The sequence below is a fragment of the Olsenella kribbiana genome, from assembly GCF_036408795.1.
In the GTDB taxonomy this organism is placed as follows: domain Bacteria; phylum Actinomycetota; class Coriobacteriia; order Coriobacteriales; family Atopobiaceae; genus Olsenella_L; species Olsenella_L kribbiana.
Map to the genome: position 1 here is coordinate 57,672 of NZ_JAZGJP010000005.1, position 56,798 is coordinate 114,469.

General features: G+C 60.8%; 53 protein-coding genes, 3 tRNA genes, 1 other RNA gene and 1 pseudogene (2 of these 58 cut by a window edge). 8 read left to right on the forward strand and 50 right to left on the reverse strand.

All coding sequences use genetic code 11. The features are described 5' to 3' along the window. A protein-coding gene (locus VXJ24_RS04755) for a M24 family metallopeptidase (RefSeq protein ID WP_330971775.1) crosses the window boundary here: on the reverse strand, positions 1 to 558 show its 5' portion. 540 nt of this gene lie to the left of the window's left edge; 558 of the gene's 1,098 nt are visible here — the first part of the coding sequence; the start codon lies at positions 556 to 558; its stop codon lies off the left edge, out of view. Positions 559 to 686: 128 nt separating this feature from the next. Here VXJ24_RS04755 and sdaAA point away from each other — a divergent pair, with 128 nt between their 5' ends. Continuing rightward, the gene (sdaAA, locus tag VXJ24_RS04760) at positions 687 to 2,309 is read left to right on the forward strand and encodes an L-serine ammonia-lyase, iron-sulfur-dependent, subunit alpha (protein WP_330971776.1); all 1,623 of its coding nucleotides are present in this window, start codon (positions 687 to 689) and stop codon (positions 2,307 to 2,309) included. Positions 2,310 to 2,380: 71 nt separating this feature from the next. On the opposite strand, the gene VXJ24_RS04765 is transcribed toward sdaAA, so the two are convergent. Beyond that, positions 2,381 to 3,508 (reverse strand): lysylphosphatidylglycerol synthase transmembrane domain-containing protein, encoded by a 1,128-nt coding sequence (locus VXJ24_RS04765; RefSeq protein ID WP_330971777.1) that lies wholly within the window; start codon positions 3,506 to 3,508, stop codon positions 2,381 to 2,383. Positions 3,509 to 3,526: 18 nt separating this feature from the next. Then, on the reverse strand, positions 3,527 to 4,804 hold the full coding sequence (locus VXJ24_RS04770; protein ID WP_330971778.1) for a lysylphosphatidylglycerol synthase transmembrane domain-containing protein: 1,278 nt from the start codon (positions 4,802 to 4,804) through the stop codon (positions 3,527 to 3,529). A gap of 261 nt (positions 4,805 to 5,065) precedes the next feature. On the opposite strand from VXJ24_RS04770, the gene VXJ24_RS04775 reads away from it, so the two are divergent. The 3 genes from VXJ24_RS04775 (at position 5,066) to VXJ24_RS04785 (ending at position 5,329) form a co-directional block, all read left to right on the forward strand. Next, positions 5,066 to 5,139: transfer RNA gene (locus VXJ24_RS04775), tRNA-Gln, on the forward strand. Positions 5,140 to 5,142: 3 nt separating this feature from the next. Beyond that, positions 5,143 to 5,219, forward strand: a tRNA-Glu gene (locus tag VXJ24_RS04780). Positions 5,220 to 5,252: 33 nt separating this feature from the next. Further along, positions 5,253 to 5,329: transfer RNA gene (locus VXJ24_RS04785), tRNA-Glu, on the forward strand. Here VXJ24_RS04785 and VXJ24_RS04790 read toward each other — a convergent pair. Beyond that, on the reverse strand, positions 5,317 to 6,306 hold the full coding sequence (locus VXJ24_RS04790) for an ATP-binding protein (RefSeq protein ID WP_330971779.1): 990 nt from the start codon (positions 6,304 to 6,306) through the stop codon (positions 5,317 to 5,319). The two genes, VXJ24_RS04785 and VXJ24_RS04790, sit on opposite strands and share 13 nt — an antisense overlap. A gap of 33 nt (positions 6,307 to 6,339) precedes the next feature. Between VXJ24_RS04790 and VXJ24_RS04795 the strand changes: the two genes are divergently transcribed. Beyond that, positions 6,340 to 6,807 (forward strand): hypothetical protein, encoded by a 468-nt coding sequence (locus VXJ24_RS04795; protein WP_330971780.1) that lies wholly within the window; start codon positions 6,340 to 6,342, stop codon positions 6,805 to 6,807. 16 nt (positions 6,808 to 6,823) lie between these two features. Here the strand turns inward: VXJ24_RS04795 and VXJ24_RS04800 are convergent, their stop codons facing one another. After that, complete coding sequence (locus VXJ24_RS04800; RefSeq protein WP_330971781.1) at positions 6,824 to 8,185, reverse strand: CCA tRNA nucleotidyltransferase; 1,362 nt, start codon at positions 8,183 to 8,185, stop codon at positions 6,824 to 6,826. Between the two features lie 125 nt (positions 8,186 to 8,310). Here VXJ24_RS04800 and VXJ24_RS04805 point away from each other — a divergent pair, with 125 nt between their 5' ends. From VXJ24_RS04805 to VXJ24_RS04815, 3 genes are all read left to right on the forward strand, one after another. Continuing rightward, positions 8,311 to 9,666, forward strand: a complete 1,356-nt coding sequence (locus VXJ24_RS04805; protein WP_330971782.1) for a C1 family peptidase — start codon at positions 8,311 to 8,313, stop codon at positions 9,664 to 9,666. A gap of 65 nt (positions 9,667 to 9,731) precedes the next feature. Beyond that, complete coding sequence (locus VXJ24_RS04810; protein WP_330971783.1) at positions 9,732 to 11,195, forward strand: C1 family peptidase; 1,464 nt, start codon at positions 9,732 to 9,734, stop codon at positions 11,193 to 11,195. A 127-nt stretch (positions 11,196 to 11,322) separates the two neighbouring features. Then, positions 11,323 to 11,928, forward strand: coding sequence for an HAD-IA family hydrolase (locus tag VXJ24_RS04815; RefSeq protein WP_330971784.1), 606 nt, complete (start codon positions 11,323 to 11,325; stop codon positions 11,926 to 11,928). A 6-nt stretch (positions 11,929 to 11,934) separates the two neighbouring features. Here VXJ24_RS04815 and VXJ24_RS04820 read toward each other — a convergent pair whose 3' ends face one another. The 45 genes and pseudogenes from VXJ24_RS04820 to VXJ24_RS05040 form a co-directional block, all read right to left on the reverse strand. Further along, complete coding sequence (locus VXJ24_RS04820; RefSeq protein ID WP_330971785.1) at positions 11,935 to 12,573, reverse strand: IMPACT family protein; 639 nt, start codon at positions 12,571 to 12,573, stop codon at positions 11,935 to 11,937. A gap of 85 nt (positions 12,574 to 12,658) precedes the next feature. Beyond that, the gene (locus tag VXJ24_RS04825) at positions 12,659 to 14,101 is read right to left on the reverse strand and encodes a radical SAM/SPASM domain-containing protein (RefSeq protein ID WP_330971786.1); all 1,443 of its coding nucleotides are present in this window, start codon (positions 14,099 to 14,101) and stop codon (positions 12,659 to 12,661) included. 152 nt (positions 14,102 to 14,253) lie between these two features. Further along, positions 14,254 to 14,603: RNase P RNA component class A (rnpB, locus tag VXJ24_RS04830), an RNA gene on the reverse strand. Between the two features lie 221 nt (positions 14,604 to 14,824). After that, a complete protein-coding gene (locus tag VXJ24_RS04835) occupies positions 14,825 to 15,562 on the reverse strand; it encodes a DivIVA domain-containing protein (RefSeq protein WP_330971787.1) in 738 nt (245 codons plus the stop codon). Between the two features lie 59 nt (positions 15,563 to 15,621). Continuing rightward, positions 15,622 to 15,882 (reverse strand): YggT family protein, encoded by a 261-nt coding sequence (locus VXJ24_RS04840; RefSeq protein ID WP_330971788.1) that lies wholly within the window; start codon positions 15,880 to 15,882, stop codon positions 15,622 to 15,624. A gap of 15 nt (positions 15,883 to 15,897) precedes the next feature. Beyond that, entirely contained in the window at positions 15,898 to 16,632 is a 735-nt protein-coding gene (locus tag VXJ24_RS04845; RefSeq protein ID WP_330971789.1) for a cell division protein SepF, read from the reverse strand. Positions 16,633 to 16,667: 35 nt separating this feature from the next. Then, positions 16,668 to 17,393 carry a YggS family pyridoxal phosphate-dependent enzyme gene (locus VXJ24_RS04850; protein ID WP_330971790.1) on the reverse strand — a complete coding sequence of 242 codons (726 nt, stop codon included), beginning with the start codon at positions 17,391 to 17,393 and terminating at the stop codon, positions 16,668 to 16,670. Between the two features lie 26 nt (positions 17,394 to 17,419). Next, positions 17,420 to 18,223, reverse strand: a complete 804-nt coding sequence (locus tag VXJ24_RS04855; protein ID WP_330971791.1) for a purine nucleoside phosphorylase YfiH/LACC1 family protein — start codon at positions 18,221 to 18,223, stop codon at positions 17,420 to 17,422. A 9-nt stretch (positions 18,224 to 18,232) separates the two neighbouring features. Further along, positions 18,233 to 19,381, reverse strand: coding sequence for a cell division protein FtsZ (gene ftsZ, locus VXJ24_RS04860; protein WP_330971792.1), 1,149 nt, complete (start codon positions 19,379 to 19,381; stop codon positions 18,233 to 18,235). A gap of 484 nt (positions 19,382 to 19,865) precedes the next feature. Continuing rightward, positions 19,866 to 21,254: a cell division protein FtsQ/DivIB gene (locus VXJ24_RS04865; protein ID WP_330971793.1), complete on the reverse strand. Its 1,389-nt coding sequence runs from the start codon at positions 21,252 to 21,254 to the stop codon at positions 19,866 to 19,868. Between the two features lie 49 nt (positions 21,255 to 21,303). Continuing rightward, positions 21,304 to 22,725: a UDP-N-acetylmuramate--L-alanine ligase gene (gene murC, locus VXJ24_RS04870; protein ID WP_330971794.1), complete on the reverse strand. Its 1,422-nt coding sequence runs from the start codon at positions 22,723 to 22,725 to the stop codon at positions 21,304 to 21,306. Between the two features lie 40 nt (positions 22,726 to 22,765). Continuing rightward, positions 22,766 to 23,890 (reverse strand): undecaprenyldiphospho-muramoylpentapeptide beta-N-acetylglucosaminyltransferase, encoded by a 1,125-nt coding sequence (murG, locus tag VXJ24_RS04875; protein ID WP_330971795.1) that lies wholly within the window; start codon positions 23,888 to 23,890, stop codon positions 22,766 to 22,768. A gap of 1 nt (position 23,891) precedes the next feature. Beyond that, the gene (locus VXJ24_RS04880) at positions 23,892 to 25,439 is read right to left on the reverse strand and encodes an FtsW/RodA/SpoVE family cell cycle protein (RefSeq protein ID WP_330971796.1); all 1,548 of its coding nucleotides are present in this window, start codon (positions 25,437 to 25,439) and stop codon (positions 23,892 to 23,894) included. Further along, positions 25,439 to 26,842, reverse strand: coding sequence for a UDP-N-acetylmuramoyl-L-alanine--D-glutamate ligase (gene murD, locus VXJ24_RS04885; protein WP_330971797.1), 1,404 nt, complete (start codon positions 26,840 to 26,842; stop codon positions 25,439 to 25,441). The genes VXJ24_RS04880 and murD overlap by 1 nt, the downstream gene beginning before the upstream one ends. Positions 26,843 to 26,854: 12 nt before the next feature. Continuing rightward, on the reverse strand, positions 26,855 to 27,880 hold the full coding sequence (mraY, locus tag VXJ24_RS04890; protein WP_330971798.1) for a phospho-N-acetylmuramoyl-pentapeptide-transferase: 1,026 nt from the start codon (positions 27,878 to 27,880) through the stop codon (positions 26,855 to 26,857). Beyond that, entirely contained in the window at positions 27,880 to 29,325 is a 1,446-nt protein-coding gene (locus VXJ24_RS04895) for a UDP-N-acetylmuramoyl-tripeptide--D-alanyl-D-alanine ligase (protein WP_330971799.1), read from the reverse strand. The genes mraY and VXJ24_RS04895 overlap by 1 nt, the downstream gene beginning before the upstream one ends. 18 nt (positions 29,326 to 29,343) lie before the next feature. Then, on the reverse strand, positions 29,344 to 31,191 hold the full coding sequence (locus VXJ24_RS04900; RefSeq protein ID WP_330971800.1) for a peptidoglycan D,D-transpeptidase FtsI family protein: 1,848 nt from the start codon (positions 31,189 to 31,191) through the stop codon (positions 29,344 to 29,346). 32 nt (positions 31,192 to 31,223) lie between these two features. Continuing rightward, entirely contained in the window at positions 31,224 to 31,727 is a 504-nt protein-coding gene (locus tag VXJ24_RS04905) for an FtsB/FtsL family cell division protein (protein WP_330971801.1), read from the reverse strand. A 121-nt stretch (positions 31,728 to 31,848) separates the two neighbouring features. Then, positions 31,849 to 32,826 carry a 16S rRNA (cytosine(1402)-N(4))-methyltransferase RsmH gene (rsmH, locus tag VXJ24_RS04910; protein ID WP_330971802.1) on the reverse strand — a complete coding sequence of 326 codons (978 nt, stop codon included), beginning with the start codon at positions 32,824 to 32,826 and terminating at the stop codon, positions 31,849 to 31,851. Positions 32,827 to 32,846: 20 nt separating this feature from the next. After that, the gene (locus VXJ24_RS04915; protein ID WP_330971803.1) at positions 32,847 to 33,275 is read right to left on the reverse strand and encodes a division/cell wall cluster transcriptional repressor MraZ; all 429 of its coding nucleotides are present in this window, start codon (positions 33,273 to 33,275) and stop codon (positions 32,847 to 32,849) included. A 236-nt stretch (positions 33,276 to 33,511) separates the two neighbouring features. Further along, positions 33,512 to 34,408: a tyrosine recombinase gene (locus VXJ24_RS04920; protein ID WP_330971804.1), complete on the reverse strand. Its 897-nt coding sequence runs from the start codon at positions 34,406 to 34,408 to the stop codon at positions 33,512 to 33,514. Between the two features lie 37 nt (positions 34,409 to 34,445). Next, complete coding sequence (gene pyrG, locus VXJ24_RS04925) at positions 34,446 to 36,092, reverse strand: CTP synthase (RefSeq protein WP_330971805.1); 1,647 nt, start codon at positions 36,090 to 36,092, stop codon at positions 34,446 to 34,448. 105 nt (positions 36,093 to 36,197) lie between these two features. Further along, on the reverse strand, positions 36,198 to 37,835 hold the full coding sequence (recN, locus tag VXJ24_RS04930; RefSeq protein WP_330971806.1) for a DNA repair protein RecN: 1,638 nt from the start codon (positions 37,833 to 37,835) through the stop codon (positions 36,198 to 36,200). Then, entirely contained in the window at positions 37,836 to 38,690 is an 855-nt protein-coding gene (locus tag VXJ24_RS04935) for an NAD(+)/NADH kinase (protein WP_330971807.1), read from the reverse strand. 82 nt (positions 38,691 to 38,772) lie between these two features. Continuing rightward, entirely contained in the window at positions 38,773 to 39,570 is a 798-nt protein-coding gene (locus tag VXJ24_RS04940; protein ID WP_330971808.1) for a TlyA family RNA methyltransferase, read from the reverse strand. Between the two features lie 41 nt (positions 39,571 to 39,611). Then, positions 39,612 to 39,785 (reverse strand): annotated as a pseudogene (locus VXJ24_RS04945) (exodeoxyribonuclease VII small subunit); the annotation flags it as partial. Continuing rightward, entirely contained in the window at positions 39,785 to 40,432 is a 648-nt protein-coding gene (gene nusB / locus VXJ24_RS04950) for a transcription antitermination factor NusB (protein ID WP_330971809.1), read from the reverse strand. The pseudogene VXJ24_RS04945 and the gene nusB, both read right to left, overlap by 1 nt. 5 nt (positions 40,433 to 40,437) lie before the next feature. After that, positions 40,438 to 40,797 carry an Asp23/Gls24 family envelope stress response protein gene (locus VXJ24_RS04955; protein WP_330971810.1) on the reverse strand — a complete coding sequence of 120 codons (360 nt, stop codon included), beginning with the start codon at positions 40,795 to 40,797 and terminating at the stop codon, positions 40,438 to 40,440. 209 nt (positions 40,798 to 41,006) lie between these two features. Continuing rightward, entirely contained in the window at positions 41,007 to 41,576 is a 570-nt protein-coding gene (efp, locus tag VXJ24_RS04960) for an elongation factor P (RefSeq protein ID WP_330971811.1), read from the reverse strand. A gap of 110 nt (positions 41,577 to 41,686) precedes the next feature. Beyond that, positions 41,687 to 42,823, reverse strand: coding sequence for a M24 family metallopeptidase (locus tag VXJ24_RS04965; protein WP_330971812.1), 1,137 nt, complete (start codon positions 42,821 to 42,823; stop codon positions 41,687 to 41,689). Between the two features lie 36 nt (positions 42,824 to 42,859). Continuing rightward, positions 42,860 to 44,065, reverse strand: coding sequence for a dehydroquinate synthase/iron-containing alcohol dehydrogenase family protein (locus VXJ24_RS04970; RefSeq protein ID WP_330971813.1), 1,206 nt, complete (start codon positions 44,063 to 44,065; stop codon positions 42,860 to 42,862). Next, positions 44,062 to 44,613 (reverse strand): shikimate kinase, encoded by a 552-nt coding sequence (locus VXJ24_RS04975; RefSeq protein WP_430623812.1) that lies wholly within the window; start codon positions 44,611 to 44,613, stop codon positions 44,062 to 44,064. The genes VXJ24_RS04970 and VXJ24_RS04975 overlap by 4 nt, the downstream gene beginning before the upstream one ends. A gap of 104 nt (positions 44,614 to 44,717) precedes the next feature. Next, positions 44,718 to 45,191, reverse strand: coding sequence for a prepilin peptidase (locus VXJ24_RS04980; protein WP_330971815.1), 474 nt, complete (start codon positions 45,189 to 45,191; stop codon positions 44,718 to 44,720). Next, on the reverse strand, positions 45,188 to 45,691 hold the full coding sequence (locus tag VXJ24_RS04985) for a YqeG family HAD IIIA-type phosphatase (RefSeq protein ID WP_330971816.1): 504 nt from the start codon (positions 45,689 to 45,691) through the stop codon (positions 45,188 to 45,190). Before VXJ24_RS04985 ends, VXJ24_RS04980 begins: the two co-directional genes overlap by 4 nt. Positions 45,692 to 45,697: 6 nt before the next feature. After that, positions 45,698 to 46,948, reverse strand: a complete 1,251-nt coding sequence (gene mltG / locus VXJ24_RS04990) for an endolytic transglycosylase MltG (protein ID WP_330971817.1) — start codon at positions 46,946 to 46,948, stop codon at positions 45,698 to 45,700. 192 nt (positions 46,949 to 47,140) lie between these two features. After that, positions 47,141 to 47,560 (reverse strand): DUF956 family protein, encoded by a 420-nt coding sequence (locus VXJ24_RS04995; RefSeq protein WP_330971818.1) that lies wholly within the window; start codon positions 47,558 to 47,560, stop codon positions 47,141 to 47,143. A 72-nt stretch (positions 47,561 to 47,632) separates the two neighbouring features. Beyond that, positions 47,633 to 48,577: a PTS system mannose/fructose/sorbose family transporter subunit IID gene (locus VXJ24_RS05000; RefSeq protein WP_330971819.1), complete on the reverse strand. Its 945-nt coding sequence runs from the start codon at positions 48,575 to 48,577 to the stop codon at positions 47,633 to 47,635. A gap of 18 nt (positions 48,578 to 48,595) precedes the next feature. After that, on the reverse strand, positions 48,596 to 49,411 hold the full coding sequence (locus VXJ24_RS05005) for a PTS mannose/fructose/sorbose transporter subunit IIC (protein WP_330971820.1): 816 nt from the start codon (positions 49,409 to 49,411) through the stop codon (positions 48,596 to 48,598). Positions 49,412 to 49,426: 15 nt separating this feature from the next. Then, on the reverse strand, positions 49,427 to 50,413 hold the full coding sequence (locus VXJ24_RS05010) for a PTS sugar transporter subunit IIB (protein WP_330971821.1): 987 nt from the start codon (positions 50,411 to 50,413) through the stop codon (positions 49,427 to 49,429). 488 nt (positions 50,414 to 50,901) lie between these two features. After that, complete coding sequence (gene ruvX / locus VXJ24_RS05015) at positions 50,902 to 51,330, reverse strand: Holliday junction resolvase RuvX (protein ID WP_330971822.1); 429 nt, start codon at positions 51,328 to 51,330, stop codon at positions 50,902 to 50,904. Further along, positions 51,327 to 53,978, reverse strand: a complete 2,652-nt coding sequence (alaS, locus tag VXJ24_RS05020) for an alanine--tRNA ligase (protein WP_330971823.1) — start codon at positions 53,976 to 53,978, stop codon at positions 51,327 to 51,329. Before alaS ends, ruvX begins: the two co-directional genes overlap by 4 nt. Positions 53,979 to 53,992: 14 nt before the next feature. Continuing rightward, positions 53,993 to 55,309 (reverse strand): AI-2E family transporter, encoded by a 1,317-nt coding sequence (locus VXJ24_RS05025; protein WP_330971824.1) that lies wholly within the window; start codon positions 55,307 to 55,309, stop codon positions 53,993 to 53,995. Positions 55,310 to 55,363: 54 nt separating this feature from the next. Beyond that, entirely contained in the window at positions 55,364 to 56,188 is an 825-nt protein-coding gene (locus VXJ24_RS05030; RefSeq protein ID WP_330971825.1) for an RNA polymerase sigma factor SigF, read from the reverse strand. Further along, entirely contained in the window at positions 56,175 to 56,552 is a 378-nt protein-coding gene (locus tag VXJ24_RS05035) for an ATP-binding protein (protein WP_330971826.1), read from the reverse strand. Before VXJ24_RS05035 ends, VXJ24_RS05030 begins: the two co-directional genes overlap by 14 nt. Positions 56,553 to 56,564: 12 nt before the next feature. Then, positions 56,565 to 56,798: the end of a DUF948 domain-containing protein gene (locus tag VXJ24_RS05040; RefSeq protein ID WP_330971827.1), read on the reverse strand. 312 nt of this gene lie beyond the right edge of the window; the window shows 234 of its 546 coding nt (coding positions 313-546); the start codon falls outside the window, past its right edge; the stop codon is at positions 56,565 to 56,567.

Below are 56,798 nucleotides of genomic sequence, written 5' to 3' on the forward strand. Positions count from 1 at the left end.
GTGGCTGCGGAACTGATGCTCGAGCTCGTCTGCGACATCCTTCTCCGTCACGCCCGGACGGATGGAGTCAAGCAGGGCATAGAACGAGAGCATGGAGATGCGGCAGGCCTCGCGGATCGTGTCGAGCTCCTGAGGCGTCTTCTTCGCACGCATCTCGGTGAGGTAGGCAGGAGCCTCCTTGTATTCGCCTTGCGGGTAGCGGCTCTGCATGCCGAGGAAGTCCTTGTAAGTAAGGTCTGCCCCGTAGATGCCGACGGTCTTGGGTGCCAGCTTTGCAAGCACCATGCCCGCATTCTCGCAGTAGCTGTGCGTCCTCTTCCGCCAGAGCACGCACTCATAGCCTTCCGTTTCCTCGGCGACCTGCGTCGTATAGCGGGAGTCCGTGACAAAGCTCGAACCTTCGGGAGACAGCACGACGACCGCGACGCCTGCCTCGCCCGTGAATCCCGTGAGGTAGGAGATGTCAGCACCCGCCGGAATGACGAGGGCATCGAAGCCGTCTTCTGCCATCCTGCGCAGGATCTCTTCCCTGCGCCCTGTATAGATGCTCCTGTCCATGTCTGCATCCTTTCTCTTTTTGATATGCCTCATCCATTGTGATGCTCTGCTGTTTCAGGCAGGAAACTTATCTGAATGCCTGCCAATATCCACGATTCCTGTGTTCCTGTCTTGCCAAGACAATCTCAATGAGCCACGATGGGGCATGCCTATTTCCAGAATGTTTCGAGAGGAATGGATCTGTGCATACCTCTGCCTTCGAGATACTTGGCCCCATCATGGTCGGCCCTTCATCCTCCCATACGGCAGGAGCGCTGAGGATTGCCCTCGTCGCACGCTCCTTGGCACCCTCACCGGTCGTACGTGCTGACATCGTCTGCTACAACTCCTTCGCACGCACGCACAAGGGCCACGGTACTGACCAGGCGCTTGTCGCAGGCCTTCTGGGAATGCTTCCCGACGATGTCCGTGTCAGGGACTCCCTCGAGATTGCGCGCGATCGCAACCTTATGGTCTCCATCGTTGAGGGTCCCGACGGCGTGATGCCGCATCCGAACACGGCATCCATCTCCATGCTCTGCGCAAGCGGCTCCACCTTCGAGGTAACGGGAGAATCCGTCGGCGGCGGCCGCATCCGCATCTCCTCGATCAACGGCGTGCATGTCGAAATCACCGGCGACTACCCGACCCTTTTCGTCTCGCACTATGACAGGCCAGGCGTCCTGGCAGCGCTTACCGGTGCCCTCTCCTCAGCCTCCGTCAATATCGCGACGATGCGCACGTTCCGCCAGTCGAGGGGAGGCCGTGCCTACACGGTCTTCGAGACGGACGAGCCGGTGCCCGAAGAGCTTGTGGATACCTGCCAGGAGCGTCCTGACATCATCTTTGCTTCTTCGGTGAGCATCCCCGGAGCCTCAGGCGTCTCCCCCGACACGGCACTTGCCCTGGACTTTGCGACAGGACGCGAGCTCGCAGACCTCTGCTCTGCCCGCAACGCTTCCATAGCGGATATCATGCGCGCCCGCGAGGCTGAGCTTCTGGGAAGCCAGGAGGCAGCTGATGCAGAGATGGAGAAGGTGCTTGCCACCATGAAAGAAGAGACGCACGACACGATCGAGCACCCCGTGCGCTCGCTCGGCGGCTTCCTCTTCGGCCAGGCAGCAAAGGCGGCTACCTCCTCTCCCGAGCTTCTGGGAGGTGCCCTCACGCGTGCAACTGCCTATGCGATGGCAGTGCTTGAACGGTCGAGCGCTATGGGCGTGATTGTTGCAGCACCGACAGCAGGTGCCTCAGGCGTCGTGCCCGGAGCTGTCCTAGCCGCAGCAGAAGAGCTCGGAAAGGACGACAAGGAGATATCTCAGGCACTCTGGACCTCCTCTGCCATCGGCGCCCTCATTGCTGCCAACGCAAGCGTCGCCGGCGCCGAAGGCGGCTGCCAGGCAGAGGTCGGCACCGCGAGCGCTATGGCGGCAGGAGCGCTCACAGAGCTTCTCGGTGGCACGCCGGAAGAGGCGCTCGCAGCAGCTTCCATTGCAATCGGAAACCTCCTCGGCCTTGTCTGCGACCCGGTGCAGGGACTCGTCGAGTATCCCTGCCAGCTCAGGAATGCGATCGGTGTTGCCTCAGCCATGAGCGCAGCGCAGCTTGCACATGCCGGCATCAAGGCACCCCTTCCCTTCGATGAGGTCGTGGATGCAATGGCAAAAGTCGGTCATGCCCTACCCAAAGAGCTCAGGGAGACCGCTCTGGGCGGCCTTGCCGCAGAGCCTTCAGCCCTGCGGGGATGCGCTTCCTGCGGAGCCTGTGCGTAGGGAGAAGCGCACAAGATGCAAGGAAGACGCCTGCCCATGCAGACGCCTTCCTTTTTTCATGTCCAAGCTTTTCAGTACCTGCGGCTCTTGCCGGCACCGTGTGCAATCTCGTTCCACCTCTGGTAGAGCGACTGCTCCTTCCTGCCCGAATGCAGGTTCAGAAGAGGGATTGAAAGGAAGATCGGGCCGATATAGGAGACGGCACGCCACATGATGAAGCCAGCGGTCGTGAGCGTGCCGAAGGTCGGCCCCAGGAAGATGTTCCAGGCCACATCGACGCCTCCCGTGCCGCCTGGCAGAGGCACGGCAGCGCCGACCATCTGGACGAGAGCGCAGAGCTCAATCGAGGCAATGGGATTCAGGTCGCAGCCGAAGGCATTGGCGACAAACCAGGGAATCAGGTAGAGCAGCGTCAGCTGGATGTAGTTGATCACGAGCGTGACGAGGATGCCCTGGCGGCTGTTCGTGGCACGCCTGAAGGCAGCGGAGAGCTCCCCCACCTCGTTGTTGACAAAATGATAGGCACGGCCATAGTCCTTGAGCCAGCCGCGCTTCGAGATCCACTTGACGGCAGCATTGCCGAAGTGCATGACCTGGTTCGGGAAATAGCAGACAGCAAGCTCGCCGAGGATCTTCAAGAGCCCGATGGCCCAGGCGATGAGCGCAAGGAAGATCAGGTTGCCGTAGGAAGCCTGGAAGGCGACGAAGCCGACAAAGAGGATGACAGCACAATAGCTCACGGATGCAATCTGCTGCGTGATGCCGCGGGTCAGCTGCGTTGCGGTTGCTTCTCCGGCATCGAGGCCCGCGTTCGTGAGGCGCAGGATCTGCGCCGGCACAGATCCGATCATGGCAGGCGTGAGGTTTCCGAAGAACGTACCAGAGGCCTCGACGCTCATGAGGTCGCGGATGCCGACAGGAGAGTCACGGTCGAGCCAGACTGCCACCGCATAGGCTGCGACGCCTGCGATGTAGTAGAGGACATAGCAGATGACCGCAGCAACGATCCAGCTTGTCTCGAGCTCATGGAGCGACGTCAGGAAGGTCTCCATCTGCCCTGTGACGATGAGGTCGAGGACATAGAAGAGGACGACACCTGCGAGGAACAGCATGCCCTTGAAGGCACGGCCCTTGTTCTCGGCAGAGTCCTTGCCAGGCTGCGACGCCGCCTGCGTCTTTCTGCTCTTTCCGAATGCCATATGACAAAGCCTTTCTGGCTAACGCTTCTTTCTCTGGGTGCTGCGCTTCTCCTGGGCAACGCGCCGCTTGATCGTGGTACCAGACATCGAGACGCCGGCGCTCCTGCCCCCGCCATGTGTGAGGTCCTGCCAGCGCTGGTAGATGCTTCTTGTCCTGTTCGTGGTCTTGAGGCTCAGGAGCGGTGCTGCCAAGATTGTGGGCGCGATGAACGTGACGAGGCGCCAGATCAGGTATCCTGCCGTCGCAGACGAACCGAAGAGGCCTCCATAGAACATGAAGAAGCCACCCTCAGCACCTCCGGTACCACCCGGAAGCGGCACAGCCGAGGAGACCATCTGCACCATGGAGCCAGCAGCCAGGCAGTCGAGGAAGTCCGCTTGAACACCGAAGGCATTGAGCACGAACCACGGAATCATGTAGAGGCTGGCAAGCTGTGCCATGGTCACGGCAAGCGTCAGGAGCATCGAGGGCCAGTCCTTTGCTGCCGTCTTGAAGGCATCGGAGAACTGCATGACCTGAACGTTCACGACCTCGGTCCAGTGGTCGACATCCTCCTGCTTCTTGAGGATTCCCACGCGCTTGCAGAAGCGGATAGCTGCCATGCCCGCACGCATAACGAAGCGGGGACAGAGGCAGATCACGAAGAGCGCGATGAGCTCGAGCATGTGCACGCCGAAGACGATGAGGTTCAAGATCACGATATCGCCGTAGGTCTCGAAGAAGAACTCGAGCTTGGCGGCAAGCATGATGGCAGCAAAGAGCACGACACCGAACTGGAACATGATGAAGCGGGTGAACTGGGTAGCAGAAGCTTCGCCCGGATCGAGTCCTGTCTTCGTGAGGCGCACGATCTGCGACGGGACCGATCCTGCCATCATCGGCGTGAGGTTCCCGAAGAAGACGCCCGATGCCTCGACGCTCATGAGGTCGCGGATGCCGACGGGAGAGTCATGGTCGATGAAGACAGCAATCACGTAGGCAAGGACGCCGAAGACGAAGTAGAAGCCATAGCAGAGGCAGGCAAGCCAGACCCAGTGCGTATCGACCGTCGAGAGCGCATCGAGGAACTGCACCATCTGTCCCGAGAAGACAAGATAGACGATATAGAGGGCAACGACACCAGCCAGGAAGAGCGCACCCTTGCGTGCGCTTGCCTTCTGGTCCTCGTTTCCTTCTGCCTGGATATGTCCTGTCGAGACCTTGAGCTTCGGCATGGAGCTTACATGGGGCTTGCCAGTACGGGAAGCAGATGTCTTCGTGGCCGAGCCTGCATGCGTGCCATCAACTTTGGCCATCCATATCCTTCCCTCGCTCAGCTCTCTTTGTGCTGCCACACTATCATACCCGCCACACGTCCAATCGATCTGGACGCAGATAGTCAGCAGCCAGACACCATAGGCAGAGCCAATCTTGGATGGCTATCGAACTTGTGGCGAGATTGTGGTGGAGCGGGGGTCCAGAGCGACTTTTTGCCCAATTTGCAGAATGTCGTTGCACACCCCCACCCTCTGCGGTATAGTTCTTTCTCGCGCCGATGAAGCGCACGCACGACCTCTTGGGATATCGTCTAACGGTAGGACAGCGGATTCTGGTTCCGTCAATGGGAGTTCGATTCTCTCTATCCCAGCCATCTGGCCCGTTCGTCTAGCGGTTTAGGACGCCGCCCTCTCAAGGCGGAGATCAGCAGTTCGAATCTGCTACGGGCTACCAGATTTTCCTCGGCCACTTGCTGGCCTTACATATGGCCCGTTCGTCTAGCGGTTTAGGACGCCGCCCTCTCAAGGCGGAGATCAGCAGTTCGAATCTGCTACGGGCTACCAAATGAGATGCGCTCCGGTTTCCGGAGCGCTTTTCTTTTTGTCTTCTTCCCTCTGTCCTCAATACAGGCCACTCGCCCATTTCCCGCCTTAGCCCATTTGAATCTGCGGCATGCCATCTCATTCTTCGTAGAGCCTCTCTGCATCCACGAAGGCCCACTCTGGACCAAGCGTCCCAGCAAAGCCCGCTGAAATCTGGTCCTTCGTGAACAGGCCGTAGCGAACCGTGTCGTAGCCCGATATGAGCTGTGCCCTCCGCACAAGCTCCTGCGTTGCTTTTCCCGCATCGAATGAATTCCGCCACTTGCATTCTCCGACGAAGAGCTCGCGGCGGCGCTTGCTGCCTGCCACGACATCGATGCCTGTCTGCCCCTTTCTGGCAGGGTCTGCTCCCCACCAGCTTCCGAATCTGACAGGTCGCCCTTCTTGGCTTGAGCGATTGTCCATTCAAGGCAGATTGTCTCGAACCAGTGCCCGACATAGGTAGGGATGCCATTTCCTTCGAAAAGCTCACGGGCCTCGAGCTCTCCGGCATCCATCTCGATTGCATCCATAGCCGGCTGCACGAACCGATACCAGAAGGAGAAGACAGGTTCCGAGATGCAGCAGATGCCTTTGCGTGACTTTTCACGGGGCTCGCCGTACGGAACCTTCTTCTCGACGAACCTCATGGACTGAAGCGTCTTCAGGTACCTGCCGACAGGGCCTCGGTCTTCGCCGATCCTGCCTGCAATCTCCTGTGGCTTGTTGGCACCTGCAGCTATGGCATCAAGCACGGAGCTGTAGATGGCTGGCTCATGCAATTCCTGCCGAAGAAGCATCATCGGCTCCTCATAGAGCAGCCCTTCCTTTCTGAAGAACAGCCGCTCTGCATTTGCCTTCAGGCTCTCTGACGCATGTATCATTGAGAGGTAGTACGGCGTGCCGCCAAAGACCGCATAGAACTCGACAAGCTCAGTGCTGGAGAGCCCGGGGAGCATGAGCGCAGCATCCCGATACCCGAAAGGTCCGAGATGGATCTGGGCAGTCCGGCGGCCGAAAAGCGGATTCTTCTCCCCGAGGCTGTCTTCGTCTGTGTCTCCGAGCACCTTCTCTTCCATGAAGCCCTGATTCGAGCCTGTAAGGATAAGGAAGATGCCGGTCTCCGGAAAGAGCCGGTCGCAAGCAATCTGAAACGTGGAGATGAGGCTTGCATTGCGCTTTGCGGCATAGAGGAATTCATCGAAGACAAATACAAGATGCGTGTCTTTCGCCTGCTGGGCAATGAATGCAAGTGCAGCATCCAAATGTATCTTTGCTGTGAAGACAAGTGCAGGCTTGTCTCTGGCAAACTCTTTCGTGAGGGCAGTCTTGCCGACACGACGCCTGCCATAGAGGACGACCATCTGGAAGCCGCTCTAGGCATAGAGCCGCTCGAGCTCACCGAGCTCATGCTGGCGTCCGACAAACATGCAGCTTCATCTTTGCATAATCTTGATTAGCTTAATCTAGATTATGCTATTTGCATTCTTGCATGCGAATTCGTCGGGCTTCGGCAAGAAGTGTCTCGCACTCATTGGCAACATCGCCTGCAACGACATGAGAGAAGAGCGCTTTCAGAATCTTGCCGAGCTCGGGTCCTGCCGGCATCTCGAGCTCATCCATAAGATCGGAGCCACCAACCGCAAGCTCCTGGACGCGCAGCGGCGCCTTTGCCTGTGCAAGTGCCCTGATATCGTTTCGCACCCCATCGATTGCTTTCAGCATCTCATGCGCATGGCATCTATCCAGCTCTTTGAGCGAGGCTTCAGTCAGAAGATGGGCCTGCATATAGGTCGCCACAGCGAGAGCGAGTGCTATGCCGCGATGGCTGCAGGCACGCTCTGCCGCCACCGCAAGCCCGTAGCTCTGCCGCCTTGTCCAGGAAGGCTCTTTCTCCATCTCCTCCAGCACTTGCGCCCCGAGCTTCAGGATGGCCGCTGCCTCCTGGGCCGTATCGACGCCTATTGCCATCCTCTTGAGTGCACGCTTTGCTGCCTTGGGGCCAGCCTCCGAAAAGAGTGCCGCCCACCTGAGAGACGAGGCTGCTACGCCACCTGAAAGCTCCTCCACGGCAGCAAGGCATGCTGCCGTGCGCGCATACGAGACCTCATCGAGCTGCTCGAGCTCAGGCGCAGCGGCACGCATGACTTCTGGCTCTGCCATGAGCGCCCAGGAGGTCCTGCCTGAAGCAAGGATGCCAGCAATCTCCTGTCCGCGACGCTCCTGCGCAATCTCCTTGAGTTCTGATGCGCATGCCACAAGCGCCTTCTGCGTCTGGGCCTCTATCGCAAAGCCGAAGCGTGCTGCAAAACGCACCGCACGCAGGATCCTGAGCGCATCTTCGGAGAAGCGCCTCTTCGGGTCGCCGACGGCACGGATGAGGCCATGTGCAAGGTCTTCCCTTCCGCGGAAGGGATCGAGAAGGCCACGCTCCGGATGCCATGCCATTGCATTGATCGTAAAGTCGCGGCGGGCAAGGTCCTCCCGGACATTGTCTACGAAGGTCACGGAGTCCGGGTGCCTCATGTCGGTATAAGCGCCCTCCGTACGGTAGGTCGTGCACTCTATCGGCTGGCCGCAGACGATAGCGGTCACGGTGCCATGCTTCGTTCCCGTCTCATGCACCTCGATGCCGGAGCCGCGCAAGACCCGCTCCGTCTCCTGCCAATGGGCCGATGTGGTGATGTCGACATCGTGGGCAGCGTCTCCCCGGAGGGCATCCCTCACCCAGCCGCCGACGATCCATGCTTCATATCCTGCATCCTCAAGAGCCGAAAGCACCCTTTCGGCATACTCCGGCAGAAGCTCCGGGGCGATTGCTGATGCACTCTGATCCATGGATGGCCCTTCCTCGAAAGCTCGTTTTCCACAGTGTAGCTGCTGCGCATCCCCACGAGACGTACGGCATGCCAACGCATACTCTGATATGCTTATATGCTGTAACAAATCAGAAAGGTGGAACTATGGACGAGATGCGCTCTGTCACAGCTGATGACATTGCAAATTCCTATGACAACTTCGTGAGCGACCGCGCGAACCTCATCGCGAAGAATGCCGTGAGCTCGAACGGCATCAGGCAAGCAGCAAGGACCCCCGAAGGCGTCGCTGCCAACACCATGACCTTCGATATCGAGGTCCAGCAGGGCGACCGCTGCAATCAGGAGCGCTCAGGCCGCTGCTGGATGTTCGCAAGCCTGAATACGATGCGCTACCGCACAATCAAGAAGTACAACCTCAAGACCTTCGAGCTCTCTCAGGCCTATCCCCTCTTCTGGGACAAGCTCGAGAAGTCGAACTGGTTCCTCGAGAACATCCTGGATACGCTCGACGAGCCGCTCTCGGGACGCCTCGTCTCCTATCTTCTCCAGGATCCGATCGGCGACGGCGGCCAGTGGGACATGTTCAAGTCCCTCATGAAGAAGTACGGCGTCGTGCCGAAGGAGGCCATGCCCGAGACTGCCTGCTCCCGCAATACCCGCGAGATGGATTCCTACCTCACGCGCTATCTCCGCGGTGCTGCGAAGCGCCTGCGCGAGTCCTATGCAGCAGAGGTCTCCGCTGACGACCTGAGGTCCATGAAGAAGGAGATGCTCGACGACGTCTATCACCTGCTCGTGACCTGCCTCGGCGAGCCGCCCAAGAGCTTCGAGGTACGTCTGCGTGACAAGGACGACAAGCTCGCCCTCACAGGCACCTTCACCCCGCAGGAGTTCTTCGCAACTGCTGTCGGCATGAACCTCGATGACTATATCTCCCTCATCAGCGCCCCGACGGCAGACAAGCCCTTCATGCACACCTATACGGTTGCCCGTCTCGGCAATGTCTTCGAGGACCACGGCGTCCGCTACCTGAACCTTCCGGCAGACGAGCTCAAGCGTGTCGCTATCGCCCAGCTCAAGGACGACCTGCCCGTGTGGTTCGGCTGCGACGTTGCCCAGAGCTACCTCCAGAAGGAGGGCATCATGGATACCCGTGCCCTCGATGTGGATACGCTCTTTGGCTTCCCGGTCGAGGGATGCATGACAAAGGCAGAGCGCCTCGACTACGGCGAGAGCCTCATGACGCACGCAATGGTGCTCGAGGGCGTCAATCTCGACGCTGACGGCAAGCCGACGCTCTGGAAGGTCGAGAACTCCTGGGGCAAGGACCATGGCCGCGACGGCTTCGACACCCTCTCCGACCCCTGGTTCGACGAGTATGTCTACCAGGTCGTCGTGGACAAGAAGTATCTGACGGATGAGGAGCGCGACATCTTCGACCACGAAGAGGCCACTGTCCTCGAGCCGTGGGATCCCATGGGCTCTCTCGCCCAGTGCTAGCTAGCCAATCTGCAGCCTCCCGCCCGGGGAGGCTGCTTTCGGACAAAAGGAGTGGTTTTACCTCTATGGGCAAATCAATTGACCCTGACTGGGCCGCACAGGAAGCATCCGACTTCGCACAGAGCCGTGCAAACCGCATTGCACGCAATGCGGTGACGGCCACGAACGTGATGCAGGCAGCCCGCGATACATCGGCCATGCGCACCTACCATGACACGTACGGCATCTCCGTGCCGAAGACGGCCGAGATCACGAACCAGCGCCAGAGCGGCCGCTGCTGGATGTTCTCTGCCATGAACGTTGCCCGCCATGCCACGATGAAGTACCTCGATGTCGACACGTTCGAGTTCTCCCAGGCCTATGGCATGTTCTACGACAAGCTCGAGAAGGCAAATGCGATGCTCGAGCGCATCATCGCGACGAGGGACCTTCCCTTCGACTCCCGCGAGGTCTGCTACATCCTGGACGATGGCATGAGCGATGGCGGGTACTGGCCCTTCGCCATGAACCTCATCAAGAAGTATGGCCTCGTCCCCAAGGACGCAATGCCCGAGACCGCCTGCTCCAAGAGCTCTTCCGAGATGGATGCCCAGCTCGAGCGCCTGCTCCACCGCGATGCAGGAATACTCCGCAAGGCAGCAGCAGACGGCGTCGACGAGGATCTGCTCCATGCCCAGAAGGACGAGATGCTCGACGAGGTCTACCGCGTGCTTGCCATCTGCCTCGGCGAGCCGCCACAGCACTTCGACCTCGAGGTCAAGGTCGGCCCTGCCTGCCAGGCTGAGGAGTCCAAGATTTCTGAGGTCGCACCGACGCCGAAGGACCTTGGCGCCAAGGGCGAGGATGAGGACAAGGCAGCGAAGCCTGTCAGGATCCTCCGCGATTTCGGCCTCACGCCGCTCGAGTTCGCCGCGCACTATGTGCCGTTCGACCCCGATGACTATGTGAACCTCGTCTCGATGCCGGGAGACACGAGGCCCTATGGCCATGTGTATCACCTGACGCTCACCGACTCCGTGATCGACGGCACGCCGATCCGTCTCCTCAATGTCGCTCCCGAGGTACTCGATCAGGCTGCCATTGCAAGCCTCAAGGCCGGCATCCCCGTCTCCATGTCCTGCGATGTCATGCAGAACTTCCCGCGCCACATCGAGGACTTCAAGTATGTCCTCTCGCTCGACGGTGTCGATATGGACGGCCTGTTCGATGTCGACTTCGATATGGACCGTACCTCGATGCTCGATATGCGCGAGACGAGCCTCACGCATGCAATGACATTCCAGGGAGTCGAGCTCAATGAGGACGGCACCCCGAAGGCCTGGAGGATCGAGAACTCCTGGGGCAAGGAGCAGGGCAAGGATGGCTACCTCATCGCATCTGCCGGCTGGTTCCACCTCTACGGCGGCGAGGTCATCGTGAAGCGCGAGTTCGTGGACGATGAGACCTTGAAGATGTGGGACGAGCTTCCCGCAGAGGATGTCACGCCGTGGAGCGGCCTTGCTGCCGGCTTCGCGAAGAAGCGCCTCTAGGCACAGCACCCCATATATGCACCGAGAGCCCTGGCATCTGCCGGGGCTCTTTTCAGCTGCAGGGAGTCCTGCGCTCCCCCTTGCGCTACCATCGGATATGACTCATCTGCACGGGAAAGGGAGCTCCATGATAGAGAATGTGGTCTTCGACCTCGGCGGCGTCCTCATGCACTTCGATCCGATCGGCTTCTCCCGCCTGTTCACGGACACGGAGGAGGATGCCGAGCTCATCTGCCGGGCGCTTTTCAAGAGCCTGAACTGGGCCTATCTCGATGCGGGCGCCATCTCAGAAGACGCTGCCCTCCTCATCGCGAAGTCGAAGCTGCCGGAGCGTCTCCATCCGAACGTCGAGCAGGCTCTGGCAGAGTGGGACCTCAAGCGCACGCCCATCCAGGAGACGAACGATCTTGCCGCGAAGATCAAGCAGGCGGGCTACGGCGTCTATATCCTCTCGAATGCCAGCGTCCGATTCCCCCGCATCGTCGAGCGCATCCCTTGCCATGATTCCATAGATGGATGGATGGCATCGGCGTTCGAGCATATCGTGAAGCCCGACCCTGAGATCTATCGCCGCTTCTGTGAGCGCTTCGATCTTGCACCTGAGTCCTGTGCCTTCACGGATGACAACCAGGACAACATCACGGGAGCCCTTGCAGCAGGCATGAGAGCCCATCTCTTCCGTGGTGCAGACGAGCTCGAGGATTGGCTCAAAGATGAAGGCCTGAAGCTTTAGAGAGCCTCAGAATTCGGCAAAGCGGGTCTTTAGGGCATGGGCCCGCTCCTCGCCCGCCGCAAGCTCCTTGAGCGCCGCCAAAAACGGCTCTTCCTCCCCGCTCCTGAACGCGAGCGTGAGCTGCACATCGGCCGAGAAGATGGAGTCGGTGACCTTGCCGCCGGCATCTTCTGCCATGCGCCGCACCCGCTCATAGGCGCTATAGGGAATCTCTGCCACGACAGGCGTCACGAGCGTCATCTCGATGATGGAGCCTGCAGTCCGAGCTGCCTCGACGGCTGCCTGGGCTGCTGCTGTATAGGCGCGCACAAGCCCGCCTGGTCCCAGCAGGGTCCCTCCGAAATAGCGGGTCGTTACGCAGCAGACATCCTTGAGGCCCGCCCCTTCGAGCACCTCGAGTGTCGGCATGCCAGCTGTCCTCGATGGCTCCCCATCGTCCGAGCAGCGCTTCCTGCCATCTGCGAAGATCCAGGCAGGCACCTGGTGGCGGGCATCGAAGTAGTGGGACTTGACCTCGGAAAGGAATTCGTGAGCCTCTGTCTCGGATGTGCAGGGGCGTATCTCCGCGATGAAGCGGCTCTTGCGGTCCGTGAACTCGCCTATGGCAGAAGTGCCTGCCTTGAGCGTCTGGTAGCTCTCCATCATGCTCCATCTCTAAAAAAGCAGGGCCCAGCAACTGCTTGGGCCCTGCCAGCAATGCACTGCTTTGCAGCCTATTCTAGGCGTTCTCTTAGGCGTTCTTCTCGATCCAGCTGTTGGGATCTTTGCCCTCGGCCGCAAGACGGTCGGAGAGGCGGCCCTTCGGGCTTGCAGACCAGATCGGAGCAGACGCCTTGGCCCAGCGCTCGGCTGCTGCCTTCGTCTTGCTCTCGAGCTCGTCGACATCCTCAGGATGCGTGTAGTCCGTGGACTTGGCACCCGTCTCGTGCACCATCTCGGAGAGGGCACCAGGATTGTCGAGAAGCGGGCACGGCCTCAGCATGTTCGGGTTGAACGGCTGGTGTGTCTGGTAGCTCTTGAAGAGCGGGCTCTTGTAGCACTCGAGGAGCGTCTTCTCGCGGATGTTGGAGTCGGAGTAGTGGATGAAGGCGCAGGGCTCTGCGTCGCCGCCTGCGTTGATATGGAAGTAGCGGCGGGCGCCTGCAATGCAGCCACCCGTGTATTCGCCGTCATTCCAGAAGTCTGCGAAGAAGATGGGCACATTCTTGCGCCAGTCGTCGCGCACCTTGTGATACATGCCCTCACGCTGCTCTGCCGTGGCAAGAAGCTCGACAGGAGAGCCCAGGCCGACCGGCATGTACGTGAAGATCCAGGCGAAGAGCACGCCCTTGTCGACGAGGAACTGGACGTATTCGTCAGAGGTGACGGAGTCATAGTTCTGGGACGTGTAGCAGATGGAGGCGCCGAACGGAAGCCTGCGCTCGCGGAGCAGGTCCATGGCATGGACGACCTTGTCGTAGGTGCCGGGGCCGCGGCGGGAGTCGGTTGCCTCGCGGTTGCCCTCAATCGAGAAGGCCGGCATGAAGTTCTTCACGCGCAGGATCTCGTCCGCGAACTCCTCGTCGACGAGCGTGCCGTTCGTGAAGGCGCTGAAGTAGCAGTCAGGGTGCTTCTCGCAGAGGCGGATAAGGTCCTTCTTGCGCAGTGTCGGCTCGCCGCCCGTGAAGAGGTAGATGTAGGTGCCGAGCTCCACGCCCTGCGTGATGATGGAGTCAAGCTCATCGAACGTGAGGGACTTCTGCTTGGAGTCCGTGTAGTTCGCAGCCCAGCAGCCGTTGCAGTGGAGGTTGCAGGCCGTCGTCGGGTCCATGAGGATGGCCCAGGGGCAGTTGCAGCCTTCCTTCTGGTTGATCTCGCGCTGGCGGTAGCCACCGAGCGTGACGGAGTTCACGAAGAAGTTCTGCACGAACGTGCGGGCGACTTCCTTGTCGACGTTGTCGATAACGTTCTGGACAAGGCGGCGCCAGTTGTTGTCAGGATCCTTCATGAAGCCCATGACCATGTTGAACAGGCGCAGCTGTGCTGCATTGATGTTGTCGCCTGAGCCGGCGAACTTGTTGATCATGGACTCGACCTTTGGCAGATTGCCATCGAAGTCGTCATAGAGCATATCGAATGCCTGGTTGACGGCGATGCTGATGGCCTTCGCCTTGATGGTGTCGAGCAATGCCATACCCAATCTCCTTTATACGGCGTCCCCATACAGAATGCGCACCATTGTACGCTTATCCGTAGCAATTCCTCCGTGGATGACGCATCCCGCCATACAGGCGGCATAAACGGCACCTCAGCACACTGAATTTTCGTAAAGGCTATTACATAAAAGTGCGAAGTGGGCCTATGAGCCGGGTTCTGTCGTGGACAATCATTTATCTACGAATGCCGTTGCCGGCACCCTCTAGCGCGCAACCCGAGCGCGGTGCGGGCCACACCATAGCGCTCCTATTTGCGTTTGCTCCGGAAGGGGCTTGCCAAGCCGCCGTGTTGCCACGACGCTGGTGGTCTCTTGCACCACCGTTTCAGCTTTTCTCTCACCTCGAAGAGGCAGCGGGAGTCTTCTTTTCTGCGGCGCTTTCCGTCGGGTCGCCCCGCCTGGCCGTTAGCCAGCTTCCTGCCCTGTGGAGCCCGGACTTTCCTCATGACCCAAAGGGTCCCGCGATTGTCTGGCCCACTTCGCAGGAGAGATTGTAGCATGCAGGAAGCTGCAAGTACCTGAGCTCCCTCCCCTCCCCAGAAGTCCACATCAAAGAAACCTAGCAGGACGAGCAGCATCGTCTGCTGAGCAGAGGGACCATCAGGAGCTGCCATGCTGCATCCATACAGGAAGAGCCTGCCGAAGGAAGGGTTTCTGCAGGCTCTATAAGAATATATTCCAAATCCTAGGAAAAAGATGAAACTAATCGAGATCGTCCACGTTGACGCCCGGCGTGAAGGTCGGAGCAGAGGTCAGGACGGTCTTGTCAGCAGGTGCCGAAGCAGGCGCTGGTGCGGGTGCCGGAGCCGGTGCAGGCGTAGCGGCCTGAGCGGGTGCCGGTGCGGGAGCCGGTGCAGGCGTCGAGACAGGTGCTGCCGTGACGGAGACGGAGACCTTCTTGCCGGTCGTCGGGAAGACGGCGTCTGCGTCGTCCATGAAGTGCTGGAGCAGGTTCTTGTACTCTGCACGGAAGTCCTCGCGGGACTGCTTCAGGCGGTCGATCTCGTCCATCTCGTTCTGCTTCTCGGCAAGAGCCTGACGGATGACCTCGCGGGCCTTCTGGTCTGCCTCAGTGCGGATCTCGTTCGCGGAAGCCTTTGCGTCGGCGACGATCTTGTCTGCGCTCTGCTGGGCGACGATGAGGACCTTGGAGATCTGCTGCTCGGAAGCGTTCAGTGCAGGAGCAGGTGCCGGTGCCGGAGCGATCGGCGCGATGGCGGCAGCGCCCTTCTGGGCCTGCAGCGTCTCGATCTGTGCCTGGGCGGCAGCGAGCTGCTGCTCGGAGCTGTTGAGGCGGCTCTTGAGGTCTGCGATCTTCTGGAGCATTGCGTCGACTTCGCCGGAGAGCTGCTCGAGGAAGGCGTCGACCTCTTCCGTGTCATAGCCGTGCTTGGAAGGAGAGAATGTCAGCTGTTCGATATCCGCAGGAGTGATAGCCATCTTGATACCTTTCTGTTATCCACGACACCGTTTGAATTATTGCGCTGTCAGTGAGCCCGTTAGATCAGTGCCCGTACGATGAATTCCTCGACGGCTCCGAGAACCATGACCGCGATGACCGGCGAGAAATCGATTCCTCCGATCGGCGGGATGAACCTCCGGAAGAGGTTCAGGTACGGGAGCACGAGGCGTCCGAGAGCCTCGCTGATATCGTCTATAAGGCCACCCGGCTTTCTGGGAAACCAGGAAAGCAGGCACCAGACAATGATCAGGATCTCGTAGAAGTAGAAGAGCGAATAGACGAGGTTTGCGAGCTGCACGAGTTGGGTCTCCTGTTATTTCTTGAGGTCTCCGTCGGCGATGAGCTTGTCCACATCAGCCTTGGTAAGAGTTATACCCGCCGGGAGCACGCTGAAGACGGATTCGCCGAGCTGCTCGACTTCTCCACCAATGCCGCAGGCAAGGCCGAAGCTGAAGTCGAGGACACGCTTTGCCGTATCCATCGGCGTATCCGTGAGGACGAGCACGACTGGCTGGTTCGTGCGGACGCGGCGGATGACCATCTGCACGTCGTCGTAGGACTCCGGCTTCAGAATGTAGGGCGGAAGCTGGCCGGAGGTCACGCGCTGCACCGGTGCCGGCGTCTGCGGCTCGGAAGCGGCCGTATCCGTGTAGGAATCCTGATAGGAATCATGGCTCTCAGGATAGGTCGTGCGCGGTGCGTAGGCAGGATCGGGTGCCGGCGTCTGGGCATAGCCATGGCCCGCAGAATAGGCGGACTCGGTCTTCTGCTGCTGGGCGAATCCTGCACCGGCATTCGATGCTACCGGGCGGCCGGAGCGGGTGTAGACCGAGACGCTCTCAGCCTCGGGGCGCGGCGTGTTGCCGAGAAGGCCGGAGCCTTCGGTCCTCTGGGGCTGCGTGGAGGAACCACGGCGGCGGGAGGAGCGGGGCTCGGGATCGGAGACAGCGTTGCCGTCGTCGTAGTAGCCGTCGTCGTAGCCCTCATCATAGTCGTCGTAATTGTCATTGCCGCGGAAGCGGTCCTTGAGATTGTCCAGGAAACCCATGTCCTTGCCTTCCTACCTCTATGCTGCGTTCTTCGTTACTTCAGTTCGTAGTCAGGGCTGAACACCACTCTGCCCAGCCTAATAAGGGTCGAGCCTTCCTCGAGAGCAATCGGAAAATCGTCACTCATTCCACAGGAAAGCTCAGCGAGACTTAAAGAAGTGCGCTGCCTCAGGTCTTCGGCCAGCTCGCGCAGGCCAGAGAACGTGCGGCGGGCTGCATCGGGATCGTGTGCTGGCGCCATCGTCATGAGTCCCTCGATCTCAATCCCTGACAGTGCAAGCAGGCCATCCAGATTCTCGACAAGCTCTGCCGGCGCAAATCCCGACTTGCTCTCTTCCCCGGAGACATTGACCTCGAGGAGCACCTTCGAGACCAGGCTGCGCGCCAGAGAGTGCTTCGAGATGACTTCCGCCAGATGAAGCGACGAGACCGACTGGATGAGGCCAACCTTCCCGACCACCATGTTCACCTTGTTGGTCTGGAAGTTGCCGATCATATCGAAGCGGACGCCTTCCATCTCAGGATGCCCGTCGAGCGCTTCGAGCTTGCGGCGAAGCTCCTGGGGGCGGTTCTCTGCAAAGACGCGGTACCCTGCCTTCCAGGCCTGAGCGACCTCGTCAGGCCCGACCGTCTTCGAGACGGCAGCGAGCGTGAACTTTGCATCCGCTCTTCCGGAACGCTTGAGCGCTTCATCTGCGATCTCCAGGATGCGGGATCTCCGCTCTTCGAGAAACTTCAGATAGGCTTCTTCGTCTTCCATACATCCACCCCCCAAAAGCGTCTGTATCAGGATGCAAGATATGCAAGTGCACCGTGGCGGCCACAGTGCCCGCCTTCGGCACGATAGGAATAGAACCTGTCCGTCGCCCGTGCCGTGGAGATGCCGCAATCCACTATGGATTCCTCCCCCATCCCTGCGCCTTCAAGCGCGAGGACGATGGCACGTGCAAGGTCGAGACGGTGTCCGGGAAGCGCCACGCTCTCGTCGAACGTGTCGACGAAGCGCGCGAGGAGCTCTTCCGAGACCTCGTAGTCAGGACCTGCGATGTGGGGCCCGATGTAGGCGACCGCAGAGGAAGCATCCTCCTCTGTCGCCGCAAGGAGCTTCACGAGTGCCTTGGCTGCGATGGAGGCTATCGTTCCCCGCCAGCCCGAATGGACGACAGCAAAGCCCTTCTCCGTAGCCAGGATGACCGGAACGCAGTCCGCATAGCAGAGAAGCACCGGCACCCCAGGAACCGTGCAGACAATGGCATCTGCGCCTTCACGGGCCTCTTTCTGGATGCGCGCGAGGCTCTCCTCATCTGCCGTATCCACAAGGAGCACCTTGTCGCCGTGCACCTGCTTCGGGTTCACGAGACGGTCAGGACTACCTTCATAGCCCAGAGCGGCAAGGGCGCGGGCCCTGTTCTCCGCAACATGCTCAGGCATATCCCCGCAAGCATCGCCCAGGTTGAGCGATGCGAAGACACCCTCGGAGACGCCGCCCGTGCGCTCGGTGAAGCCGAAGCACACCTGTCCCTCAGCGTGCCCATCCGTCAGGAACGACACACCAGAGACGCTCTTTCGTGTGAGAGACGGCGTTTCCATCAGGCTCTCCTACATGCGGGAGTGCTTCAGGAAGTCAGGGATATCGAAGCCCTGGTTCGCGTTCGAGGAGGAGTTCGTGCGGGAGCCAGCGTTCGAGCGGGCAGGTGCAGACGTCCTCGTAGCGGGCGTGGACGGACGCGACGTCGGACGGGAGCTCCTGCTCGAGCTCACGGAGTCAAGCGTCGGAAGGCTGTCGGAGTCGTTCTCGTCGAGGCCCGTCGCGATGACCGTAACGCGGACCTGATCGCCCAGGGACTCGTCGACGACGGTACCAAAGATGATGTTCGCATCGGGGTCGACGTTCTTTGCGACGATGTCTGCAGCGTCGTTGATCTCCTGGATGCCGAGATCCTTGTTGCCGGCAATGGAGAGCAGGACGCGCGTTGCGCCGTCGATCGAGGTCTCGAGAAGCGGGCTCGAGATGGCCTCCTCGGCCGCATCAGCAGCACGGGAGTCGCCGGAAGCGACGCCGATGCCCATCATCGCGGAACCGGAGTCCTTCATGATCGTGCAGACGTCTGCGAAGTCGACATTGATGAGGCCAGGGACCGTGATGAGGTCGGTGATGCCCTGCGTGCCCTGTGCGAGGACCTCGTCTGCCATGCGGAAGGCCTCGAGCATCGTGGTCTTCTTCTCGGAGAGGTCGAGCAGGCGGTCATTCGGAATGACGACAAGGGTATCGACGTTGGCAGCGAGGTTGTCGATGCCGCCGAGAGCGGACTGGGAGCGCCTGCGGCCCTCGAACGTGAACGGCTTCGTGACGATTGCGACGGTCAGGGCGCCTACGTCGTTCTTTGCGATGTCAGCAACGACAGGTGCTGCGCCGGTACCGGTGCCGCCACCCTCGCCAGCCGTGATGAAGACCATGTCTGCACCGGCAAGAGCGGCCTTGATGTCGTCCTTGCTCTCCTGGGCAGCCTGCTGGCCGACCTCAGGGTTGGCGCCAGCGCCGAGGCCCTTCGTGATGTCGGTGCCGATGTGGACCTTGATGTCAGCATCGGAGATTGCGAGTGCCTGGGCATCGGTGTTGATTGCGACGAACTCGACGCCGCGGATGCCCTCGTCGATCATGCGGTTGACGGCGTTCGTGCCACCACCGCCGACGCCTACGACCTTGATGACTGCGAGGTAGTTGCTGGGGATGTCGTTGTCGGTCATGGAAGTTCCTCCTTGCTTGGCGACGGGGCGTTTGTGGTCCGTCATGTCCATAGATCCGTTGCTGCTGCGTTCGTGCTGCGTTTGAGTGTCTGTGTCCTTCTTTGGTGCTGCGAGCTTTCGGCAAGTCGTTGGAGAAACCCTAACCCTCAAGTTAAGCTCAACGCCTCATCTAAAGCGGCATATATTTGCACAACGCCCCAACTTCCGTCAACACTTTTGTCAGAAATATGGATTGCGCAGGTAGATGCCTCAATTTACATGCGTTATAAGCTTAAAGCAGTACTTGATGGTTAGGGTTTTGAATCCTCATTCCTCGACCTTCAACCCTCGAGTCCGACCCTCGGCCTTACCTCTATCCTTGAGACTTTTCTGCCAGCACTCAAGCTGCCTGAGGCTTCGATGGGATGAGATCAGCCTCTCCGAAGGCACAAGAGAGGCCCGCTTCGATGAAGCGGGCCTCTCATAGCTCATTTCCTTAGATCTTCTAGGCTCCCGCAGAGCTCGTCGAGGACGACGTCATCCCTGTGCCGGTCGAGGATGCCGTACCCGAAGAGGTCATTCCGGAGGTCGTGCCTGAAGCCGTACCTGAGGTCGTTCCGGAAGAGGACGTGGTGCCGGAAGATGCCGTGCCCGATGTGGTGCCCGACGAGGTTCCTGCAGTCGTGCCAGAGGTCGCATCCGTCGACGACGTACCGGACGCTGTGGTGCCGGAGGCGCCTGTCGATGTCGTGGACGACGTATCGGTCGACGTCGTTCCGCTCGTGCTCGTGGAGCCGCTGTCAGAAGACGCCGAGTTCTCCGTCTCAGCCGTGACGCCTGTCCCCTGCCCGACCTTGTCGGAATCGACGCTCCTGTACGAGGGATTCGTAGGAACGCGGACATTGATATAGGTGACCTTGCCCGCATGCTCGGAGAGGATGGCCGTGATGGCAGTCTCCTTCGCAGAGATGTTCGTCGCGGCTCCCAGAGATACCTCCACACCGTTCGAGAGGAGGCAGGAGAGGCTCTCCATCGTGCTTGCCGAGAAGCTCACGATCTGCGACTTGAAGGAGGACGAGAAGCTGTTGAGATACGTGTTCACGGCGACGATCACATCGTCTGTCGCAGCAGAGCCTGCAACAGGCTGGACCGTGGCAGGGACATTGCTGATGAGGATGCAGCTCTGCGAGGTGGCAAGCGCCAGCGCCGCCTCCTCGGAGGTCTGTCCGCTCGAGCGGTCGAGCGTCACCGGCTCTATCCAGCAGCCATCGGACCCCAGATACCAGGCAACGCTTCCTGAGTTCATGAGGACAATGGCGGAGACCGAGCGCTCGTTCACGCTGATCGAAAGCGTATTGGGGAACTTGCGCTCGATATTGATCGAGGCGACCCAGGGGTTCTTCTTGATGTTCGTCTCGACAGCCTTCTCATCGACATTGAGAAGCGTCGTGCCCGCAGGAATCTGGGCAAGCTTTGCAATGGAATCCTGGCTCACATGGGCCGAGCCCTGCGTCTCGATGTCCGTGATCATGAAGGCAGGACTTACGGAGAGCAGGAGGAAGACGACAAGGGCGACCGATGCCAGAGCGATCGCGATGCCGCCGAAGAGGGCGACACGCGATACGAGCTCCTGGTGGTCGACATGCTTTTCCGGTCCGGGTGCCGCCTCGGTATCCTTGACCTTGTGGCCGAAGGTCGGGACCTTCTCGACCTTGTTCGGATTCTTGGCTGCCCTTCTGGAGCGGCGTGTTTCGTCCTTGAGCGACCTGCCGACGACGCTGTTGCCACGGGCTGGCGTGCCGCTTCCGCGCACGACAGAGCGCTTCATCTGAGGCACGCTCGAGCTCTGGCGCGGCGTCGCCTGCCTCTTTGTGGGACGCTGGCCTTTTGGCATGAACGTGCCTCCTTCCTGGCCTGGCTCTTCCCTGCTCAGGACCTGGCTGCTAGTCCTTCTGCTCTGCCTTCTCGTCACGCTCGGCAAGCGCCTTCAGGAATGCAGGGCCCATGCTCGTGACATCGCCTGCACCCTGGGTGATGACCATATCGCCCGGACGTGCAATCTCGACGAGGCGCTCGATGAGCTCCTTGCGGTTCGGCAGATACTCGACATCGCCCACATGGCCATGCTCGCGGACCTCGTTTGCGACCGTCTTGCCGGAGATGCCAGGAATCGGCATCTCGCCTGCCGAGAAGACATCCATCACAAGGAGGACGTCTGCCTTGTCGAAGGCCGTGCCGAAGAGCGGCGCCAGGGCCTGCGTGCGACTGTAGCGGTGCGGCTGGAAGACGACGATGATGCGCTTGAACTCGAGATCGGCAGCAGCAGAGAGCGTAGCTGCAATCTCGGTGGGATGGTGTCCATAGTCGTCGATCACGGTGATGCCGTCACGGTCGCCGACATGCGTGAAGCGCCTGCGAGCGCCCTGGAAGCTCGAGAGAGCCTTTGCTGCATCGTCGAGGTCGAAGCCGAGGACATCGGCCACGGCAAGCGATGCGGTGGCGTTCAGCATATTGTGCTTGCCCGGGTTCGCATGGATGACGATCTTCTCTGTCGTGCCCTTGGGCGTCTTCACCGTGAAGTGGCTCTCGAGCTGATGGTGCGTATCCTCTGGCTCGCACACATAGTCGTTCTCCGGCTTGAAGCCATAGGTCACGACAGAGCGTCCGGTCGACTTGGCAAGCTCCACATAGTGCGGGTTGTCGCCCATGATCACGATGGTGCCGGAATCGCCCACGAGGCTCATGAACTTGCAGAACGTCTTCTCGATGTTCTCGAGGGTGCCGTAGTGGTCGAGGTGATCCTCCTCGATGTTCGTGATGACGGCGATGTTCGGGTTGAGGTAGAGGAAGGAGCCATCGGACTCGTCTGCCTCGCAGACGAAGTAGCCGCCGTTGCCGTTCCTGCCGTTCGTGTCATAGCCCTCGACGATGCCGCCGATGAGGAAGGAAGGATCATTGCCCATGCGGTCGAGCATCGTGGCAATCATGGACGAGGTCGTCGTCTTGCCGTGGGTTCCGGCAACAGCGACCGTGCAGGCGCCATCAGAGAGTGCCGACAGCATGCGGGCGCGCGGCCACACGGGGATGCCAAGCTCGCGGGCACGCACAAGCTCCGGATTCGTCTCCGGGATGGCTGTGGAGATCACGACGACGTCAGGTGCGACCTCGTCGATCGTGCTTGCCTCATGTCCCACATAGACCTTCACGCCGGCGTTCTCGAGCTCGCGCACATAGCGCGATGCCTTGAGGTCGGATCCGGTCACTTTGCAGCCGCGCTCATGCAGCACGAGCGCAATGCCACTCATGCCTGCACCGCCGATGCCGATGAAATGCGCGCTCTTGAATGCGGAAGTTCCTTCAGCCATGTCTGGTCTCTCCTTCAAGACGTCCAAACTCTTCTATGCTCTAGGCTTTTGCCTGAGCAGCACGTTCCACTTCGTCTGCCAGGGCCGCAGCAGCATGTGCCTGCCCGAGCCCTTCCGCTGCCTTCCTCATCGCTCCGCGCTCCTCCGCGTTGTCGACAAGCGACAGGACCTCTTCGCGGAAGCGCTCGGTCTCGACCTCGGCATCCGGAAGCAGGTGTGCAGCGCCTGCATCTACAAGATAGTGCGCATTCGTCGTCTGATGGTCGGCAGTGGCCTTCGGATACGGAATGAGCAGGCTTGGCACCGCAAGGGCGGCAATCTCTGCAATCGAGGAGGCGCCAGCACGGGAAATCACGCAGTCTGCTGCCGCAAGCGCCTCGCCCATGTTCGAGATGTAGGGCTTCACCTGATAGCGCTTCTTCTCCTCTGGCGTGAGGGCAAGCGTCTTCTCGACGAACTCTGCGTCATCCTTGCCCGTCGAGTGCACGACATAGAGATCTTTCCTCGAGAGGAGCTCATCCTTCATCTCGCAGAGCGCCTCGTTCAGATGATGGGCACCAAGAGAGCCTCCAAAGACGAGGAGCATCCGTGCATCTTCCGGCACGCCGAAGGCACGCCTGCCATCGGTACGCGTCGCAGAGATGACGGAGCGCCTTACCGGGTTGCCCGTGACGACGACCTTCGTATCCTTGCCGAGCCTGCCTTCGAATGCAGGCATGGCCTCAGGAAGCGAGAGGCAGAGGGTGCGTGCGAATCCAGAGCACATCTTGTTCGCAAGGCCCGGCACCGAGTTCTGCTCATGGACGACGACCGGCACATCGTGCCTCGAGCACCAGCGCAGAAGCGGCATCTCGACATAGGCGCCGAATCCCACGGCGACATCGGGCACGCCCGTCTCTTGAAAATGGCTGCCGATTGCACGCTCTGCCTTTGTCATCCTCACGAATGCGGAGATGAGCGTCCAGGGGCGCTCACGGTCAAAGCCCGAGATCCTCGTCGGGAAAAAGTCAAAACCTGCCTCAGGCACAAGCGTTGCCTCGAGACGGTTCGGCTGCCCATAGAAGCTCACCTCGTGGCCACGGCGTTTGAGCTCCTCTGCAAGCGCAAGGGCTGGATTGATGTGTCCTGCAGTGCCACCTGCAGCAAGTGCGACCTTGAGTGCCATGCTATCTTCCTCTCCTCGGACGTCTGCGTCCGGTGCTTTCCTGATTGAGATGGGGCGACTGCGTGCGCGTTCTGACCTGCGGCCCGGTATCGGGACGCCTGAGCCGAGAGGCCGGATCCATAAGATCGCGGGAGCTCCGGCTCTCAGAGGCACGCCGCGCTGCCCTTGCCTCTGCGTGGGCACGGACTTCGGCATGTACCGAAGCACCGCCCTCGACGACCCTGAACGTCGGAGCAGACGCCTGTGCCCTGCTCTCCGACCTTGTCATGACCTCGCCGACACCCGTACCGCCACGTGCTGCCGTGCCATCTGCGACACGGAGCTGGGAGCGCGCACGGTCATGCTCGGTCTCAGGCAGGATCGAGGACCTGGATACCGAGAGGATGAGGCCGACAAGGATGCAGCAGCTCATGATCGACGAGCCGCCATACGACAGGAACGGAACCGGCTTGCCTGAAAGGGGCATGAGGCCGAGCACGCCGCCGATGTTCACGAAGAGCTGCACGACGAGGATCGTCGAGCATCCGCAGGCAATGAGACGCCCCAGAAGGTCCGGCGCATAGTTTGCAATCTTGTAGCTCGCGAAGAGCAGAAGGAGGAAGATGCAGACGATGCCGATGGTACCGACAAGGCCACACTCCTCGCCCACGATCGCGAAGATGAAGTCGTTGTATGCCATGGGCAGATAGGCGTACTTCTGGTGCGAGAAGCCGATGCCGACACCGAAGAGGCCACCCGATCCGAAGGCATACCAGCCCTGGATGAGCTGATAGCCGGAGCCGTAGGGGTCTTCCCACGGGTTCATCATCGTGATGATTCGCTGCCTCGAATAGCCATCCAGATAGGAATAGACGCCGAAGATGATGGCACCCGCCACGAACGCGCCGGCGACGACCTTCCACGAGAAGCCGGCAATGAGGGCCATGACGATGAGGGTGGCGCCGATGATGATGGTCGTGCCCTTGTCAGGCTGCAAGAGGATGAGGAGAAGCGGCACTATGATGCCCGCGCCAATCTGCAGGACAAGCTCCTGGCGGTCGATCGAATGCTCCTCATAGTACCGGGCAAGAGCGCCTGCACCGGCGAGGATCACGACAGGCTTTGCGAACTCGGAGGGCTGGAGCGTGCCGAAGCCAGGGACGGCAATCCAGCGCGTTGCACCATAGGCATCCTGACCGGCAAACGGCGTCTCGACGAGGAGGAGCAGAAGGACGACGAGCATGACGAGCGCAAGGAACACCGGCCCGCGTGCCCAGAAGTGGTAGTCGCGCGTTGCTATGACGACAGCCATCGCAGTGCCGATAGCGAGGTTGATGGCCTGATGCGTGAGGAAGTATGTCGGATCGTTGCCGAAGGACGCAGAATTGAGCGCCGTGATCGACGACGACGAATAGATCATGAGGAGGCCGAAGAGGGCAAGGAAGACCGAGCAGGCAATGACGATCAGCCTTGGTGCCATGAACCGTGCCGGCACGCCCCTGATGGCGCGCATATGCTTGCCGGCAAACGTTTCCCGGCTCTGTTTCCTTGTCGCTTGGGCACTTGGCATCAGCTTCGGACTCCTGCACAATACTCGGCTGCGAGTTTCTTGAATAGCTCGCCACGTTCCTCCATGTTGTGGAACTCATCGAACGAGGAGCAGGCGGGTGACAACAGTACCACGTCTTCGGGGATGGCCACAGAAACGGCACGTGCGAAGGCTTCGCGCATATGCGGCTCTTCGAGGACCTCGGCTGTGCCTCCTGCCGCACGTATGGCTCCGGCGATCCTCGGACCAGCAGCGCCGTAGCAGACGGCAACGCGGCAGCGCGCTGCAACCTTCTTCGCAAGCGAGGTGAGGTCGGTCCCCTTGTCGTGGCCGCCCAGCAGGATCACGATATGGCCCGGACGGAAGGCTTCGAGCGCCTTCTCGACCGCATCGGTGTTCGTTCCCTTCGAGTCGTTCACGAAGCGGATGCCTCCCGCCTCGCCGCACGGCTCGATCCTGTGCTCGAGGGCATGGAAGGAGCGGAGGCCCTGTCTGACCGTCTCGACCGGCACGCCGACATGGAGCGCCAGCGCCGATGCAGCAAGTGCATTCTCGGCGTTGTGGATGCCTTCAAGCACCATGTCCTGGCGGCTCAGAAGATCGTGCTCGGCACCGCCCAGGCGCACGATGAGCTCGTCTCCCCTGAGGAAGGCGGCATCGGGGCCTTCCGGCTCCGCCTGTACGCTGAGCAAGCAGACACGGACGCCACGGGCACGGACACGCCCTGCGATGGCGCGGCACCATTCGTCGTCCTCAGAGATGACCGCAAGGTCCCCTTCTCCGAGGTTCTGGAAGATCTTCTCCTTCGCGGCAGCATAGTTCTCGAGCGTCTTGTGCCACTCGATGTGGTCAGGCGTGACATTCAGGAGCACTGCCACCTTCGGGTGGAGCTTTTTCGTCGTCGCAAGCTGGAAGCTCGAGAGCTCAGCCACGAACCAGGAGCCCTCCTGTCTCTCGTCGAGCCTGCTCGTTATGATCGTGCCGATGTTGCCGACGGTCTCTGCCTGCATGCCAGCCTCCTCAAGGAACCTGCAGGAGAGCGTCGTCGTGGTCGTCTTGCCGTTCGTGCCGGTGATGGCGACCCAGTTCTCGGGGCTCTCGCGATAGGCGAACTCGGGCTCCCCTATGAGCTCGGAAGCATGCTCCTTCGCCGTCTGGAAGAAGGAGGAGAACTCGGAGATGCCAGGCGAGGCGACAGCAAGGTCGTATGCACCCTCGATATCTTCGGTCCTAAGCTGGACCGTGCATCCGAGCGAGCGGAGCTCTTCTGCGAGCGGCCCCTCGTGGCTTGCCTTGCCGCCTACGATGGTGACAGACTCCACCCTGCCGCCGAGACGCTTCGCGCAGTAGCGCGCCACTGCCGCACCGGTTCCGCCAAGACCGAGGATGAGGACACGTCCGAGCTTTTCCGTATTTTTCGCCATCGCCAAAGCCTCCTAGCCGAGCTGGAAATAGAGCGCGAAGCCCAGTACCGCAAATGCCGCCGACACGATCCAGAAGCGGATGACAACCTTCGTCTCGCTCCAGCCCTTCTTCTCGAAATGATGGTGCAGAGGAGCCATGAGGAAGACACGCTTGCCACGCGTCTTGAAGCTCACGACCTGGATGATCACGGAGAGCGCCTCGACGATGAAGAGGCCACCCATGACAAGAGAGCAGATCTCGGTCTTCGTGAGGATGGCAAGGGACGCGAAGGCGCCACCCAGGGCAAGGGAGCCCGTGTCGCCCATGAAGATCGAGGCAGGATAGCAGTTGTGCCAGAGGAATCCGACGCAGGCGCCTGCGATGGATGCTGCAAAGACCGCAAGGCCGAGCTCGTCCTCGTTGAAGGCAACCATGGCCATGACGACCATGACGACAAGCACCGTGCCGCCTGCCAGGCCATCAAGGCCGTCCGTGAGGTTCACGGCGTTCGAGAAGCCGGCAAGGAGCAGGAACACGAAGATGAGATAGAGCCAGGGGATGTGCACGCCGTTGATCGTGGTCGTGAGGACGCCGAGGTCGATGGTGGCTCCACCCGGGAACTCGATCGTGGGGGCGATGCCGCAGACGTTCACGGCGACAATGCCGAAGATGGCGCAGATGATCGTGAGGCCAATCATCTTCTGGGACGGCGTGAGGCCGAGCGAGCGCTTGTGGGCAACCGACTCGATATCGTCGAGGAGGCCAAGAGCGCCTGTGGCGATCATGCCGAAGATGGCAAGAGCGAGCTTCGGGGAGCCCGGTGCCATGAGAATCGTCGTGATGATGATGCCTGCCAGGATGATGATGCCGCCCATGGTCGGGGTGCCCTGCTTAATGAGATGGCGCTTCGGGCCATCTGCACGCACCTGCTGTCCCAGCCCTTCATGCTTCATGAGGCGGATGAAGGGCGGCATGAGGATGCCCGTGAGGAGCGCAGCCACGCCGGAGGCCAGGAATACCTGATAGCTTGGATAGGCAGCAGAACCGATGAGAATCATTATGCAAGCACCTCTCTGACAAATGCGTCAAGTCCCTCGGCACGCGATGCCTTCACGAGGACGAGATCTTTCGGCTCAAGAACCGGCACGATAGCCTTGGCGGCGTCTCCGACTGTGGCAAACGATGCGATGGCATCCTCGGAGAGGCCCATAGTGCGGGCACCTTCGACCATGGCGGCCGCAAGGTCGTGGCCTATGGTCACGAAGAGGTCGGGGCGCACGGCTGCCACGTAGGCGCCGACATAGCCATGCAGGCGCTCAGCTTCGGCACCGAGCTCCCCCATCTCGCCGAGGACGCAGATGCGCCTGCCCTCGCACTTCATGGAGCGCAGGACGTCGAGTGCCTCTGCCATGGATGCAGGGCTTGCGTTGTAGGTGTCGTCGATGACGCGGACGCCGTTTGCAGCGACCTTCACGTCGAGGCGCATGCGATAGGCTTCGAGGCCCTCGATCGCAGCTGCCGCCTTCTCGCGGTCCACATGCAGGCGGTCTGCGATTGCCATGGCATAGCAGAAGTCCGTCACAGCATGCCTGCCCGGGATGCGGAGCCTGACCGGGCGCGTATAGCCGCCCTCCATATGGAGCGTGAACGAGGCGCGCCCCTCTTCGTCGAGCTCGACATCGGTCGCGGTGCAGGAGCTCTCCCTGCCGGCAACCTTCACGGCCTCAAGGCCGGCAGGACGGGCAAAGCCCTTCTCGATGAACGGCGTGAAGTCATCTGTCGCATTGAGGACAAGGCAGGGCGAGATGCCGGCAAAGGTCTCAGCCGATGGCCTCATGCCGGAGACGATCTCTGCCTTCGCACGGGCGATGTTCTCGCGCGAGCCAAGATTGCCGATATGGCTCGTGCCGACATTCGTGATGACAGCGACGGTAGGCCTCACTGCTGCAGCCAGGCGGCGAATCTCGCCAGCATGGTTCATGCCCATCTCGACGACGAGCGCCTGGGCATCGTCAGGAGCGGCAAAGAGCGTGAGGGGCACGCCGATCAGGTTGTTGAAGTTGCCTTCGGTCTTGTGGACACGCCAGCGGGCAGAGAGCGCCGCGGCGCACATGTCCTTCGTCGTGGTCTTTCCGACCGAGCCTGTGACACCGCAGACGATCCAGTCAGGATGCTTCTGGCGCCAGGCGGTGGCAAGGCGGAGCATGAACTCCTCCGGGTCGTCATGTGCCGCACGGACGATAGCGCAGCCTCCCTTGCGGGCATATGCGAGCGCGTCCTCCTTCGGCTCCTCCGTGACCACGGCACAGGCAGCTCCCGCCTCGAGAGCCTTGGCCACATAGAGGTTGCCGTCCACCTTCTCGCCCTTGAAGGCCACGAAGAGCGAGCCTTCCTGTGCCTTGCGCGAATCGATCACGCAGCCCTCGAACGTGTGCTTGGGGCTGCCGGCCACGAGCTCTGCTCCCGTTGCGTGGATCAGCTCGTCAATCGTCATTTTCAGCATGCTGTTTCAGTATCTCCTCTAGGACACGGGCTTGATTCCCATATCTTTAAGCGCCTCACTCATGATACTCGAGAACATGTAGGCTGATGAGCTTTCTGCAAGATAAGGCGTGCCGTTCAAACCAACATAGACAAGCACCTGAGGATCGTCGGCATTCGCATAGCCGATAAGGGAGCTTACGTACTTGCCTTCGGCGTAGCCTTCCTCGTCTTCCGTCATCTGTGCCGTGCCGGTCTTTGCGGCGACCTTGTAGCCTTCCACGGCTGCATGCTTTGCCGTGCCGTTCTCGATGACAGACTCGAGGACGTTCGATGCCTGGTCGGTCACATCCTGCGTGCAGACCGTTCCCTTCGAGTCCCACTGCATGGTCTCGCCGGCCTTCTCTATCAGAAAGTGTGGCGTCATGAGCGATCCGCCGTTCGCGATGGCACCGACAGCCTGGACCATCTGCACCTGAGGAATGGCCAGGCCCTGGCCGAATGCCATGTCCGACATCGTCGTCGACGTGTAGTTGTCGTAGTCCGTGACCATGCCCGTCGCCTCGCCGGGATAGTCAATGCCGGTCCTGTGGCCAATGCCCAGGCTCGACACTGTGGAGGAGAAGCCTTCTGCGCCGACAGCACGGGCCATAAGGATGGAACCGACATTCGAGGATTCCTCGAGGATGTGCGAGACCGTCATGTCTTCGGTCGAGTAGCGCGTGATGGCATCCGTGACATAGTCGTCGCCGACCTGGATCTGGACCGGCACGCTGAAGATCGTATCGGTGCTGAACGTCCCGTGCACCAGCCCGGATGCCATCGTCAGTATCTTGAAGATGGAGCCCGGCTCATAGAGGTCCGATACCATGCGCAGGTTCAGCGCCTCGTTCGTGAGCTCGGAGGTATCCGAGAGGTCGGCCAGAGGGGTCGATGCGGTTGCCAGGATCTCTCCCGTATTCGGGTCTGTCACCATGGCGGACGACGAGTCTGCCTTGTCCTTCTCCGTGCCTTCAGTCAGGACCTCTTCGAGCTTTTCCTGGATGTTCACATCGATCGAGATCACGATATCGGAGCCTGCGGTCGCCTTCGTGACTTCAGCGACGCCGCCTGCAATAGGCGTGCCGTCAGCGCCTGTCTCCATGATCATGGAGCCATCCTGGCCGGAGAGCACATCGTTGTAGTAGAGCTCGAGGCCTGTGAGGCCCTGGCCATCCGAGCCGACCATGCCGAGGACCTGTCCCGCGACAGAGCCATAAGGGTAGATGCGCTTCGTGTCATCGAGGAAATAGACGCCTTCGATATCGGCTTCGTCGAGCTTGTCGTCAAGCGTCGAGGCGGTCGTCGTGTCGACCTTCTTCTTGATATAGGCAAACGTCGTATCCTCATCGACGATCTCGAGATAGTCGTCCTTCGAGCCGCCAAGCGTCTCTGCCATGATCTCAGCTGCCTGGTCCTTGTCCTTGATAAGCGAAGGATTGCAGTAGATGGTCTTCACATCGACGCTCATGGCGAGGACATTGCCGTTTCGGTCGTAGATCGTGCCACGCTTTGCCGTGAGCGTGATCTCGTTCGTGCGACTGTCTGCTGCCATCTGCGTGAGCTCAGGGCCCTGGAGGATCTGGAGATAGAAGAGGCGTCCGCACACGACGAGTGCAAGCGCAGCAAGGATGCAGAAAACCGCGACAAGGCGGCCATCCATGCCCTTCACATGGGAGAGGATGCCGCCGCCGTCTGTGTGTCCATGCCGCCGGGACTGCCTGTCCTCGCGCTGTGCGCGCTCCTCGCGCCTGCGGGCACGCGCCTCGCGGTTCTGGACCACTTCGTCGTACGACGAGCGGCCCCTCTCGGGGCCGTTCGCTCTGCTGTGTCTGTCTTGTCTGTCCATGTGGATGAGCTTACGCCAGAAGGAGCGCGCCCCTACTCCACATTCGAAGAATTCGCAGTCTCTGCGTCAGTCTGAGAAAGGGATGCTGTGCCATCGGTCGAAGAGGCAGCAGCGCTATCAGAGGAGGATGCCGTCGAAGAGATGACCTCGGGGTCCTCGAGGACCATACCGTAGTTCTGTGTCGCGATGCGCTCGATGCGCGACACGCTCGACAGCGCCGACTTCGACGCCTTGAGGTCGTTGTAGAGGGCCGTGGCATCGCCGACCTGGCTCTCGAGGGACTCATTTGCCTGGAGGGCTGAGACGGTCGCCGTCGAGATCGCAACACGGGCAAAGCCGAGCGCGCAGATGGCTGCCGCGACAAGCGCGACGCGGACCAGCTTCACGAGGAACTGGTGCGTGACGCCCTGGCGGACGCGGGCATCGAGCCCGCCGCCTTCGTATACATCGAAAGAGGGGCTGGCCGAGGCCTCGCGCATGTTCGAGCGCATATCATATCCGTCGAGGCGGACTGCCTCAGAGGACTCATACCTCATACCGAAATACCCCTCATCTGTTGTCTGCATTGGTAGTGCGTTGTGGTTCGTTTATGGTGCGGTGGTGCTGCGTCCTTGGTGCGTTGGGTGCTATGCAGACGGTCCGGAGGGGCCGTGAGCATCAGGTCTGCGCCTGAGCCTGTGTGACATCGAGCTTGACTGCCACGCGCATCAGAGCGCTGCGCGCCCGTGGGTTCGAGCGCACTTCCTCTTCGGTCGCGGCCAGGGGCTTTCTGGTCTTGACCTCGATTATCGGCACATGTCCGCACACGCAGACCGGAAGGTCCGGCGGGCAGATGCACCCCTGAGAGAGCTCGGAGAACACATGCTTCGTAAGCCGGTCCTCGAGCGAGTGGTACGAGATCACGCAGATCCTGCCGCCTGTATTGGCCCAGCGGATGGCAGCGCGCAGTCCCCTCTCCAGCACATCCAGCTCGTGGTTCACCTCGATGCGCAGGGCCTGGAAGGTCTTGCGTGCCGGGTGTCCCCCATGGCGGCGGTCGCGGGCAGGAATGGCTGCCTTCACGATCTCCACGAGCTCGAGCGTCGTCTCGATGGGCGCCTTCTCGCGGGCGCGCACGATGTGGCGCGCGATGGATGCTGCATGCTTCTCGTCTCCATAGCTGCGGAGAATCCGGGTGAGGTCTGCTTCGTTGTAGGTGTTCACGACCTCTTGTGCGGTTAGAGTGTTGTTCCTCGGATCCATCCGCATATCCAGAGGAGCGTCCTCGTGGTACGAGAAGCCCCTGTCGGGTATGTCGAGCTGAGGCGACGAGACCCCGAGGTCGAAGAGGAAGCAGTCTACGCCGGGCACCTCGGCTTCGACCAGAAGCTGGTCGAGGTCGCCGAAGTTGCCTTTGAGGAACCGATGACGGGCGCTGGGCACCTCGCGGCCGAAGCGTTCCGCTGCGGCGGCAAGAGCCATATCGTCCTGGTCGATTCCGATCGAGAGGCCGGTAGGAGCAATGCGCTCGGCCAGAGCGACCGAGTGCCCCGCTCCTCCGAGCGTGCAGTCGCAGACAACCTCTCCAGGCTGGGGGTCCAGGGCCTCCAGCACCTCGGAGAGCATGACGGGATTATGCCGATATTCGACTTTCAACGGGAGCTGCTCCTTTCCGGCTAGTCGAACATGAGGTCGTCCAGGTCGTCATCGTCCTCGGCGTTGAGCTCCTCGAAGTGCTGGTAATCCCAGACCTCGAAGTGGTCGCGGTTGCCGATGACCATGACGTCACGGGAGATGCCGAGCTTCGCAAGCTTCTCTTCGGGAACCTTGCTGAGCGCGACACGGCCGGCGGCATCGATGTCCACCGTCACGGTCCTCCTCATGAGCGTTCGCTGAAGCTTGTCCTGCTCCCTGTCCCTCGGATTGAAGCCATCCGGGAAATAGGAGGCGGTCCAGGCCTCGTGGCCTTCTGGAGTGAAGCCCCAGATTGCGTCCTTGAGAGGAACGAGGCAGACGCGGTCGCCGAACTGACGGCGGAAGTCGGCCGGCAGGGTAAGACGCAGCTTGGCATCGAGCTTGAGCTGTTTCTCGCCCGTCAGGTACATCTGCCACCTCCCGACGACTCGGCCTGTCCCCTCTCAAAGCGTGTATCCAACTATAACGTCTCGATGCCCCCTTTTCCAACCCTTTGTCCCACTTTCTCCCACCAAACTGCATTTCCGCAGATAAAAAGGGGTGCAGGCACACGCGCCTGCACCCCCACAACATCTAGCGGTCTCTTTCTTTTGCCCCCACAAACCCGAAGCTCGAAGGCGTGGTATGGCACCGCCCGGCTCGGCGGTCATTTGTCGGAATTGTGTGGCTGCTCCCGCTCCCTGCGCGCCCGGGGGTGCGCCGAGAGGTATGCCATCCGAAGATGGCTCCTGTCGAGATGGGTATAGAGCTGCGTCGTCTGGATCGACGAGTGTCCCAGAAGCTCCTGCACGATGCGGATGTCTGCTCCTCCCTGGAGCATGTGCGTCGCAAAGCTGTGGCGGAGGGTATGCGGATGGAGGCCGTCTATGCCGACGACGCGTCCTGCCCGCTCGACGATTGCAAAGACGGACTGCCGCGAGATCCTGCCGCCGCGGACATTCAGGAAGACCGCAGCGCCGCTTCTCGAAGAGACGAGCTCTCCCCTCCAGTCGGAGAGGTATTCCGCAAGCGCCTCGTGGGCGCTTCCCATGAGCGGGACGAGCCGCTCCTTGCTTCCCTTGCCGATGACACGCACGACCTCGTCCTCGAGCGATACCGCCCCGACATCGAGGCCCGTGAGCTCCGAGACGCGAAGGCCGCACCCATAGAGCACTTCTATGATGGCACGGTCGCGCTGTCCTGCCGCCGTCTTCGGGAAGGGCTGGTCGAGAAGCGCGAGCGCCTGCCTGACGCTCAGGACATCGGGCAAGCGCTCTGCCTTCTTCGGAAGCGGCAGTGCTGCTGCAGGAGAGACAGAAGACATCTCTTCCTGGAGCATGAAGCGGTGGAAGCTCTTGATGGCAGAGAGCGCCCGCTCAACTGAAGACGGGGCATAGCCCTCCTCGGCAAGGTGCTCGAGATGCTCCTCTATGAGAGGGCGGGTCACGTCGTCGGGCTCGGTCACGCCCTTCTCTTCGAGCGCCTTCACATAGCGCTCGAGGTCCCTTCCATAGGCTTCCACGGTATGAGAAGAGCTACCTCGTTCGAAAGCGAGGTAGCCCATGAATTCCTTCCGTGCAGATGCAAGATCCAAGTGCGCCCTACTCCGGCTGGACGCTCTGGCGTGCGCAGCCCTCGTGGTGGGCAATGGAAGCGCGGACAAACTCGCGGAAGAGCGGTGCCGGCTTCGTTGGGCGGCTCTTGAACTCAGGGTGTGCCTGGCTGGCAACGAACCAGGGGTGCACATCCTCGGGAAGCTCGACCATCTCGACGAGGCGCTCGTCAGGAGAGAGACCGCAGATTACAAGGCCGGCCTGCGTCAGCTTGTCGCGGAATGCGTTGTTCACCTCATAGCGGTGGCGGTGGCGCTCATAGACGAGCGGCTCGCCGTAGGCCTCCATGGCAAGCGTGTTCGGCTTGACCTTGCAGGGGTAGGCACCAAGGCGCATCGTGCCGCCCTTCTCGGTGACATCCTCCTGGTCAGGCATGATATCGATGACCGGATACTCGCAGTCCGGCGAGAACTCGGTGGAGTTGGCGCCCGGCATGCCAGCGACATTGCGGGCGAACTCGGAGACAGCGACCTGGAGTCCGAGGCAGATGCCGAGATACGGCTTCTTCTCCGTGCGGGCAAGGTGGGCAGAGAGGATCTTGCCCTCGACGCCGCGCTGGCCGAAGCCGCCCGGCACGAGGATGCCGTCAGCATCGCCGAGCACGTCCTCGACGTTGTCCTCGGTGAGCTCCTCGCCGTCGACGAGCTCGACGTCGAGGTTGCGGCCGAAGTAGACGCCTGCATGTCCGCAGGCCTCGATGACGGAAAGGTAGGCATCCGGCAGCTGCGTATACTTGCCGACGATGCGAATCTTCGTCTTGTCCGGCTTCTGCTTCGCTGCATGCATGGCAGACGTGAAGCTGTACCAGGAGCTCATATCGCTCTCGCGCGGGTCGAGGCCGAGCTTCTCGCAGACCTTGAGATCGAAGCCCTGCTCGGCGAGGTGCGCTGGCACATCGTAGATCGACGGGCAGTCGGAGTTCTCGAACACGCAATCCTCATCGACGTCGCAGAAGTGGGCAATCTTTGCGCGAATCGGTGCCTCGACCTCATGGTCGGAACGGCAGACGATGAAGTCAGGCTGGATGCCCATGGAGCGCAGCTCCTTCACGGAGTGCTGCGTCGGCTTCGTCTTCACCTCATGGGCAGCGGCAATATAGGGCACGAGGCTCACGTGGATCACGAGGGTGTTGCCTGGGCCGTCTTCCTTGCGGAACTGGCGGATTGCCTCGACGAACGACGAGCTCTCGATATCGCCGATCGTGCCGCCGAGCTCGGTGATAACGACATCGGCTCCCGACTGCTCCTCGATGCGGCGGAAGCGCTCCTTGATGGCATTCGTGACGTGCGGGATGACCTGCACGGTGCCGCCGAGGAAATCGCCCCTGCGCTCGCGCTTGATGAGCGAGGAGTAGATTGCGCCGGTCGTGAAATTCGAATTGCGGGTCAGGTTCTCATCGATGAAGCGCTCGTAGTGGCCGAGGTCCAGATCGGACTCATACCCGTCCTCGGTCACGAAGACCTCGCCGTGCTGGAACGGCGACATCGTGCCAGGATCAACGTTGAGGTAGGGATCGGCCTTCTGCATCATCACCTTGTAACCACGGGATTTGAGGAGCCGGCCAAGGGAAGCTGCCGTGATGCCCTTTCCAAGGGAAGAAACGACGCCGCCCGTAACAAAGATGTGCTTGGTCATGAGGACCCTTCCATACGCGTTGCTTTGCTCTTCGTACGGACCTATATAATACCGCGGTTCATTCCGCACGTGAGGCAAGAACCTGTCCGAGAAACGGTTCCTGCATCAATTCCACGAGGCGTGCACGCGCTCGAGCATCTCGCGGGCGTGGCTGAGCGAAGCTTCCGACTCGTCGCCCGAAAGCATGCGTGCGATCTCATGCACGCGCGCATCTCCCTCGACCTCGGAGAGCTTCGTCTCGGGCACGCTTCCTTCCGTCTTCGTGACGACGTAGTGCTTGTCTGCCATGACGGCAACCTGTGCCAGATGCGTGACGACGATGACCTGATGCGTGCGCGAGAGCTTCTTGAGCACCTCGGCCAACGCATTCGCCGTGGCGCCGCCGACACCGGCATCGACCTCGTCGAAGACGAGCGTATCCGTCTCGTCGGCATCCCCGAGCACGACCTTTGCCGCCAGCATGACACGGCTGACCTCGCCGCCCGAGGCGATGCGGCGAAGGGGGCGCGATGAGAGCCCGGCACCGGGACGATACATGAGCTCTGCATGGTCAGGGCCCTCGAGCGTCCATTGCGAGCGTGGAAGCGGCTCGAGCGAGACCTCGAGCGAGGCTGTGCCCATCTCGAGCTGCCCCATCTCCTTGGTTATTGCAGCTGCAAGCTCAGGCGCTGCCTTCGCACGTACGGAAGAGAGCTGCCTTGCAGCTTCTGCAAGCTCGGCCTCGGCAGCGGAGAGCGCCTTCTTCGCCTTGCGTACGCGCTCTCCCCCATCCTGCGCCGCAGAGACGGTCTCTTCTGCCTCCGCCCTCCGTGCCAGCACATGGGCAAGGTCCGGGCCATAGGCACGGATGAGCCTCTGATAGGCAGCCTCGCGCTCCTGCAGATGCTCGAGCTCTTCGGGATCGAGCTCGACCGAGTCGGCATAGTCCCTGAGCTCCGATGCAGCATCCTCAGCCTCGATGAGGGCACTCTCGAGGGCATCAGCCAGCTTTCCGAGCTTCTCGTCGAAGCGCGCTGCCTCCCTCAGCTCGGCGACTGCCGCAGAAAGCACATCGGAGACGCCATCGTCTCCTGCTACCGCCTCATGTGCCCCTTCGGCAGCACGCATGAGTGCCTCGGCATGCTCTGCCTTCGGCAGCGCCTCTTCGAGCTCTGCATAGTCTTCCTCGGAAGGTCCGACCTCATCGATGCGCGAGAGCACGAATGCCGCCTCGTCGAGCTTCTCCTCGGAGGCACGGCTCGCCTCCTCGACACGCCTGAGCTCCCGATGGGCTGCGTCAGATTTCCTGAGTACTTCCTGGTAGGCTTCACGTGCCTCAGCTGCAGGCTCTCCGGCAAAGGCATCGAGAAGCTGCACATGCGTCGTGACATCGAGAAGCTTCTGGTGCTCATGCTGGCCACAGAGATCGACCGTGCGGCCGAGCGTCTGTGCGAGCTCCTTCACTGATGCCATATGCCCGTCGATATCGACCTTGCCGCGTCCATCAGCGGTGAGGCGCCTCCGTACGATATGGCCATCCTCTTCCCCATCATCCGTGAAGAAGCGGCCCTGCACTTCGAGGCCATCTGCGCCTTCCCTGACCGAAGAGGCATCTGCCCTGTCGCCGACAAGAAGCTTCAGGGACGAGAGCAGGGCAGACTTGCCCGAGCCAGTCTCGCCGGTAAGCACGGTGAGGCCTTCTGCTGGCTCTATCTCCGCTTCCTTGATGAGGGCAACATTTCTGACCTGAATCTCGTCAATCATCTATTTGGCCACTTTCCCGTAGAAGACGCGCGAAACGGACGAATAGAAGCTCTGCGCATTGTAGTCGAGGAGGATGATGTCGCCCTCCCCGCGCCTGACACGCATATGCATGGCCCGTCCTCCATGGCCCATGAGGCGGCCATCGGCGAGGACGCTGCGCTCTGCCGGGCGCTCCTCCGACATGTCGATCTCCACGACATCTGAAGGCGCTGTCAGGAAGGCGCGGGCCAGGATGGTATGGGGAGCGATCGGCACGCAGACCATGCCCGTGAACTCCGGCGTCACAATAGGGCCTCCTGCTGCCAGCGCATAGCCGGTCGAGCCCGTCGCCGTAGAGACGATGAAGCCGTCGCCGCGGATCCTGTCGATGTGGTTTCCCGAGACCCCGACATCGAAGGAGATGACATCGCCGAGACCGCCCCGGGTCACAGCCATATCGTTCAGGGCAAAGCTCTTCTCGGTATAGGTGCTTCCGTCCGGCAGCACATATTCTGCCTCGATGGCAAGGGTCGCCCGGTGCGAGGAATGGAGCTCGCCTGCAAGCGCCGCCGCGACGGTCGTGCGCATGTCCTTCGGACCGCCGCAGGTAAGGAAGCCGAGATGCCCATAGGAGAATCCCATGAGCGGAATCTCCCGGTAGCCGACGATACGGGCAGCACGCAGGAGCGTGCCGTCGCCGCCAAGCGAGATCACGAGGTCCATGCCATCAGCAAGGCCGGGACGCTCTTCCTCGTGGCGCTTCTTGTCGGGGGCAAGCACGGCTTCATGCCCCTCGGCTTCGAGCCAGCCGGAAAGATTGTGCGCGCCCTGAAGCGCATCGCTGCGTCCATAGTTCGGTACGAGAAGCACCTTCACCGTCAGTTCACCTTCGTTCCATCGATTCCGTACGCCCAGTGTAGCATCAAGCGCCATCTTACAGCACAGACGTACAGATGTTCTATGAAGCGATGAAGGTCTCGCCCTCCCTGACAACCTGAGAGAGGTCTGGCACCAGCCCAGCCTCTCCCCTTCTGCCATACAGCAGGTATTCGTGGTTGCCCTTGGCACCCGTGATCGGGCTTTCGCAGGCACCCTTGATGGCAAGGCCTGCATCCACAAAGGCACCGGCCACCTTCATGAGAGCTTCAAGCCTCACTTCAGGATCGTGCACGATGCCGCCTTCGTCCACCTCATCGCGCGCTGCCTCGAACTGCGGCTTCACGAGCGTCAGGAACGCCCCGTCATCTTTCAGGAGCTCCATGACAGATGGCAGGATGGAGACGACCGAGGTGAACGACACATCGCAGACAGCAAGATCGATCGTGCCCATGCGCTCAGGCGTCGGCACATCGACGATATTCGTGCGCTCGAGGAGCTCGACGCTGGGATTGTTCCGGAGCGACCAGTCGAACTGTGCATAGCCCACATCGACCGAAAGGACGCTTCTTGCCCCGTGGGAGAGAAGGCAGTCCGTAAAGCCTCCCGACGAGCAGCCCACATCGAGGCAGGCAAGGCCTTCTGGCTTCACATCGAAGGCGTTGAGACCCCGCTCGAGCTTGAGTCCTCCCCTGCTCACGAACGGGATGTGCCCTCTCACATGGAGCTCGATGCCGGGCTTTACCTGCTCGCCGGCAGATTCCATGCGGCGGTCTGTCGTCGAGACATCTCCTGCCATGACAGAACGCAGGGCCTCGTCCCTTGTTGGGAAGAAGCCCTGCGCTACAAGTTCCTCATCGAGCCTTCTGCGCCGTGCCACAGGCCCTAGCCCTCCTTGGTCTGGGTGCCCGCGTGCTCTGCATCCTGGGCGTCGACCATATCGACTGCCTTGGAGCCAAGAGCGATGGCCTCGTCGAAGAGGTCGAGCGAACGCTCGAGCGACGTATCCTTCTGGCGCACCTGCCCGGCAATCTCATCGAGCCTGCCCGCAATCTCGTCGAAGGTCTTGTAGGCAGACGTATCGATCTTGGCCATTACGCGTCCTCGCCCGGCTCTGCAGCCTCATCGGCGTCTTCTGGATCCTCGCCCGGCTGCCAGGTGCCCTCCTCGGCACCTTCAGCCTCTTCCTCGGCACGGATCTCGGCACCATAGGCAGGCCACTCGCGCTCTTCTTCGGGGGCTTCTGCTTCGGGGGCTGCAGCGGCAAGCGCCTCTGCCTCCTCGGTCCCCTCTTCAGCTTCGCGCTTGAGGTCGCGTCCTGCCTCGAGCTCGCGTGCAATCTTTCCGAGCACGCCGTTCACGAAGCGGCTCGACTCGTCCGTGCCATAGGCCTTGGCAAGCTCGACGCATTCGTCGATCGTGACAGGCAACTCGACCTCGTCGACCTCGAGGATCTCATAGAGGGCAAGCCTCAGGAGATTGCGGTCGACTGCCGGCATGCGGAAGAGCGACCAGTTCGTAGCGACGGAGTCGATGATGCGGTCAAGGCCGGGACGCAGCGACCAGGTGCCACGTGCCAGACGCTCGCCGAAGGGATCGAGCGGGCCCTCGGAGAGGGCATAGTCCCCATCGAGCACCTCATCCACGGCACGGCCCGTTGCCTCTGCCTGGAAGATGATCTGCAGGGCCTGGCTGCGTGCAAGGGTGCGTCCCTTGAACTGCTTTGACGATTGCTTTGACAAGGCTTCTACTCCTTGGGGAATACGAGGCTGTCGATGCAGACATCGACTGCCGATACTTCAACGCCGATCTGTTCGGACACGGCATCTGCGACTGCCTGGCGCACGTTCTGCGCAAGCTCGCAGAACGGGTAGCCATAGAAGACCGACAGATGGACCGTGATATGCAGGCGGCCGTCCTCTTCTTCGGACTCGACTGCCTGTGCGACATCGAGGCTCTTGGCCGTGAAGACCCTGATGAGGCTCGAGGTAAGCGTATCATTGCCGCCGACAGAGGCGACTCCTTCGACCTTTTCTGCTGCCAGCGCAACGACGGTCGCGATGACGCGGCGGGAGATGCCAATGCCAGAGATGGAGAGCTCGTCCATAGAACGTCCTTCCGCATCCGCCAGAAAGCCAGCTTTCCGGCTTGCTTATGGTCATACCCAGTATACGCAAATAGCCCAGAGGCAGGGCCGCATCTTGGAAGCGCGCTGGCAGCTGCTCCCAAGGTTTCCACATTGCAGGGCCTGTCTGCATAGAAAAATGCCGCACCCCACCGCCAGATGGGACGCGGCATCCCTCATTGTGCGAGAGGCTAGACGCGCTGGACGAACTTGCCGTCGCGCGTATCGACCTTGATCTTCTCGCCCTGGTTCAGGTACATCGGCACCTGGATCGTAGCGCCCGTGGAGATCGTGGCCGGCTTCGTGCCGCCCTGGACCGTGTCGCCCTTGAAGCCCGGGTCGGTCTGCGTGATCTCGACCTCGATGAACATGGCAGGCGTCACGCCGAGGAGCTCATCGTCAGCGTAGAGCAGAGAGGCGTTGTCGTTCTCGACGAGCCACTGGGCGTTGTCGCCGATGAAGTCGGCAGGAACAGCGACCTGCTCATACGTATCGTTGTCCATGAAGTAGTAGTCGACGCCGTCGTTGTAGAGATACTGCATCTCCTTGGTGATGAGCTGCACGCTGTCGAACTTCGTGCCTGCATTGCAGGTCTGGTCGATCGTGCGGCCATCGCGCAGGTCCTTGATCTTGTAGCGCACGAATGCGCCGCCCTTGCCCGGCTTGACATGCTGGAACTCGACGATCGTGTAGTACTTGTTGCCGATCTTGAGGCCCATGCCGTTCTTGAAATCAGCGGTGCTGATGGTCTGCGTTGCCACGGTTGATCTCTTTCCTATCCGTAAAACTCCGAAACGTTATCAGTATACGACGTCGCTCCAGCTCATGCAGGCAAGCCGGAGCGACTACACAAAGTGTGAAGATGTGGGTCCTAGCAGGGAATCTCGACGAGGTCGTGGGCGGATGCCGTGAAGACGTCGTAGCCGTCCTCGGTCACCTGTCCGAAGTCCTCGAGGCGGATGCCGAAGCGTCCCGGGAGGTAGATGCCCGGCTCGACCGTGATCACAGATCCTGCAGGGATGACGCCGTGCTCGGCAGGAGCGCCGGAGCGGCTGAAGTACGGTGCTTCGTGAATCTGGAGGCCGACACCGTGGCCGAGACCATGCTTGAAGTAGTCTCCGTAGCCGGCATCGGAGATGACCTTGACGGCGAGGTTATGGATATCGACGCCGATGACACCGGCATGGATCGCTGCCTCGCAGGTCTCGTTCGCCTTGCGGACGACGGCGTAGACCTTCTTCTGCTCATCTGTCGCCTTGCCGACGCACACAGTCCTTGTCATGTCCGAATGGTAGTCATGGTAGCCGGCACCATAGTCCATGACGATGAGGTCGCCCTCCTCGACGCGGCGCTCCCCCGGCTGGGCATGCGGGTTGGCACCGTTCGGACCGCTTGCGATGATCGTGTCGAACGAGAGCGCATCGGCACCGCGGTCGAACATCGCGCTCTCAAGCTCTGCCCTGATCTGGAGCTCGGTGAGTCCCGGCTTGATGTAGCCGCAGATGTGCTCGAAGGCAGCATCCGTGATGGTCTGGGCATGGCGCATGAGGGAGACCTCTTCGGCGTCCTTCACGACACGCAGCGCCGAGACCGTGCCATGCATGCGCGGCAGGAGGCATGCCGCCGACTGGCGACCAAGCTCTGCCTCGAGCGCATCGAAGAATGCAAGGTCTGCCGTGTCCTCGATTGCGACGACACGGGCATGGGTCTTCTTGATCAGGGAGGCTGTCCAGGCCGGATGGCTCACGGCATCCATATCGAGCTGCCAGTCCGTATCCTTGCCAAGGCGATCCTGGAATGTGCCGAAGTAGCGCGAATCCGTATGGAGCCACTGGCCCTCGCGGGTCACGAAGGCCGTATGTGCGACCTCGTCGTCGAACGTGCGCTCGGCTCCTGTGAGCCAGCGCAGATCCGGATTGTGGCGCAGCACGACTGCGTCATATCCATACTCCTGCATGAGGGCACGAAGGCGTGCAACACGCGCCTTTCCCATTTCCTGATCTGCCATAGCAAAAGATCCTTTCCGATTGAATGTACCAAGCAACTAGTCCGCCTGGTGCTGTGCGCACCAGGCCTCGAGATGCGCCTTGAGGCGGGCATCCTCGATCGTCGCGAGACGGACGCGTCCGAAAGCGCGCGGCACGGCGAGCATGAAGCGGTTCGAGCGCAGATGTGCGCAGGCGCGCATCTCGTGCAGGAGCGCATCGGGATCTACCGTGGCGCTGACCGTGCCCAGCCCCAGTACTGAGAGCAGCTCGTCCTGGGCAAGCATATCGTCGACCTTGAAGTCCTCCTCGGTCACAGCCACGCGTGCCGTGAAGCGCAGGCCTTCGGCCAGAAGTGTCGAGGCAGGAACGCCTTCCACAAGATGGCTCAGCGCCTCTGCAAACGTGACGCCGTAGGAAAGCGACTGGCGCACGGCAACAGAGGTCGAGGAGGCAATGCGGCCGCGGCTCCTGAGCGTCTCGTTCACCTGCTCGCGCAGTGCCACCTCGTCAGCTTCGGCGAGGGCATCGCGCCTGTTATAGAGCGCTTCGAATGCCTTTTCCGTATCGGAGACCGCAGTCGCGACCATCGTCGCATAGGCGTGGAGACGCTTCTCGGAAGGTCCGAGGTCGATGCGGGCAAAGTCGGCAAAGACGTTCTTCAGGCTGTTATGGCCAGACACCATATCCCTGTGCGTGCCGACCGAGATTCCTTCAGGCGTGACGGTTGCGCAGACAAGTGCCTCGAGATCGAGCGGCAGGGCGCAGACCGGCGTACGGCCACACCAGGCGCCGGCAGCATATAAGACAAGCGAGAGCTCAGGGGCAGCACCGACACAGACAATCAGGTCATCCGACGTGATATGCAGCCTGTCAAGCTCGCCGAAGAGTTCATCTGCCGCAGAAAGCGTGAGCTCTCCCGGCACAGAGCCCCTGAGCGCCTGGAAGCCGGCATCGTTCAGCTGCCAGAGGAGCTCCTGGACGAAGTCCGGATCCGCCTTGTCAGACACGAGGAGCGCAGCCTTCGCAGGCTTTCCGACAGAGCTCTTGAGGTCGTGGCCGAAGTTCTCGAGGTTGCCCGAGCCTATGCGGACATTGCAGGAGCTGCCCGGAAGCGACACCCACTGGCGGGTCGTCTCAGCCAGAGGAGACTTCGGCGCTTCCTCTTCCTGAAGGACTTCGGCAGCCTCAGCCACATCGGCAGGAGCCTGTGCAGCATCCCCGTTGTCCTGAGGGACGCTCGTCCCAAGCTCTTCTTCGCTCATAGCAGCCCTTCCTCCCATAGAAGCTTCGACGCATCGCAAGCGACTTCTTCGAAGCTCTTGTTCCTGATATCGATCGTATAGTCTGCTGCCGCCTCATAGAGGGGACGCCGGCGATTATAGCAGGCGCTCGTCTCCTTGAGACAGCCGCCCAGATCGGGCCGTGTCTCCTTGTGCTGGATCTGCCTCAGCGAATCGGAGAGATCTCCATCCAAGAATACGATCTTGCCCATGCTGTGCATGAGGTCGACATTCTCGGAGCGCTCCACGATGCCGCCGCCGCAGCTCACGAGCAGCGACTTCTTCTCGCTGAGGCTTCTGAGCACCTCGGTCTCCGTATCGCGGAACGACTCTTCCCCATCCTCGCGGAAGATATCGCAGACGCTCTTGCCGCGGATCCTTTCGACCATGCGGTCGGTATCCACATAGGGCCGGCAGAAGAGGCATCCGATATTTCTTGCCACCGTGGACTTGCCGGCTCCGAGAAAGCCGACGAAGAAGATATGATCGCACCCTTCATGTACGACATATCCATTGCATGGTCTGTCCACCAAAACCTCCGAAAAACACAGTCTGATCTCCTTGATTCTATCATCGAGATCGAAGCTGTCATGTCAGAGGAGAGCACACGTACATCCTGCATCAAAACAGGGCATCAGAGGATGTCTGAGGACAGGAGCACAAGCATGCAGGAGAATGCGACCGAAAGATAGGGTCCAAAGGCAAAGCGCTTCTTCTTCTGAACGAGCGTGACCAAGGCGCCCACAAGCGCTGCCGCAGCAAGCGGCACGAAGATGCCAGGTCCCAGAAGCGTTGCCCAGGCAGCAATGTATTTTATATCGCCGAGCCCCATGCCGCAGGCTCCATGGATCCTGCGCCATGCAAGCTCGAGCGCTGCACCGCAAAGGAGCACAAGGAGCGCAGCTGCCAGAACGGCCTGGGGGGCAGAAGTCTCATCCGCAAGATGGAAGGCAAGCACGCCTGAGAGCTCAGGCGCCCAGATGCGCACCGCCTGGAAGGCAAGGCCCAGGGCTGCCATAGCAAGGCAGAAGCTGTTCCGGATACGGCAGCTGCGTGCATCCTCCACGGCTACCGCCAAGGCGAGCGCCAGGGCGGCACAGACAATCATCGGTCGCCTTCGAAAGTGTGGCCGGAAAGAAGCGGACGCTCGATGAGGCGCAGGATCTGCGTATACCAGAGGTCTGTCGTCGAGAGCGGATGCACAAGGATGGTCGGGATATGCGCCAGGTTTCCTGCCACGACATCCGTGAAGACCTGGTCTCCCACAAGCACGGTCTCTGCTGCAGAGAACCCTTCGCGGGCCAGCGCATGCGCAAGCGCAAACGGTGCTGGCTTCATCGCATGGTGGACGACGGCAGAGCCAAGCTCTTCTGCCGTCCTCTCGACATCTGTCCCATGGAAGTTGTTCGAGACGAGGCAGGTCGCAAAGCCGATCTCATGCGCCTTTGCGAACCAGGCAGCGACCGGAGGTTCGACGCGCATCGTTGAGCGAGCCATGCAGGTGTTGTCGCGGTCTATGAGAAGGAAGCGCACGCCCTCCTGCCAGAGCGCACCGAGATCGATGAGCTCGATGCGTGCGACATAGCGGCTTGCCTCGAAGAGAGACACGCTCTCCTACTCCCCGGTCTCTGCATTGCTGCTTGCAGCAATGCTTGCGAGATGTTCGTCATACGTCTCGGAGAAGCTCGAGGTCGTCTGGCCATTCTCCTGCACGATATAGAAATAGAGATAGTTCGTGTCGGCAGGAGCAAGCGCAGCCTGGATGGAGGCAAGGCTCGGTGCGCAGATAGGTGTTGGCGGCAGGCCTTCGTTGAGATACGTATTGTAGGGCGATTCCTGCTTGAGGTCGTCTGCCGTCACTTCGCCGCCTGTCACATAGCCCATCGTCGCATCGCTCTGGAGCGGCATGGCAGCCTGGAGACGGTTGTAGAAGACAGAGGAGATGCTTGCGCGCTGATCGTCCGTCACAGCCTCGCGCTCGATAATCGACGCCATGGTCAGCACATCATAGTCAGACATCGTGATGCCGTACTTTGCCTTGATCTGCGCTTCGCCCGTGGCAAAGTCAATGGATGCCATCTCCGTCTTGTACTGGTCGAGCATGGCACGAATCACCGTGTCGGCATCCACATCCGCATTGAACGTGTAGGTCTTCGGGAACAGGAATCCCTCGAGGGAATCGTTCTGGGCAGAGGCCAGGAACGGATAGTCTGCCACATAGTTCGATGCCTTTGCCTGCGCCGTGAAATCGTCGGCCGTGATGGAAGGGATGGCTTCTGCGACAGCCGCAGCGGTCTTTGCGACCGTATAGCCTTCAGGCACTGTCAGCTTGTAGGCATAGCTCGAGCTGGGCCCTGCAATGAGGCCGTTCACGATGTCTTCGACGGACGCTCCTGCCGTGAAAGTGTAGGTGCCCGCCTGCATCTGTGCGTCGTCCCCATGGCTCTTGTAGGCAGTGAGGAAATCGCTCGACTGGCTGTTGTCGAGAAGGCCTGCTTCGACAAGTGTCTTGAAGATGGTCTGGCCGGAAGCGCCCTTCGGCACCGTGACCGTGACCTGGGTGCCCTCCTCGACCGTCGTCTTGGAGCCCGCACCGTCGATCCTGCTCAGCACGCCCGGGAGGACGCGGATTGCAAGGAAGGCGACGACTGCGACTGCGATGATCGTGCCCAGGATGTAGGGTGCCGGTCCGTGGGACGACTTGCGCTTGACCTCGCGTACATGCCCCGCCCGGCTCTTCTCGCGCGTCCTCTGCGTCACCTGGGCCGTGCGCGACGAAAGATGGGTCGCCGGCACCGTCCCCACAGCATGGCCTGCCGTACGGCGGCGTGGTTGGTGCGATTCGTGGCGGGGAGTCGAGCTCATGGGCAGTCCTTAGCTTCTTTGCAGCTACCCTTAAGGCTACAGGGCAGACTGACAGATTTCTTGAGTGTGCCTGAGCATACGCCGAAAGTGTGACTGTGTTCGCAGCAGATACCCATCTACAGAGGAAATGCGCAGACTTGATGCCTCCAAGCTGCGAAAACACCCGCAGTCTGCATAAATCGAGGCAGAAGCTTACTCTTCGTCAGCCGTGTCCTTCTTGGGATGGAAGACGCCTGCGATCTTTCTGCCAGCAGCCTTGACGCCGGCACGCAGGACATCGAAGAAGTCGGGAGAGCGCAGCATCCTGCTCGGGTCGACATGCTCGCGGATTGCCCTGAGCGCTTCCCTGTTGTTCTTTGCAGAGAACGTGAAGTGACCATTCTCCTTCGTGAAGACGGCCCAGCGGGCAATGTGGCGCTTGCCGTAGACCGAAGCCGAGATGTAGTCGATCTCATCCCAGGGAATCTGGATGTAGTCCTGGGTATTGCGCTCGTTGTAGTACTCGAGGGCATTGTTGCCGACCATAAGGTCACCGGTTGAGGTGAGGCCCTGGAGAGAGCTCACCTTGCAGGTGTATTCCACCGAGCTGTTCTGCGACTGGACCATTGCCATTGATGTGACTCCTTAATCGAAAAGGCCGTGCTCCCTTGCGGAAGCACGGCCCATGATAGCGCCTTGGCAATCCTACAGGAAGCCGAGGAGACGGCCGACGATACCAAGTGCGAAGAGGCACAGGATGATGACGATCGGCGAGACCTTCTTCTTGAGGAGCCAGCAGCAGAACAGCGTCAGGCCCACTGCAGCAAGGCCAGGGATGAGCTGGTCGAGGTTGGACTGCAGGGTGACGGTCTTGACAGGATCGAGAGCCGTGGCACCGATGGAGCTGTACATCGTGAGCGCCTGCTTGATGCCATCAGCGCCAGCCGGAAGGCTCTCCCAGTCGATGTAGGCACCAGCCTGCTGCGGGATCCGGGCGACGACCGGAGTGAAGTTGATGGAGACCCAGCGCTCGACCAGGGCACCGATGATGAACATGCCGAGGATGGAAGCGCCTTCGGTCAGCCTGCCGAGCAGGCCGCCGGAGAGGTCCTTCGTGATGGAGGTGCCCAGATTGTAGCCGGCCTCCTGCGTGTACCACAGGAAGGCGATACGGATGATGTTCCAGGCAATGAAGAACAGGAGCGGACCGACGATGCTGCCGGACAGGGCCAGCGAGGCACCGAGAGCGCCGAGAATCGGGCGTACCGTGTACCAGAAGACCGGGTCGCCGACACCGGCGAGCGGACCCATCATGCCGACCTTGACGCCCTGGATTGCAACGTCGTCGATCGGGGCGCCGTTGGCGCGCTCCTCCTCCATTGCGAGGACGACGCCGATGACCGGAGCGGAGACGTACGGATGCGTGTTGTAGAACTCGAGGTGGCGCTTGAGTGCCGCCTTCTGGTCTTCAGGATCCTTGTAGAGGGCCTTGATGGCCGGGATCATCGAGAAGCACCAGCCGCCATTCTGCATGCGTTCGTAGTTCCAGGAGCCCTGAAGGTACTGGTGGCGCCACATGACCTGCTTGCGGACTGCCTTCGAGAGGACGATCTTGCCGTCTGCGTTCTTCTCAATAGTTGCTTCTGCCATGGTTTCACACTCCTTCTGCTATTCGTAGTCGTCCAGAATGTCGCCCAGCGGGTCGCCGGAGCCGGCAGCTGCACCAGAGCCGCTCTTTGCCATGTCCTTGAGGCCAAGGTAGATGATGGCAAGGGAGAGGCCGATGACGCCGAGGGCGATGAGCGTGAGCTCCTTGATGGCTGCGAGGACGAAGCCGAGCGCGAAGAACGGCCAGACCTCCTTGGAAGCCATCATGTTGATGACCATGCAGTAGCCGACTGCAGCGACCATGCCGCCGCCGACTGCCATGCCGCCGGTGAGCCATGCGGGCATAGCATTAAGAGCTGCCGTGACGGCCTCGGACGGAATGAAGCAGAGGCAGGCTGCCGGGATGGCGATACGAAGGCCCTGCATAGCGATGGCGATGAACTGCCAGCGGTCGATGCCAGCCATATCGTCCTTATCGGCGCAGGCATCCATTGCGTGGACGATGGCCGTAGCGATCGTACGGCAGATCATCGTGAGGAAGAGGCCTGCGACGGACAGCGGGATTGCCACTGCCATGGACGTCGTGATGGCGTCCTGCTGGTTGCCGCCGCCATTGAGCGCCAGCACCATGATGATGGCGGAAGCGACGGAAGCGAGAGCTGCATCAGGAGCGACAGCAGCGCCGATGTTTGCCCAGCCGAGGGCAATCATCTGCAGCTGGCCGCCGAGGATGATGCCTGCATCGAGATGGCCCGTGACAAGGCCGATGAGCGTGCAGGCAACGAGCGGCTGATGGAATTCCCACTCATCGAGGATGCCTTCCATGCCTGCCAAGAAGGCCACGATAATGACCAGAAGTACCGTAATAGGTGACATACATTCCCTCCTTCTCTAGGCCATGTTCTTTTCGGCAAGAAGCTTCCAGATGTCTTCGACGCGGTCCGACGGGACCTTCTGCACGTAGAACTCCGTGCCATTGTCACGGCATTCCTTGAGCGTCTTGACATCGTCCTCATCGCAGGCGATTGCCTGGTTGATGACAGTCTTGCCGGCGGAATGTGCCATAGAGCCGATGCACACCTTCGGGAACTTGACGCCACCCTTCTCGGCCTCGAGCAGATCCTGCGGAGTCTCGAAGAGCACCATGGCCTTCGTCGCACCGAAGCGCGGATCCTTATCGACCTGAATCAGCTTGCTGATCGGGATGACATGGACATGGACTCCTGGAGGCGCAGCCTGCACGATCATGGTCTTGCGCAGCTCGTCGTGGGCGACACCGTCGGAGACAACCAGGATGCGATCCGGGTTGACCTGCTTCGTCCAAGCCGTTGCGACCTGGCCGTGGAGCAGACGGGTGTCGATGCGGACGTACGCGTAGTTGATGTGACCCGTGCCAAGCACCGTTCCCTCGGGAATGGCGCCCTGCGGGGCCGCAGCTGCAGCAGGAGCGGGTGCCGCGGTCTGAGACTTCGGCTCGAGCTCCTCAGGCTTCACCTTGATGCCATCCTTGGACTCGGAGAAGATCTCCTTCATGACGTCGACAGCAGTGTCGGCACCCATACGGGAGCCGTACGCGCTGACGAGCATCGGAAGGTTGAGGCCGGTGATTGCGACCCAGTCCTCGTGCTTCTCCTCGTCGATGATGCGTGAAACCTGGTTGAACGGTGTGCCACCCCAGAGGTCGACCAAGAACAGGACATGCTCCTGATCGCTGAAAGTGGCGATGGCGTCAAGCAGCTTCTTGTGCATGTCGTCAGGACCCATGTCGGGGGTCAGGACAACAGCGGCGACGTCCTCCTGAGGACCAAAGATCATGCTTCCGGATTCCTTGATGCCTTCGGCGAACTTGCCATGGCTTGCCAGGACGATTCCTACCATCCAACTTCCTCCTTACTTCTCTCACGCTGCCTACAGAACATGTGGACTCTCGTTCGTGAACATATGTGCTTATGTGTCCACCATGTTTTCCACACTGTGTCATTATATTTCGACAACAATTCTTGTGCACCAGGAACTGCTCACCGAATTAAAGATTTTTCGTATATAGCGGTTCCGGTAACGTTTTTATCTGGTCTTAATTCGTAACTATTTTTCGAATTCATATCAAAACAGTCAGAATTTGGCATACCGTCTGCGTAATAGTTCTTGTATTTTTGTAATTTCTAGTAATTTGCAAATCTCTTAATGCTTCACTATGGCATCACTATTGGCCACCAGCATCCATTCTGTTGGAATCTCCGATTTTCCTTGACAGCTCAAGCTTTGCGGTCGGACTCGTCTGATACCAGTTGCTGAAATTCCGGCATGAAAAAGCCCTTCTCCGCATGTACGGAAAAGGGCTTCGAAGCTCTTGTGCCTGGAGGCAATCAGGCGTCTCGATCCTGCGCGCGCTTCGCGTCGAGCCAGGTCTGGAGGAAGAGCGAGGCTGCGACAGAGTCGATCTTGCCGCGCATCTGCTTCTCCGTGAGTCCCTGTGCACGGAGAATCCGCTTTGCCTCGCTCGAGGAGAGGCGCTCGTCCTCGAACTCGACAGGAAGGCCAATCCTCTCAGCAATGGCCTTGCCCTCAGACATGATCTTCTCTGCCTGGGGCCCATCCTCCCCTGCCATCGTCTGCGGACGGCCGCAGACCAGGATCTCCGGCTCGTGGTCCTCGATGACACGGCGGAAGTTCCGGGAGAGCGAAAGAACCTCCTGAGCCGGAAGGACGCAGACAGGGACCGCAAGCATGCCAGAAGCATCGCTTGCGGCAATCCCTATGCGCGCATCCCCGATATCGAGCGCAAGCGCCCTCACCTGACGAGACCCTTTGCTGCCTCGAGCGCAGCATCGATGCCGGAAGCATCGGAGCCGCCTGCCTGGGCCATCTGTGGCCTGCCGCCGCCACGGCCGCCGACGAGTCCGGAGATCTCCTTGATAACCTTGCCGGCATTGAAGCCCTTGGCAACAGCGGTCTCGGTTGCCGCGGCAAGCAGGGCCACCTTGCCGTCTGCCGTCGAAGAGGCGATGACGGCAGCGCAGGGCTCGCCGCCCATGTCGTCTCTCACGGCATCCCAGACATTGCGGAGCTCCTTGCCGGAGAGGCCTGCGAGCTTCGCGAAGACGCACTTGTAGCCATCAAGCTGCTCTGCTGCCTTCACAGCCTGCGCAACCTGGTCGGAGGAGCTGCCGTACATGAGGTCCTCTGCCTTGCGCTCGGCTGCGCGCAGCTCCTGCTGGAGCGCCTCGATGCGGGAGAGCACGTCCTTCGGCTGGCACTTGAGCTCGGATGCCACGTCATTCAGGATGGAGAGCCTCTCGTCGACGTACTCCACGGCGCCTGCAGACGTCACAGCCTCGATACGGCGTGCGTTGGAGCCGACGGAGCTCTCGGACACGATCTTGAAGAAGCCAAGCTCTGCCGTGTTCCTCGCATGCGTGCCGCCGCAGAGCTCGCGGGAGAACGGATGGTCGCTCTCGCCTGTCGAGACGACCCTGACGGTGTCGCCGTACTTCTCGCCGAAGAGGGCCACGGCACCGGATGCCTTGGCCTCCTCGAGGCCCATGACCTTCGTGACAATCGGCTCGGCAGCGAAAATCTCGGCATTCACGAGACCCTCGACGCGCTCGAGCTCGTCTTCCGTGAGTGCCTCGAAGTGCGTGAAGTCGAAGCGCAGGCGGTCAGGCTCGACGAGCGAGCCTGCCTGGTTCACATGGTCGCCGAGGACCTGCTTCAAGGCTGCATCGAGCAGGTGCGTCGCCGTATGGTTGCGGCGGATGAGCTCACGCCTGCCATGATCGACCGCGCAGTCGAGCGTATCCCCGACATGGAGCTCGCCTTCCTCGACGGTTGCCACATGGGCGCTCATGCCGCTCTTGCCCTTCGTGTCCGTGACTGCAAGACGTGCAGCAACGCCGGAAAGCGTGCCGGTATCGCCGACCTGGCCGCCCATCTCGGCGTAGAACGGCGTCCTGTCGAGCACGACCTCGACCTCGTCTCCTGCCTCGGCGCTCTTGACCTCTTCGCCGTCTGCGACGATAGCAAGGACCTTGGCGCCCTCGAGCTCATCGGAATCATAGCCCGTGAACTCCGTCTTCGGGAGACGGTCGGAAAGCGCCGTCCAGACGTTGTTGGCCTGGCCCCAGGCATCGCGGTTCGCGCTCTTGCGTGCGCGCTCCTTCTGGGCATCCATGGCAGCCTGGAAGGCGTCCATATCGACAGCATGGCCTGCGGTCTCGGAGATCTCGCGGGTGAGGTCGATCGGGAAGCCATACGTGTCGTGGAGCCTGAAGGCCACGTCTCCGGAAAGCTGCTCGCCCTCGCCGAGCTTTTCCATCTCGGAGGCAAGCATCGTCTCGCCTGCATCGAGCGTGCCACGGAAGCGCTCCTCCTCGGCAGCGATGATGCCGTCGATGAGGGCCTGGTTCTCGACGAGCTCAGGATAGACATCGCCCAGGATCTTCGTCACTTCATGCGCATACGTCGTGAGGAACGGGCCCTCGATGCCGAGCAGGCGTCCGTGATAGACAGCACGGCGCAGGAGCCTCCTCAGGACATAGCCACGGCCCTCGTTCGAAGGCAGGATGCCGTCGCCGATCATGAACGTGACAGCACGGGAGTGGTCTGCCAGGATGCGCAGGCTCTTGTCGGAGGCAAGGTGCGAGCTGCCTTTGTACTCGACGCCGGCAAGCTTCTCGCCGAGCGCGATGAGGGAGCGCATGACATCGCCCTCATAGTTCGAGCCCTTGTGCTGCATGATGGCAGCGATGCGCTCGAGGCCCATGCCGGTATCGATGTTGCGGTGCGGAAGGTCCGGCATCGAGCCGTCCTCCTGGCGGTCATACTGCGTGAAGACAAGGTTCCAGAACTCGAGATAGCGGTCGCCGTCGTCGCCCGGGCGCTCGCCCTCGAAGGAAGGGCCCTGGTCGAAGTAGATTTCGGAGCAGGGGCCGCAGGGGCCGGTCGGTCCTGCCGCCCAGAAGTTGTCCTCGGCACCGAGACGGGAGATGTGGTCATAGGGCACACCCTGGGCATGCCAGAGCTCGATGGCCTCGTCGTCGTCCTTGAAGACCGTCATGTAGAGACGGTCGGCAGGAAGGCCGAGGTGGTCTTCGCCCGTGATGAACTCATAGGCCCACTCGATGGCATCTGCCTTCGTATAGCCGCCGAAGCTGAAGTTGCCGAGCATCTCGAAGAACGACAGGTGGCGTGCGTCGCCGATGTTGTCGATATCGTTCGTGCGCAGGCACTTCTGGCAGGAGCAGGCACCAATCTCCTTCATGGTCTTCGTGCCCTGGTAGTACTCCTTGAACTGGTTCATGCCGGCGTTTGCAAGGAGCAGCGAGGGATCGTCCGGGATGAGCGAGGAGGAGGGATAGAGCCTGCAGCCCTTGCTCTCGAAGAAGCGCAGGAAATCCTCGCGGATCTCCGCTGTTGTCATCGTCTTGTACTCAGCAGTACTCATGTGTCTCCAAACCTTTACCTGTTGTCGTTCCCGGCGGAATCTCCGGGGTTGTGTGCAGATGCGCTGCCGCCCGCATTGGAGCCTGCAGCGTTTGACGTGTTCTTCCCTTCGTGCGGAAGCTCCTGGACAAGCCTGGAGCTCTCGAAGAACCTGTCATCGTCCAGGGCGTCGAAGGATGGAACGATATTTCCTGCATCGTCCACGTACGGCCTGCCCTTGAAGATAGCCCCATCATAGGTGACAAGCTGGCGTCCGGTGCGCGACTCGAAGTAGTACACAAAGACACCCTTGATGGCAGCCGTGAGCGGCACGGCCAGAATCATGCCGAGGACGCCGCCTAAGGCCGAACCCATGATGATGCAGATGAGCGAGAGCACCGGATGCACCTGCACGGCAGACTGCATGACCAGAGGCGACAGGAGGTTGTCCGTCACGTTCTGGGCGATGACCATGACAATCAAGGTCTCAAGGGCAAGCAGCGGGCTCTGGAAGAGTCCGAGCACGACGGCAAATGCCGCCGAGACGAAGGGCCCCACGACCGGGATGAAATGCGCGACGCCCGTGATGACGCCGACAAGGCCCGCATAGGGGTAGCCGAAAAGAGCGAGGCCGGCGGTCGCGAGGACGCCATTTGCCAGCGAGGTAATGACCATGGAGCGCATATAGCCGCCCATGGAGCGCGACATGACCGCAAGCATGAGCGTGACGGAATGCTCGTGGCGCTCGCCGGCAATCGTTGCGAGCTCCCTCACCATGACCGGATAGTCCTTCGCGAACCAGTAGGCAAGCACGAGCCCCAGGAAGAATGTCACGATATTGTTCACGGTCGTCACGGCGTTCGTGATGACGCCGTTCGAGATCTTGTTCATGAGATCCTGCGAGACCGTGGAGCCAAGCGACGAGAGCGCAGAGACGCCCTGCGAGAGCATGTACTGGGCACCGGCGTTGTCGGTCGTCGTATAGCGGCTCATGAAATCGGTGATCTGGGCCTGGAGCTCCTGGATATAGGTCGGAATCGTCTGCAGCAGGTGCATGAGCTGCTGGATGAAGGGCGGCACCACGATGACGGCCAGGCCCACGAGTGCCGCTATCACGACAACGAGGGCGATGAAGGCAGCAAGGGCACGTCCTATCCCGTGGTCTTCGAGCCAGTTCGTGATGGGGCTGCAGATGAAGCCGAGGACGACGCCCACAAGCAGAAGCTCGAGGGCAGGGCCGATGAGGCCAAGCAGCCGCACGACAAGAACAAGCGCCACGCAGCACCCGATGATGGCAGCGCTTACGACAGCGACCTTGCGTGCGGTCGCATATGAGTTGTCCTTCGGAGCCACGGCCCTCCCCTGGTCGATTCGCCAGCTCATTGATGATAGCAGGTTAGGGGCACTCTAGCGCATGACGCCGTCCGGATCGATCTTCTCCTGGATTTTCTTGAGTGTGCGGCGAAGGAGCCTCGAGACCTGTACCTGGGAGATGCCGAGCTTGTCTGCAATCTCGACCTGTGTGAGGCCATCGATGAAGCGCATGCGGATGACTTCCTGCTCGCGCGGAGAGAAGCCACGAATCGCATCCTCGATCACCATGCGGTCATCAGAGAACGCGAGGTTCTCGTCTTCGGAGGCATAGTGGTCGAGCACCGATGGCGCATCCTCATCGCCGTTCGAGCCGCCGGCCTCGAGAGGCACGGCGCTGTAGGCGCTCGAGGACTCCATGGCTTCGAGGACCTCGTCGACGGAGGTGCCCAGGCGCTCAGCAATCTCTTCGACGGAAGGCGAGCGCTGAAGCTCCTTCGTGAGCTCGTCGGTGGCCTGGTTCACCTTGGCAGAAAGCTCCTGCAGGCGCCTCGGCACGCGGACCGACCAGCCCTTGTCGCGGAAGTGGCGCTTGATCTCGCCCATGATCGTCGGCGTCGCATACGTCGTGAATTCGAGGCCTCGATTGGGATCGAAGCGATCGATAGCCTTGATGAGGCCGATCGTGCCGACCTGGATGAGGTCGTCGAGCGGTTCTCCCCTGTTCTTGAACTTCGAAGCGAGGAAGCGGACAAGGTTCAGATGGCTCACAATCAGCTGCTCGCGCGCCTCGGTGTCCCCTTCTTCCTTGTAGCGGCGGAAGAGCTCCCGGGTCCGGTCCTTGTCCCAGGCAAGCTTTCCGCGTGGTGTCCTCGAAGATACGCGGCGGCGTACCTTGGGGGCTGGATTATCTGTCGGCATTCTCTACCGTCCCAACGTGCTTCATGAGATAGAGCTCGTGCTTGTCGGCGTCGATCTCGTAATCGTCGCAGAGCGCAGCGAGCAGGAGGTCTGCATAGGCAATGGTCTCATCTTCCGATGCATCTGCATCGCCCAGGCTGTAGGTGATCTCGACCGTGCCATCGGAAAGGTCGAACGTGACAGCACAGCTCTCCGGCTTCGTCGCGCAGGCATACACGAAGCCTTCCTCGGCAGCCATGCGCAGATCTTCCACATCGTCCACGGAGAACGAGCAGACGACGCCGAGGTTGGCGGCGAGCATGCGCACCGACCTTGCAAAGCCCGCCTCAGGCGGGATATTCAGGGTTACATGCCTTTTCTGCATGGGAGTAGGTACCTACCTTCCTGTTTCCTTGTCAGCATCCTGGCTCTCCTGCACAGAAGGATACGTGACATAGCCCTTGTCGGAGGAAGCCTCCTTCGCATCTTCAGGCTCTGCTGCAGGAGCGCCCTCTTCGAGAGCATGCTCGCCTCTCGGCTTTGCGCCCAGAGCGGATGCAATGCGGGCACCAGCAGTTGCAGCTCCTGCTGCGACCTTTGCAACGCCCGCCGAAACCACATTCGTCGCATC

Excerpts from the sequence above, each read along its gene's own strand:
- sdaAA (WP_330971776.1), top strand. The coding sequence starts at position 687 with ATGAGCCACGATGGGGCATGCCTATTTCCAGAATGTTTCGAGAGGAAT.
- VXJ24_RS04765 (WP_330971777.1), bottom strand. The coding sequence starts at position 3,508 with ATGGCATTCGGAAAGAGCAGAAAGACGCAGGCGGCGTCGCAGCCTGGC.
- VXJ24_RS04770 (WP_330971778.1), bottom strand. The coding sequence starts at position 4,804 with ATGGCCAAAGTTGATGGCACGCATGCAGGCTCGGCCACGAAGACATCT.
- VXJ24_RS04790 (WP_330971779.1), bottom strand. The coding sequence starts at position 6,306 with ATGCTCCCCGGGCTCTCCAGCACTGAGCTTGTCGAGTTCTATGCGGTC.
- VXJ24_RS04795 (WP_330971780.1), top strand. The coding sequence starts at position 6,340 with ATGGATCTGGGCAGTCCGGCGGCCGAAAAGCGGATTCTTCTCCCCGAG.
- VXJ24_RS04800 (WP_330971781.1), bottom strand. The coding sequence starts at position 8,185 with ATGGATCAGAGTGCATCAGCAATCGCCCCGGAGCTTCTGCCGGAGTAT.
- VXJ24_RS04805 (WP_330971782.1), top strand. The coding sequence starts at position 8,311 with ATGGACGAGATGCGCTCTGTCACAGCTGATGACATTGCAAATTCCTAT.
- VXJ24_RS04810 (WP_330971783.1), top strand. The coding sequence starts at position 9,732 with ATGGGCAAATCAATTGACCCTGACTGGGCCGCACAGGAAGCATCCGAC.
- VXJ24_RS04815 (WP_330971784.1), top strand. The coding sequence starts at position 11,323 with ATGATAGAGAATGTGGTCTTCGACCTCGGCGGCGTCCTCATGCACTTC.
- VXJ24_RS04820 (WP_330971785.1), bottom strand. The coding sequence starts at position 12,573 with ATGATGGAGAGCTACCAGACGCTCAAGGCAGGCACTTCTGCCATAGGC.
- VXJ24_RS04825 (WP_330971786.1), bottom strand. The coding sequence starts at position 14,101 with ATGGCATTGCTCGACACCATCAAGGCGAAGGCCATCAGCATCGCCGTC.
- VXJ24_RS04835 (WP_330971787.1), bottom strand. The coding sequence starts at position 15,562 with ATGGCTATCACTCCTGCGGATATCGAACAGCTGACATTCTCTCCTTCC.
- VXJ24_RS04845 (WP_330971789.1), bottom strand. The coding sequence starts at position 16,632 with ATGGGTTTCCTGGACAATCTCAAGGACCGCTTCCGCGGCAATGACAAT.
- VXJ24_RS04850 (WP_330971790.1), bottom strand. The coding sequence starts at position 17,393 with ATGGAAGACGAAGAAGCCTATCTGAAGTTTCTCGAAGAGCGGAGATCC.
- VXJ24_RS04855 (WP_330971791.1), bottom strand. The coding sequence starts at position 18,223 with ATGGAAACGCCGTCTCTCACACGAAAGAGCGTCTCTGGTGTGTCGTTC.
- ftsZ (WP_330971792.1), bottom strand. The coding sequence starts at position 19,381 with ATGACCGACAACGACATCCCCAGCAACTACCTCGCAGTCATCAAGGTC.
- VXJ24_RS04865 (WP_330971793.1), bottom strand. The coding sequence starts at position 21,254 with ATGCCAAAAGGCCAGCGTCCCACAAAGAGGCAGGCGACGCCGCGCCAG.
- murC (WP_330971794.1), bottom strand. The coding sequence starts at position 22,725 with ATGGCTGAAGGAACTTCCGCATTCAAGAGCGCGCATTTCATCGGCATC.
- murG (WP_330971795.1), bottom strand. The coding sequence starts at position 23,890 with ATGGCACTCAAGGTCGCACTTGCTGCAGGTGGCACTGCAGGACACATC.
- VXJ24_RS04880 (WP_330971796.1), bottom strand. The coding sequence starts at position 25,439 with ATGCCAAGTGCCCAAGCGACAAGGAAACAGAGCCGGGAAACGTTTGCC.
- murD (WP_330971797.1), bottom strand. The coding sequence starts at position 26,842 with ATGGCGAAAAATACGGAAAAGCTCGGACGTGTCCTCATCCTCGGTCTT.
- mraY (WP_330971798.1), bottom strand. The coding sequence starts at position 27,880 with ATGATTCTCATCGGTTCTGCTGCCTATCCAAGCTATCAGGTATTCCTG.
- VXJ24_RS04895 (WP_330971799.1), bottom strand. The coding sequence starts at position 29,325 with ATGCTGAAAATGACGATTGACGAGCTGATCCACGCAACGGGAGCAGAG.
- VXJ24_RS04900 (WP_330971800.1), bottom strand. The coding sequence starts at position 31,191 with ATGGACAGACAAGACAGACACAGCAGAGCGAACGGCCCCGAGAGGGGC.
- VXJ24_RS04905 (WP_330971801.1), bottom strand. The coding sequence starts at position 31,727 with ATGAGGTATGAGTCCTCTGAGGCAGTCCGCCTCGACGGATATGATATG.
- VXJ24_RS04915 (WP_330971803.1), bottom strand. The coding sequence starts at position 33,275 with ATGTACCTGACGGGCGAGAAACAGCTCAAGCTCGATGCCAAGCTGCGT.
- VXJ24_RS04920 (WP_330971804.1), bottom strand. The coding sequence starts at position 34,408 with ATGGGCTACCTCGCTTTCGAACGAGGTAGCTCTTCTCATACCGTGGAA.
- pyrG (WP_330971805.1), bottom strand. The coding sequence starts at position 36,092 with ATGACCAAGCACATCTTTGTTACGGGCGGCGTCGTTTCTTCCCTTGGA.
- recN (WP_330971806.1), bottom strand. The coding sequence starts at position 37,835 with ATGATTGACGAGATTCAGGTCAGAAATGTTGCCCTCATCAAGGAAGCG.
- VXJ24_RS04955 (WP_330971810.1), bottom strand. The coding sequence starts at position 40,797 with ATGGACGAGCTCTCCATCTCTGGCATTGGCATCTCCCGCCGCGTCATC.
- VXJ24_RS04965 (WP_330971812.1), bottom strand. The coding sequence starts at position 42,823 with ATGGCAGATCAGGAAATGGGAAAGGCGCGTGTTGCACGCCTTCGTGCC.
- VXJ24_RS04970 (WP_330971813.1), bottom strand. The coding sequence starts at position 44,065 with ATGAGCGAAGAAGAGCTTGGGACGAGCGTCCCTCAGGACAACGGGGAT.
- VXJ24_RS04980 (WP_330971815.1), bottom strand. The coding sequence starts at position 45,191 with ATGATTGTCTGTGCCGCCCTGGCGCTCGCCTTGGCGGTAGCCGTGGAG.
- mltG (WP_330971817.1), bottom strand. The coding sequence starts at position 46,948 with ATGAGCTCGACTCCCCGCCACGAATCGCACCAACCACGCCGCCGTACG.
- VXJ24_RS04995 (WP_330971818.1), bottom strand. The coding sequence starts at position 47,560 with ATGGCAATGGTCCAGTCGCAGAACAGCTCGGTGGAATACACCTGCAAG.
- VXJ24_RS05000 (WP_330971819.1), bottom strand. The coding sequence starts at position 48,577 with ATGGCAGAAGCAACTATTGAGAAGAACGCAGACGGCAAGATCGTCCTC.
- VXJ24_RS05005 (WP_330971820.1), bottom strand. The coding sequence starts at position 49,411 with ATGTCACCTATTACGGTACTTCTGGTCATTATCGTGGCCTTCTTGGCA.
- VXJ24_RS05010 (WP_330971821.1), bottom strand. The coding sequence starts at position 50,413 with ATGGTAGGAATCGTCCTGGCAAGCCATGGCAAGTTCGCCGAAGGCATC.
- alaS (WP_330971823.1), bottom strand. The coding sequence starts at position 53,978 with ATGAGTACTGCTGAGTACAAGACGATGACAACAGCGGAGATCCGCGAG.
- VXJ24_RS05030 (WP_330971825.1), bottom strand. The coding sequence starts at position 56,188 with ATGCCGACAGATAATCCAGCCCCCAAGGTACGCCGCCGCGTATCTTCG.
- VXJ24_RS05035 (WP_330971826.1), bottom strand. The coding sequence starts at position 56,552 with ATGCAGAAAAGGCATGTAACCCTGAATATCCCGCCTGAGGCGGGCTTT.